Here is a 57,671-nt window from a genome sequence, read left to right on the forward strand (position 1 = left end):
AACCACGGCCAGTTTGTCACCTTTCTTAACCAGCCAGGCCCAACCGGAGCCGAAACGGGTCGCTGCCGCTTTTTCAAACTCTTCCTGGAATTTTTCTACGCTGCCGAAATCTTTTTCAATCGCAGCTTTCAGCTCGCCCTGCAGCGTGGTGCCGGTTTTCAGGCCTTTCCAGAACAGGCTGTGGTTAGCGTGACCACCCGCGTTATTGCGCAGCGGGCCTTTTTTATCTGCTGGCAGCTGATCCAGTTTGGTGATCAGTTCATCGACAGGCAGATCGGCAAATTCAGTCCCTTCCAGCGCCGCATTGGCGTTGTTGACATAAGTCTGGTGGTGTTTGGTGTGATGGATTTCCATCGTCTGCTTGTCAAAATGCGGTTCCAGTGCGTCGTAAGCGTAAGGCAGGGATGGCAGTGAATAACTCATGTTCTTCCTCTCCATTTAGTGTTTGAGCAGCACGACAATGTCGGCACGTGCCGCGTAAGCAGTCGTATCATTATAGTTAAATTCATGATCGGTAAAAGCGTAATCAATGCCCTATTAAACATAAGGTTTTGAAAAAGCATGCAAAGCAGCCAGATTTTTCGGTGGCGGAAAGCCTGGGTGCGTAAAGAGGATTACCTGCAAAGCGCCCCGAACACGCAGACGTTATCTCAGCCGCTGCGGATGACTATAGATGGTGGCACGGCCCGGTTTACTGAATCCTACCAGGGTAAGATGACAGCGTTCGGCCACCTCCACCGCTAACTGGGTTGCGGCAGACACGGCAAACAGAATTTCAACGCCGCACATTGCCGATTTCTGCACCATTTCATAGCTGGCCCGGCTGGAGACCAGTACGGCACCATTGCCCCATTCGGCCTGACTGCGATAGCCCAGCAGTTTGTCCAGTGCCACATGGCGGCCGACATCCTCACAGCCATGAATCAGTCCACCCTCAGGATGTATCCAGGCGGCCGCGTGCGTGCAGCCTGTTTTTTGCCCGACGGGCTGGACGTCCTTGAGCTGCGCCAGCGCGCTGTCCAGCTGCGCCAGGGGAAAAGTCTGCGTAAACGGCAACGGCGTCAGCGGCTTTCCGATCTGCTCCAGTTGCTCCACGCCACATACGCCGCAACCCGTCCGGCCGGCCAGCGCTCGCCGTTGGGCTTTCAGCGCCATAAAACGTCGGCTGGATAATTCAATCTGCACCTCAATGCCGTGACAACCGGTCACCACATCCATTCCGAAAATATCGGCCGGAGAATCGATGATGCCTTCTGAGAGTGAAAAACCGACAGCAAACGCCTCCAGGTCCTTGGGCGTTGTCATCATCACAACGTGAGAAATACCGTTATACACCAACGCCACGGGCACTTCTTCGGCTAACCAGTCGGCCTGAGCATGGTGCAGGTCGTCACGTTGCCAGACATGGATTTCACGCAAGCCTGCTCGCTCACTCGCACCGGTTTCCTCTTTCACTTCGTTGTTCTTCACGTTGTTCTGACCCTGAGCTGTTGCGGATGGCGTAAAGGTAACCCTGTTGCGCCATGCTGAATAGCTTCTATTCTGTACCCTGCGCCGTGCTGCAACAAGTCTGTGGGTGGCAGACAGCATAAAGCGTGAAAGGCCCACCGATTTGCCGTTATTCACAATGCGTTATGCCTGTTGTCGCCGGCGAAAAATGTATTTCATACTGAAGATAAAGGGCTGGACTGCTATGCTCAGCCTGTTGGGAGCTGTTTTGCACTGCGGTTTCCTGACGCGGTTTTCCGCCTGCTTTGCTCGCTGAGAACCGCTCACGAGGGAAAATGGCGAGAGATCCGGCCCATAACGGCTACTCGTAGCCGATACAGACAACCTCATTTTTGCTGGTGTCGTGAGTAGCGTAATCAGCCAACAAACAGGAAAATGCCTTTTATGCGCATCCGCATTATCCCGAAAGACCCGTTGGAGAAGAGCGAAAAAAACCCAGCGGAAATGATCCCGCCGTTACTCTTCCCCCGGCTGAAAAATTTATACAGCCGTCGGGCGGCGCGTTTGCGTGATCTGGCGGCAAAAAATCCTTTGGGTGACTATTTACGCTTTGCCGCCGTCATCGCCCAGGCGCAGGAAATCGTTCTGTACGATCATCCTCTGCAGATGAACCTTCACGCACATCTGCTCAGGAGCGCTCAGGAAGATAAAGCGCCGCTGGATATTCATACTCTTTCGCGCGATCCACACTGGCATCGCCTGCTGCACTCGTTAGTTGCGGAGCTAAAGCCCGAAATGAGCGGTCAGGCGCTGGCGGTGTTAGAGAACCTGGAGAAAGCGTCAGCGACCGAGCTGGAAACGCTGGCCAGTGCCCTGTTTGCGGGTGAGTACGCGCAGGTGAGCAGTGATAAAGCCCCTTTTATCTGGGCTGCGCTGTCGATCTACTGGGCACAAATGGCGGCATTGATTCCCGGTACGGCTCAGGCGGAGATGGGCGCACAACGCCAGCACTGCCCGGTATGTCACAGCCTGCCGGTCGCCAGCATCGTACATATGGGTTCGCATGAAAGTGCGCGCTACCTGCACTGCAACCTGTGCGAAAGTGAATGGCACGTCGTGCAGAACACCTGCTCTCATTGCGACCAAAACCGCGATCTGCATTACTGGTCACTGGACAGCGAGCACGCGGCCGTCAAAGCAGAAAGCTGCGGCGACTGTGGCAGCTACATGAAAATGCTTTATCAAGAAAAAAATCCGGCCATTGAACCGGTCGCCGACGATCTCGCCTCTTTAGTGCTGGATGCACGTATGGAGCAGGAAGGTTTTGTACGCAGTGGCCTGAATCCTTTTATGTTTCCCGGTGAATAGTTTTTTGCTGATGAAACCTCGCTAAACGGGAGTAACGCAATGAAACTGATTGGCAGCTATACCAGCCCCTTTGTCCGCAAGATTTCTGTCATCATGCTGGAAAAAGGCATGATGTTCGAATTTGTTAATGCGTCGCCCTACAGCGAAGACAGCCATGTTCCGCAATATAACCCGCTGGGGAAAGTGCCCGCGCTGGTCGCGGAGGATCAGCAGGTCTGGTTCGATTCCAGCATCATTGCGGAGTACCTCGAACTGCGTGGTCAGGCACCGGCTTTATTGCCCGCTGATCCGCTGGCGTCTTTAAAGGTTCGTCAGCTTGAAAAGCTGGCCGATGGCATCAGCGATGCGGCACTGGTGATCGTACGTGAGCAAATGCGGCCGGGTAACGCCCAGTCAGAAGAAGTGCTGTTACGCCATCGCGACAAGATTCAGCGCGGGCTGGACAGCCTGGAAAAAGAAGTGAGTGAAGGAAAGTGGATCGATAATGGCGAACTGAATCTGGCCGACATTGCCACAGGCTGCATGATTGGCTACCTGAATTTCCGTCGCGTTGTCCCTAACTGGTGCGTTCAGCGGCCCGCACTGGTCAGGCTGGCCGAAACACTCTTTCAACGGGAAAGTTTTGCCCGAACCACGCCGCCGGCATCCTGATCGGCGAGGCTGTCAGCGCTGATGCCGGTAGCGGTGCTGACAGCCTGTTTCCTTAGCGCATTTCAGTCTGCAACCCTTGCTTTCCCACGTAAAGGGCTGTCGACGTCTCCGTTATTCCCCTTACCCATCACCACGGAATGGCACATTCGCGCAGTAGCCTGAACCTGTCCGTCGTGACCAGTATAAACAGGGGATGAACTCCGTGAGAATAAGCGTAGCCATCTCTTGCATTGCTGCAGCGGCTCCGATATACCTTTCGGGCAGCCCTGTTCTGAGACAACCCGCGCGCTCAGGATGAAAAGGCGGCACAAATATTTATGTATGCTCACGCCCCGTTTCGGGCTGTGAGGCCTGACAGCTCACTGCCTCAGCCAGACGATAACCGGACAAAATGACGACCATCCCATTACGCTTCAGAACGGCATTGTGTTGCCTCCTGCTCGGTAATATTACGCATGCCTGGGCTGAGGGGCTGACCCTGGGTGCGCAGGGGGAAGCGAACTTTACGCCCTATCGCGCGTATAAAACTCAGTTTTCTGGCCTGCCCTATGTGGGCTATGACAATGATCATGTCTATATTGATGGCACAGAAGTGGGCGCCTATTTTATCAAAGATGACACCACACAACTGAAAGCGCGCTGGTGGTATCTGGATAACGAATTTGATCCGGACCAGACTTCTGATTCGGCACTCCGCCAGTTACGCATCCGCCACAGCACCATGATGGGCGGCATGAGCTACCAGAAGATCACGCCCCTTGGTGCGTTTCGAACCGAATTGTCTGGCGATACGCTGAACGAAAGCCGGGGATGGCTGGGTACGGTTGCCTGGGCAGGCCAGGTCTCTCTGATGCAACTGGACGTTTATCCTCAGGCCGGTGTGGACTGGCTCAGTAAACAGCAGGCAAGCTATTACTACGGGGTAAGCGAAGAGGAATCTGCCCGCAGTGGTTTACCGACCTGGAACCATCAGGGCGTAACGCCATGGCTTGCCGTGGCGTTTGACTGGCACCCTGTAAAATCCTTCCATGTCTACCTGCAACCCAAAGTCACCTTCCTTACAGGGGCCCTCCGCGACAGCCCGATGACGGATCAACAGTATTTCTGGACGCTGTCTTCAGGCGTGACCTGGACATTCTGAAGCTGCACGCCGCGCAGTGCCGCAGTCCATTTACAGGGTTCGTTGCCGTCCGGCTTCCTGCGCTGCCAGGATGCCTTCGCAACCACAGGTGTTGTCAGTTCTTTTATTGCGTCCGCAAAAAGATAAAGTGCCACCAGCAGGTCGGGTGGCGGCATAAAAAAAGGGACGATATCTCGTCCCTTTTATCTGTATCAGAACCGATTACTGCAGCAGCGAGATATCGGCCACCTGCAGGAACAGCTCACGCAGTTTCGACAGCAGCGTCAGTCGGTTAATTCGCACCGCCGGGTCTTCTGCATTCACCATCACTTTATCGAAGAAGTTGTCTACCGCTTCACGCAGCTGCGCCAGTTCAATTAACGCATCCTGATAACGTCCTTCTGCAAAGTAAGGCTGCAGTTTGCTGCTCAGGGCGGTCACAAACGTGGCCAGTTGGATCTCTTCATTTTCTTTCAACAGTGATGCCTGAACGCTGTCATTCAGCGGTTCTGTTGATTTTGCCAGAATATTCGAGACACGCTTGTTGGCCGCCGCCAGCGCGGCCGCTTCATCAAGCGTACGGAAATGCGAAACCGCCTTCATACGTGCATCAAAGTCCGCCGGACGGGTTGGACGACGTGCCAGCACCGCCTGCAAGGTATCGATGCTGTGGCCTTCTTCCTGATACCAGGTACGGAAACGGCCCAGCATAAAGTCGATGACGTCATCAACCACGTTCGCATTGCTCAGCTTGCTGCCATACAGACGTACGGCCTCTTCGGTGAGCGTTTGCAGATCAAGCGGCAGATTTTTTTCCACGATGATGCGCAAAACGCCCAGCGCGGCACGACGCAGAGCAAAGGGATCTTTATCGCCTTTAGGATGTTGACCGATGCCGAAAATACCGGCCAGCGTATCCATCTTATCAGCAATGGCCAGCGCACAGGCTACCGGGCTGGACGGCAAATCATCACCTGCGAAACGCGGCTGATATTGCTCGTTCAGCGCCACAGCGACATCTTCGGCTTCACCGTCATGACGCGCATAGTGCATGCCCATAACGCCCTGGGTGTCGGTAAACTCAAACACCATGTTAGTCATCAGATCGCATTTTGACAGCAGGCCTGCGCGCGTAGCGTGATTCACATCTGCGCCCGTTTGTGCCGCAATCCAGCCCGCCAGCGCCTGAATACGATCCGTTTTATCACGCAGCGAACCGAGTTCCTTCTGGAACAATACGGTTTCAAGACGCGGCAGATGATCTTCAAGACGTTTTTTACGATCGGTATTAAAGAAGAATTCAGCATCCGCCAGACGCGGGCGCACCACCTTCTCATTACCAGAAATAATCTGCTGCGGCTCGCTCGACTCAATATTGGTGACGAAAATAAAGTTTGGCAGCAGTTTGCCTTCCGCGTCATAAACCGGGAAATACTTCTGATCGCCTTTCATGGTGTAAACCAGCGCTTCAGCCGGCACCTTAAGGAATTTTTCCTCGAAGGTGGCGGTCAATACCACCGGCCATTCCACCAGCGATGTTACCTCTTCCAGCAGGCTGTCACTCAGGTCGGCTACGCCACCTAAACGCCGTGCTGCGGCTTCCGCATCGGCTTTGATCATGGCTTTGCGGACCTGATAGTCGGCAATCACCTGACCGCGCTTTTCCAGCACATCCGGATACTGATCGGCGTTCTCAAGCGTGATTTCACTTTCGCCCATGAAGCGGTGACCACGGATAACGCGATCGGACTTGATGCCAAGAATCGTGCCGGGGATCAGTTCATCGCCCAGCAGCATCGTAACGGTGTGCACCGGACGCACAAACTGCACGTCGCTGTCGCCCCAGCGCATCAGTTTCGGTACCGGCAGTTTGCTCAGCGCCGTGGCAATCATGCCCGGCAGCAATGCCTGCGCCGCTTCGCCTTTCACCTGAGCGCGATAGACCAGCCATTCGCCTTTATCGGTGCTCAGACGTTCAGCCTGATCGACCGTGATACCGTTACCCCGTGCCCAGCCTTCTGCCGCTTTGGTAGCATTGCCCGCTGCATCAAAGGCGGCGGCAACGGCAGGTCCACGCTTTTCTACTTCACGATCGGGCTGGGAGGCGCTCAAATGGGCGACTTTCAGCGCCAGGCGACGCGGTGCAGCAAACCAGCTCACTTCGCCATGGTTCAGATTCGCGGCATCCAGCTCGGCCGTCACCTGGGCAGCAAAGGCTTCTGCCAGGCTACGTAATGCTTTCGGTGGCAGCTCTTCGGTGCCGATCTCCACCAGGAAGGTTTTCTCAGTCATGGCTGCCTCTTACTTTTTGTTATTGCACATCGGGAAGCCCAGCGCTTCACGAGAAGCGTAATAGGCTTCAGCCACGGCTTTGGTCAGGGTGCGAATACGCAGAATATAACGCTGACGTTCGGTCACCGAGATCGCCTTGCGCGCGTCCAGCAGGTTAAAACTGTGTGCGGCTTTCAGAATGCGCTCGTAAGCGGGCAAAGGCAGCGGTTTTTCCAGCGCCAGCAACTTCTGCGCTTCCTTCTCATACTGTTCGAAACAGGTGAAAAGAAAATCGACGTCGGCATATTCGAAGTTATACGTCGACTGCTCCACTTCATTCTGATGGAACACATCACCGTAGGTGGTTTTGCCTAACGGACCGTCGCTCCAGACCAGATCGTAAACGCTGTCCACGCCCTGGATATACATGGCCAGACGTTCCAGACCATAGGTGATCTCGCCGGTAACCGGTTTACACTCCAGGCCACCGACCTGCTGGAAATAGGTAAACTGCGTCACTTCCATACCGTTAAGCCAGACTTCCCAGCCCAGTCCCCAGGCACCCAGCGTCGGGTTTTCCCAGTTATCTTCAACAAAGCGAATGTCGTGTACGGTAGGATCCATACCCAGCGCTTTCAGCGACCCGAGGTACAGCTCCTGAATATTGTCCGGCGACGGCTTGATGATCACCTGGAACTGATAGTAGTGCTGCAAGCGGTTCGGGTTTTCGCCATAGCGGCCGTCGGTAGGACGACGGGATGGCTGCACATAGGCCGCAGCAATCGGCTCCGGGCCAAGTGCGCGCAGGCAGGTCATTGGGTGTGAAGTACCAGCGCCCACTTCCATGTCCAGTGGTTGAACAATGGTGCAGCCCTGGCGCGCCCAGTAATCCTGCAATGTCAGGATCAGGCCCTGAAAGGTCTTGGTATCAAACTTTTGCATGATGAGTTCGCACGCGGTTCGGCTAGATAAAAAAAGAGTGCGACAGTATACCCTTTGACCGCGTGATATGCAGCCGGAAATCCGGCGGCGCAGCCGCGAGAGTGGATTTTTGGTGTCAGATTTAGCCTGCTGGCGGCCTGTCATCGCCTGATTAACCGATACGGTTATGCGTTTTCATGCGATCCTGTGCACAGAGGGTTCTGAATCCCCGCTATTGCGCTTGTTGACGTCGACGCGACTGGCTACGCTTTGCACCGGGACGCACTGCGCCAGAGGACACCATGTCGCAAAAGATTTACTGGATTGATAATTTGCGGGCGATTGCCTGCCTGATGGTCATCGTCATTCACACCACAACGTGGTATCTGACCGGGCCGATGGCCATAAAAGGTCACTGGTGGGATATTGCTAACCTGTTCAATTCAGCGTCACGCATCTGTGTGCCGCTGTTTTTTATGATTTCAGGCTATCTGTTCTTTGGTGAACGCAGTACGCAGCCGCGCCACCTGTGGCGACTGCTGGGATGTCTGGTTTTTTACAGTGCCGTGTCACTGGTTTATATCAGCCTGCTGACGCCAATTGGCGAAGGCCGTTCAATTTTAAAAATGCTGCAGAAGCCGGTGTTCTACCATCTGTGGTTTTTCTTCGCGCTCATGGGGATTTACCTCTTGTCGCCCCTGATTCAGGTAAAAAGCGTGCGGCCGCGCTACGTGGCGCTACTGGTGCTGATTGTGGTGGTCCTCGCGAATCCCAATACCATGGACCAGTCGTGGGGGCGCTTTCACTGGTTGCCCATTAACCTTTACCTGAGCGGCGACAGTATCTATTACCTGCTCTACGCCTTATTAGGCCGGGCGATCGGTACCATGGACACAGAAAGACGCGCTATCACACCGTTGGCTGCCGTGACCTTTGTGGCCTGCGTGACCGGCATTATGCTGGGTACGAAGCGCGCGTTAATCGTTAATGGTGCCTTTAACGATACGTGGTATCTCTATTGCGGACCGCTGGTATTCATTGCCGCAATAAGCGCGCTGGTGGTGTTCAAAAATGCCTTTAATCAACGTACGCTGCCCGGTCTGGCCATCATTTCGCGCTACTCTCTGCCCATCTACGGCTTTCACGCCCTGTTCATCCATTTTATTCGCACCCATCACTATGACGATATGGCGCGTCCCTGGCTCGACCTGCCTGCCGTTTTTACCGTCACGCTGGTGGGCAGCTTATTACTGGGAATGCTGCTCAGTCGGGTGGATAAACGACATTGGGTGACCTGAGTCAGCGCGTCAGGTTCCAGCCTCTGGCGCGCCACAGCGCGGGTAACGCGGCCATATCGGTGAACACGGTCACCAGCGGATGATGGAGTTCGGGATTATGAGCGTCGGCACAGTAATAAAACACCGGCATGCCTGCTGCGATACCGGCACGCGCCCCCGCTTCGGAGTCATCCACCAAAATACAGCGCTCGACGGGTACCTGCATTTGTTGGGCTGCGTGAAACATCAGCTCGGGTTCGGGCTTCCAGTGGCCAATATCGTAACCGCTGTAAAGACGGTCAGCGAAATGACTCAGCATGCCGGTGAGGCCCAGCGAGTGCTGCATCTTTTTCACCGTGCCGTTTGACACCACGCATATCGGTACTGCCATTTGCCCGACCAGTGCCTTCGCACCGGCTATCGGCTTCAGTTCACGGTCAAACAAACGGGCCACTTCGCGCCGGTAAGCCGGTTCAACGTCCTCCAGAGGCAGAGCGACCCGATGCGTTTCACTGACGTCGCGGATGATGTCATACAGCTTTACCCCTTTGTACTTTTCGAACATCTCCTGCAGAGAGAGCGTAATCCCGTACTGGGCAAAGGTGGTGACATACGCGCGGGTGCACAGGACTTCACTGTCAACCAGGGTACCGTCACAATCGAAAAAGACGCATTCAACAGACATCTGACTCCTCCTTTTGTTCGGGGTACCTTAACACGTCAGCGTGTCCCTGAGGGGCCGGGATATGGCAATCGGTTGCGAAAAATCATTGTATTGCCGGGGCAAAATCGCCAGGATACGCGCCGGTGAAATTTTCTTCTGGATAAATGGCATGAATAAACAAGGCCTTTTTCAGCGCGTATTCAAACTGCAGGAGCATGGTACAACGGTTCGTACCGAAGTGATCGCAGGCATTACCACGTTTTTGACCATGGTATACATTGTTTTTGTGAACCCGCAGATTTTAGGTGTCGCAGGCATGGATACCCGGGCAGTGTTCGTAACGACCTGTTTGATTGCCGCGTTCGGCAGCATCCTGATGGGGCTGTTTGCCAATCTTCCTGTCGCCCTGGCCCCGGCGATGGGCCTCAATGCCTTTTTTGCCTTTGTGGTCGTCGGCGCGATGGGTTACTCATGGCAGGTCGGCATGGGTGCCATCTTCTGGGGCGCACTGGGTCTGCTCATCCTGACTCTGTTGCGGGTACGTTACTGGATGATCGCCAATATTCCGCTTAGCCTGCGCGTAGGCATCACCGCTGGCATTGGCCTGTTCATTGCCATGATGGGCCTGAAAAACGCCGGTATCATTGTGGCCAACCCGGATACGCTGGTCAGCGTGGGTAACCTCAGCTCACACAATGTGCTGCTGGGTGCGCTGGGATTCTTTATTATCGCCATTCTGGCCTCACGCAACATTCACGCCGCCGTGCTCATTTCGATGATCGTCACCACGGCGTTGGGTTGGCTGCTGGGCGACGTGACGTTTACGGGCGTAGTTTCTGCGCCGCCATCTGTCACCGCGATTGTCGGTCAGGTTGATATTAAAGGCGCGTTCAACATCGGCATGGCAGGCGTCATATTCTCCTTTATGCTGGTCAATCTGTTTGACTCGTCCGGCACCTTGATTGGCGTGACCGACAAAGCCGGACTGGCTGATGAAAAAGGCACGTTCCCGCGCATGAAACAGGCGTTGTATGTCGACAGCATCAGTTCGGTAACGGGCGCGCTGGCAGGAACGTCATCGGTGACCGCCTATATTGAAAGTACCTCCGGCGTAGCTGTCGGCGGCCGTACCGGATTGATGGCCGTGGTCACAGGCCTTCTGTTCCTGCTCGTCACGTTTTTATCGCCCCTGGCGGCCATGGTACCGGCCTATGCTGCGGCAGGCGCGTTAATCTATGTTGGCGTGCTGATGACGGCCAGCCTGTCCCGCGTCAAATGGGATGACCTGACCGAAGCCGTCCCGGCATTTGTAACTGCCGCCATGATGCCCTTTAGTTTTTCGATTACAGAAGGCATCGCACTGGGCTTTATTGCGTACTGTGTGATGAAGCTGGGCACCGGTCGCTGGCGAGAAATCAGCCCCTGCGTCGTCATTGTCGCCTTGCTGTTTGTATTGAAAATCGCCTTTATCGACGCGCATTAAAACCGTACGCAAAGGGCGGGAAAGCAGTGAGCGTTACGGTAAGCACGTAACGCTCCAGTAACTCAGACGAACTGGCAGGCCTGCTCCAGGCTCAGCCGGGGTAATCGGGGCGGGAGCTTGTCGGGTAAGCCATAGCCCAGGTTAATGAGCAGGTTGGCCTGCCAGGTGGTACCGGCAAAAAAGGCCGCGTTCACTTTAAGCGGATCGAATCCTGACATCGGGCCTGCATCCAGCCCCAGCGCACGCGCGGCCATGATCAGATAGCCTGCCTGCAGGCTACTGTTACGAAATGCGGTTTCTTTAACCAGATCGGGTGTGTTGGTAAACCAGTTTCGCGCATCGGCATGTTGAAACAACATGGTCAGATGCTGATAAAACTCGCTGTCCCAGGCAATAATCACGGTGACAGGGGCGCGCAGGGTTTTCTCAAGGTTGCCGGAGGCCAGGGCCGGCTTCAGCTTTTCTTTTCCCTCCGCAGAGGTGACAAAAACAAAGCGACCGGGTGAGCAGTTGGCCGAGGTCGGTGCCAGGGCAACCATCTGATAGAGCTTCTCCAGCAGCGACTGCTGCACCGGTTCAGGCTGCCAGTGACTGTGCGTACGGGCCCTGTAAAACAACGTATTCAGCGCGGCATCATCGAGCGGTATCGTCATATAACTCTCCAGGAAAACATCCAGTATTTAACCTGTACGTTGCGTTCACGCTTTTGGATGCCTATTCGCCCGGTTTAGTGTGAATGACCTGGCACGCCGCAAAACGTGAGCAATCTTATCCCTCGTTATCATACCTTGCGTTACGGCAACCGATGCGCAACGTACGGCGGATTGCGTTTCTGGATGCACATTTCCACCGCCGTCTGCCCGCTGAGCTACTTACCAATACAGAAACTGGAGAAAATCCGGCCTAACAGATCGTCCGAGGTAAATTCACCCGTAATTTCACTCAGTGCCTGCTGCGCCAGACGCAACTCTTCTGCCAGTAATTCCCCTGCCCATGCGCCCAGCAGTTGATGTTTTCCCTGCTCCAGGTGGGTTGCGGCTAATTCCAGTGCCTGCAAATGACGACGGCGCGCCAGGAAGCCGCCTTCCATATTGTCGGCAAACCCCATGGTCTGTTTGAGGTGATCACGTAAGGTATCAATCCCTTCGCTGGTGCGGGCAGACAGTCTGATCAGGGCATGACCATTGACGTCCGTCAGGCCGAGCGTTTCACCGGTGATGTCCGCTTTATTCCGCACCACGGTGATCGGCAGTTGAGACGGCAGGCGAGCGACAAAATCGGGCCAGATTTCCGCCGGTTCGGTCGCCTGCGTGGTGGTGCCATCAACCATAAACAGCACGCGGTCCGCCTGTTCTATTTCATGCCAGGCGCGCTCGATGCCGATACGTTCCACCTCATCACTGGCTTCGCGTAAACCGGCGGTATCAATGATATGCAGTGGCATACCATCAATATGGATGTGTTCACGCAGCACATCGCGCGTGGTGCCGGCGATATCCGTGACGATAGCCGCTTCACGCCCGGCAAGTGCATTAAGCAGGCTCGATTTTCCGGCATTTGGCCGACCGGCAATGACGACTTTCATCCCTTCGCGCAGCAGGCTGCCCTGTCTGGCTTCCGCGCGCACCGCATCGAGATCGCGAATGACAGCATTAAGCTGCCCTTCGATTTTGCCGTCAGACAGGAAATCGATCTCTTCATCTGGAAAGTCAATGGCCGCTTCCACGTAGATACGCAGGTGAGTCAGGGCTTCCACAAGCTGGTTAACACGGACAGAGAATGCGCCTTGCAGGGAATTTACCGCCGAACGCGCGGCCTGTTCTGAGCTGGCGTCAATCAGATCGGCAATGGCTTCCGCCTGGGCCAGATCGAGTTTGTCGTTCAGAAACGCGCGTTCAGAAAACTCCCCAGGCTGCGCGATACGTAATCCGGGCAGGGCCACAATCCGTTTCAGCAGCAGATCCAGAATCACCGGGCCGCCGTGACCTTGCAGCTCCAGCACATCCTCGCCGGTAAAGGAGTTAGGGCCAGGAAACCATAGCGCGATGCCCTGATCCAGCACGCTGCCATCACTGTCGTTAAACGATAAGTAGTCGGCATAACGTGGTTTAGGGAGTTTACCCAGCACCTGGCGGGCAACCTCTGCGGCCTGCGGACCGGAAACACGCAAAATGCCAACGCCGCCGCGTCCGGGCGGCGTGGCCTGAGCAACAATGGTATCGCTATGGCTCATACATTTTCTCTCACTACAAAAAACAAAGGCGGTCGCTTTGACCGCCTGAGCATAACCTGTTTTATCGCGGGAGACCTCCCGCGACGGTTTTACGCTTTCTTCTTGTCGCGGCTGTGTAAGCCACGTTTTTCCAGCCCGCGATAGATCAGCTGCTGCTGGAGAATGGTCACCAGGTTACTGACGATGTAGTACAACACCAGACCTGACGGGAACCACAGGAAGAACACGGTGAAAATTACAGGCATATACGTCATGATCTTCTGCTGCATCGGATCGGTCACCGTCGTCGGTGACATCTTCTGAATGAAGAACATGGTGATGCCCATCAGGATCGGCAGAATATAGTACGGATCCTGCGCTGACAGGTCATGAATCCATAAAATAAACGGCGCATGACGCAGTTCAACCGAGCCAGACAGCATGTAGTACAAGGCCAGGAAGATAGGCATCTGAATCACCAGCGGCAGACAGCCACCCAGCGGATTCACTTTTTCAGCCTTATACAGCGCCATCATTTCCTGGCTCTGCTTCTGCTTATCATCCCCTAAACGCTCACGCATCGCCTGAATCTTCGGCTGCAGCATGCGCATTTTCGCCATCGAGGTGTACTGCGCTTTCGTCAGCGGGTACATGATGCCACGCACGATGAACGTGATGATGATGATGGAGAAGCCCCAGTTACCGATAAAGCTGTGAATGAACTTCAACAGTTTAAACAGCGGCTGAGAGATGAACCATAACCAGCCATAGTCCACAGTCAGGTCAAGATGCGGCGCAATCGCGGCCATTTTATCCTGAATTTCCGGACCTACCCACAGTGTGGCATCCAGTGTCTGCTGTGCACTCGGTGCAACGGTGACCGGCGCAGATTTATAGCCGATAGCCGCCACGCCATTTCCCAGATTGCTGGTGTAAAGCGTGTTGGTTCCCTGCGTGCGCGGCACCCAGGCGGTAGCGAAATACTGCTGCAACATCGCCACCCAGCCATTGGTGGTGGTGGTGTTGAGGTTTTCGTTATCGGCGATAGTATCGAACTTAATCTTTTCGTATTTCGATTCGCTGGTGGAGTAAGCCGTACCGCGGAAGGTATGCAGCGCAAAGTTATTGCTGCCGGTATCGCGGTGCTTAGGCAAATCGATGGTCTGTTTTAACTGACCAAACATTGACACTTCCAGCGGCTGCTGACTGGTGTTGTTAATGTTGTAATCAACGTTAACTGCATAGTCGCCACGCTTGAACACAAACGTTTTGGTATAGACAACGCCGTTTTCAGCCGTGAACGTCATCGGAACACGCAGCTCGCTCTGACCGTCAGCCAGTTCGAAGTGATCCTGTGCCGTGGTATACAGCGGACGCGCACCGTTGTTCGGGTTGTCCGGACCATTACGGCCAGTCAGACCGCTCTGCGCCTGGTAGACAAACGATGGTGTGGTTTCAAGCAGCTCAAACGGCTTGTCAGAACCCAGCTTATCCGGGTAAGTCAGCAGCAGCGCCTGATCAACATCGCCACCGCGAGTGTTGATGGTTAATGACAGGACATCGGTCTTAACGGTGATCGTTTTACCCTGGCCACTGGCGGGAACACCGGTAGCATCACCGGCAGCGCTGTTGGTGTTTTGCGTGGTCTGGGTCTGCAATGGCTTCGGAGCGTGGTCCGTCTGCCAGGCTTGCCAGATCATGAAAGACACGAACAGAAAAGCGATGAGAAAGAGATTGCGTTGCGAATCCATCGTTAATGTTCTCTGGTATCAAAGGTTTTTGGCGGCACAGGATCGTCACCACCCGGGTTCAAAGGGTGGCATTTTAATACGCGTTTTAAAGTCAACCAACTGCCTTTTATCACGCCAAACCTGCGTAAGGCCTCAATTCCGTATTGAGAGCAGGTCGGATGAAACCGACAGTGTGGCCCCAGCAATGGACTGATACCGCGTTGATATACGCGTATCAGGACGATCAGGAACCGCGCGCCAGGCGACAGTGACGACGCCATAATTTCTCCAACGCTTCCGCCAACATACGGTTATCGAGATCGGCAACACCCTTTTTCGCGACCACCACAAAGTCCATCGACGGCAATTCATGTTGACGCAGACGAAAGCTTTCGCGGGTCAATCGCTTGATCCGGTTACGTTCGTGAGCGCGTTTCACATGTTTTTTCGCGACGGTAAGACCGATGCGGGGATACCCCAGCGCGTTAAGGCGGCCGAGAATAGTAATTTGCGGCGTGCCAGCCCGTTGTGGCTGCTGAAAGACGAAAGTGAAATGAGTGGGAGTTAACAAACGTAACTCCCTGGGAAATGCGAGCTTACCCATCAGGGTTAGCTTTATTACTTAGAAACGGTCAGACGAGCGCGGCCTTTAGCACGACGACGTGCCAGAACCTGACGACCATTTTTAGTAGCCATACGAGCACGGAAGCCGTGTGAACGGTTGCGCTTCAGTACGGACGGTTGAAAAGTGCGTTTCATGGCGATTTCTACCTAAACTTGAAAATTTTCACTGGGTGACGCGTTTTCGGGCCAACAAACAGACCGACGCCTCAATGTGTCTTTAATAAAGAGGCGGGATTGTAATAATTGTACAGTCCCGAGTCAATTTACTTCGCTTGTCGCGGCGCCAGAAAACCCGGATACAGCCCGCTGAGTCCGGGCATTGAGCTTTACGCGACAACGCCGGGGGGAGAATTATACGGGGTCTGCGTTAAAGCGCAAGGATCGCGCAGGATCTTATTGCGATCAAATTCGCCTGCCACACGTCAAAAACGAGAAGCCGTCCGAAAATTTGGATCATTCAGCACGATCCCAGGTGGTTTTTTCTGCCGCAGGCGTAGACTTTTACCCGCGTTCATGCCCTGTGGATAAAAAGGAGAAAAACTGTGTAGAAAGGGAAGATCTCTGTCGCGCTTTGCGCTATGATCCGCCCTTCCTCTGGCGATCCTCCGATGGTTGCGGGGTGGAAAACCGCTGATAGCGGTCGCAGGCGCTTTCTTTCGTCTGTGTCAAAAATGAACGTTTCTTAGATTAGTGCCTACTTTTTCTTATCGAATTTGTACGAGTGGAGTCCGCCGTGTCACTTACGCTTTGGCAACAGTGTCTTGCCCGTTTGCAGGATGAGCTTCCTGCCACCGAATTCAGCATGTGGATCCGTCCACTACAGGCTGAATTAAACGACAATACGCTTGCCTTGTATGCTCCTAACCGCTTCGTACTCGACTGGGTTCGGGATAAATACCTAAACAGCATTAACGCATTGCTGAACGAATTCTGCGGTGCCAATGTCCCGCTGTTGCGTTTTGAGGTGGGCACGCGTCCGGTTCAACACGCCGCAGCGGTCAGCCAGCCCGCGATGGCCAGCGTCAGTGCGCCGGCGGAGCCTGTGCCAAGCCGTCCGGCACCGACACAGATTTTACGTCCGAGCTGGGACAACGTGCCTGCTCCTGCGGATGTGACCTATCGGTCCAATGTTAACAATCGCCATAACTTCGACAACTTTGTTGAAGGTAAATCTAACCAACTGGCGCGCGCGGCGGCACGCCAGGTGGCCGATAACCCTGGCGGTGCCTACAATCCGTTGTTCCTTTATGGCGGTACTGGCCTCGGCAAAACTCACCTGCTGCACGCCGTGGGTAATGGCATCATTGCGCGTAAGCCAAATGCGAAAGTGGTTTACATGCATTCCGAGCGCTTTGTGCAGGACATGGTAAAAGCGCTGCAAAATAACGCGATTGAAGAGTTTAAGCGTTACTACCGCTCGGTTGATGCGCTGTTGATCGATGACATTCAGTTTTTTGCCAATAAAGAGCGTTCGCAGGAAGAATTTTTTCACACCTTCAATGCCCTGCTGGAAGGCAATCAACAGATCATTTTGACGTCGGATCGTTACCCCAAAGAGATCAACGGGGTTGAAGATCGACTGAAGTCACGGTTTGGCTGGGGCCTGACCGTGGCGATCGAACCGCCTGAACTGGAAACCCGCGTTGCGATCCTGATGAAAAAGGCGGACGAAAACGACATTCGTTTGCCGGGCGAAGTGGCCTTCTTTATTGCCAAGCGTTTACGTTCGAACGTGCGTGAGCTGGAAGGGGCACTGAACCGGGTGATTGCGAACGCTAACTTTACCGGTCGGGCGATTACGATCGATTTCGTCCGCGAAGCATTGCGGGATCTGCTGGCCCTGCAGGAAAAACTGGTCACTATTGATAATATTCAGAAGACCGTTGCGGAGTACTACAAAATTAAAGTCGCGGATTTGCTCTCTAAGCGCCGTTCGCGCTCAGTCGCGCGTCCGCGTCAAATGGCGATGGCGATGGCGAAAGAGCTGACCAACCACAGTTTGCCGGAAATTGGCGATGCTTTTGGCGGTCGCGACCATACCACGGTGCTTCATGCCTGCCGCAAGATTGAGCAGTTGCGTGAAGAAAGCCACGACATCAAAGAAGATTTCTCTAATCTCATCAGAACATTATCTTCGTGACGCTATGAAATTTATTGTTGAACGTGAACAGTTGCTAAAGCCGCTGCAGCAAGTCAGCGGCCCCCTTGGTGGTCGTCCGACGCTGCCGATCCTTGGCAACCTGCTGATGCAGGTGAATGACGGATCGCTGTTGCTGACCGGCACCGATTTGGAAATGGAAATGGTGGCGCGCGTGGCGCTTACTCAGGCGCACGAGCCTGGCGCAACCACCGTGCCGGCACGCAAATTTCTCGATATTTGTCGCGGCCTGCCGGAAGGCGCAGAGATCAACGTCACACTGGAAGGCGAACGGATGTTGGTGCGCTCTGGCCGCAGCCGTTTCTCGCTTTCGACCTTGCCCGCCAGCGACTTCCCCAACCTGGATGACTGGCAGAGCGAGGTGGAATTCACGCTGCCGCAGGCAACGCTGAAACGGCTTATTGAAGCCACGCAGTTTTCCATGGCGCATCAGGACGTGCGTTACTACCTGAACGGCATGATGTTTGAGACCGAAGGCGAAGAACTGCGTACGGTCGCCACCGATGGTCACCGTCTGGCCGTCTGTTCCATGCCCGTTGGCCAGGCGCTGCCCAGCCATTCGGTCATCGTGCCGCGTAAAGGGGTTATCGAGCTGTTGCGTCTGCTGGATGGCGGCGATACGCCGCTTCAGGTACAGATTGGCAGCAGTAATATCCGTGCACATGTGGGCGACTATATCTTCACCTCTAAGCTGGTGGATGGTCGCTTCCCGGATTATCGTCGTGTGTTGCCCAAGAATCCGGATAAGGTGCTGGAAGCCGGTTGCGATCTGCTGAAACAGGCGTTTGCCCGTGCTGCGATTCTGTCGAATGAGAAATTCCGTGGCGTTCGTCTGCATATCACCGAAAATCAGCTAAAAATTACCGCGAATAACCCTGAACAGGAAGAAGCGGAAGAGATGCTGGATGTCAGCTATAACGGCAGCGAGCTGGAAATTGGGTTCAACGTGAGTTACGTGCTGGACGTGCTGAATGCGCTGAAGTGCGAGAACGTCCGTTTGCTGCTGACGGATTCTGTGTCGAGTGTGCAGATTGAAGATGTCGTCAGCCCGGCGGCGGCCTATGTCGTCATGCCTATGCGCCTGTAGGCCATCGTACGCTGGCCTGCTCGCCATTCGGGTTTCGGACGGTATTGTCCGTGACCCGAGCGGCTTGTTTTTCAAAGGCACAATCCCTTTCATTCTGACTTTTGCCCTTCACGCTGGATTGATTCATGGCTTTAACCCGCCTGCTAATAAAAGATTTTCGCAATATTGAACAGGCTGACCTGGCGTTAGCGCCGGGATTTAATTTTCTGGTGGGCGCGAACGGTAGCGGCAAAACCAGCGTGCTTGAGGCGATCTATACGCTGGGCCACGGACGTGCGTTTCGCAGTTTGCAGGCGGGACGGGTAATTCGGCACGATCAGGCCGCCTTTGTGCTGCATGGCCGGCTGGAAGGCCAGGAGCGCGAGTTCTCCGTCGGGCTCAGTAAAAATCGCGCCGGGGAGAGCAAAGTCCGCATTGACGGCAGCGACGGACATAAAGTGGCCGAGCTGGCGCAGTTACTGCCGATGCAGTTGATCACGCCAGAGGGTTTTACCCTACTTAATGGCGGTCCTAAATATCGCAGAGCCTATGTCGACTGGGGCTGCTTTCACAATACGCCGGGTTTTTTTAATGCCTGGAGCAACCTGCGGCGCCTGCTCAAACAGCGCAATGCGGCATTGCGTCAGGTCACGCGCTACAGTCAGGTTCGTCCCTGGGATCAAGAACTGGTGCCGCTGGCCGAACAGATTAGCCAGTGGCGCGCCGAGTACAGTGACGCGATCTCAGCCGAGATCGTAACCACCTGCGGGCAGTTTTTACCCGAATTTGATCTGCGTTTTTCGTTCCAGCGCGGCTGGGACAAAGAGAGCGATTATGCCGAACTGCTTGAACGCAACTTTGAACGCGATCGGGCCTTAACCTACACCGCCAGCGGCCCGCATAAAGCGGACTTTCGTATTCGTGCCGAAGGTACGCCGGTGGAAGATTTACTCTCACGCGGGCAGCTTAAACTGCTGATGTGTGCATTGCGTCTGGCGCAGGGCGAGTTCCTGACTAACCAGAGCGGACGCCGTTGTGTTTACCTCATTGATGACTTTGCCTCTGAACTGGACGACAGTCGCCGCCGCCTGCTGGCGGAACGACTGAAGGCGACTCAGGCTCAGGTCTTTGTCAGCGCCATCTCGTCCGAGCATGTAATCGACATGACTGACGAAAAGGGCAAGATGTTCCGCGTGGAACAGGGTAAAATAGCGGTTCAACCTAAAGATTAAATGAGCGAGAAACGTTGATGTCGAATTCTTATGACTCTTCAAGTATCAAAGTTCTGAAAGGACTTGATGCGGTACGCAAACGCCCGGGCATGTACATCGGCGATACCGATGACGGAACCGGTCTGCATCACATGGTATTCGAGGTCGTGGATAACGCAATCGACGAAGCGCTCGCCGGTCACTGTAAAGATATCGTTGTCACCATCCATGCGGACAACTCGGTTTCCGTACAGGATGACGGACGCGGTATTCCAACCGGTATCCACGAAGAAGAAGGCGTGTCCGCGGCAGAAGTGATCATGACGGTGCTGCACGCTGGCGGTAAGTTCGACGATAACTCGTATAAAGTCTCGGGCGGCCTGCACGGCGTGGGCGTGTCTGTGGTTAACGCCCTGTCACAGAAGCTGGAGCTGACCATTCGTCGCGAAGGCAAAGTGCACCAGCAGATTTATCTGCATGGCGTGCCCGAGGCGCCGCTGGCGGTGACAGGCGATACCGACGCGACCGGTACCCGTATCCGTTTCTGGCCAAGCCATGACACGTTCACCAACGTGACCGACTTCGAATACGACATTCTGGCGAAGCGCCTGCGTGAGCTCTCTTTCCTGAACTCCGGTGTTTCCATTCGTCTGGAAGACAAACGTGACGGCAAAAACGACCATTTCCACTATGAAGGTGGGATTAAAGCGTTTGTTGAGTACCTGAACAAGAACAAAACGCCTATCCATCCGACCGTATTCTATTTCTCAACCGAAAAAGACGGCATTGGCGTGGAAGTAGCCCTGCAGTGGAACGACGGCTTCCAGGAGAACATCTACTGCTTCACTAACAACATTCCTCAACGCGACGGCGGTACGCACCTTGCCGGTTTCCGCGCCGCGATGACGCGTACCCTGAATGCCTACATGGATAAAGAGGGATACAGCAAGAAGGCCAAAGTCAGCGCCACCGGTGATGACGCGCGTGAGGGCCTGATTGCCGTGGTGTCGGTGAAAGTGCCGGATCCAAAATTCTCTTCACAGACCAAAGACAAGCTGGTGTCTTCTGAAGTGAAATCGGCCGTTGAGCAGCAGATGAATGAACTGCTGGCGGAATATCTGCTGGAAAATCCGGGCGATGCAAAAATCGTTGTCGGCAAAATCATTGATGCCGCCCGCGCCCGTGAAGCCGCGCGCCGTGCCCGTGAAATGACACGCCGCAAAGGTGCGCTGGATCTGGCTGGCCTGCCGGGCAAGCTGGCGGATTGTCAGGAGCGCGATCCGGCTCTGTCTGAAATCTACCTGGTGGAGGGTGACTCCGCGGGCGGTTCTGCCAAGCAAGGCCGTAACCGTAAAAACCAGGCTATTCTGCCGCTGAAAGGGAAAATTCTGAACGTTGAGAAGGCGCGTTTCGATAAGATGCTGGCGTCTCAGGAAGTGGCTACGCTGATTACCGCGCTGGGCTGCGGCATTGGCCGCGACGAATATAACCCGGATAAACTGCGCTATCACAGCATCATCATCATGACCGATGCGGACGTCGACGGCTCGCACATTCGTACACTGCTGTTGACCTTTTTCTATCGTCAGATGCCAGAAATTATTGAGCGTGGTCACGTCTACATTGCTCAGCCGCCGCTGTATAAAGTGAAAAAAGGCAAGCAGGAACAGTATATTAAAGACGATGAGGCGATGGATCAGTATCAGATCGCTATCGCCCTCGACGGAACGACGCTGCACACCAATGCCAGCGCACCGGCATTAGGTGGTGAGCCGCTTGAATCTCTGGTCGCGGACTTTAACAGCACGCAGAAGATGATCAAACGTATGGAGCGCCGTTTTCCACTGGCGATGTTACGTGCGCTGGTCTATCACGACACGCTGAGCGATCTGAGTAATGAAGCGGCCGTTAACGCCTGGATTAACGGACTGGTGAGCTATCTGACTGAACGTGAAGCGCACGGCAGCACCTATGTGGCACACGTACGTGAAAATCGTGAGCTGAATCAGTTTGAGCCTGTTTTACGCGTACGGACCCATGGCGTGGACACGGATTATCCTCTGGACAGCGAGTTTATTATGGGGCCGGAATACCGCAAAATTTGCGCCCTGGGTGGCAAACTGCGCGGCCTGCTGGAAGAGGATGCTTACATTGAGCGCGGTGAGCGCCGTCAACCGGTATCCAGCTTCGAACAGGCGATTGAGTGGCTGGTGAAAGAATCCCGTCGTGGTCTGTCTGTACAGCGCTATAAAGGTCTGGGTGAGATGAACCCGGATCAGTTGTGGGAAACGACAATGGATCCAGACAGCCGTCGCATGCTGCGTGTCACCATTAAAGATGCGATCGCCGCCGACCAGCTGTTTACAACCCTGATGGGGGATGCCGTTGAACCACGCCGCGCCTTCATCGAAGAGAATGCGTTGAAAGCCGCAAACATCGATATCTAATCGCGCCAAAAGATGTAAAACCCTTCCTCGTGAAGGGTTTTTTTTTGCCAGATCATCGTGAACCGAAACGTGACGCGTTATGGTTCACGCGTGCTGAAAAGCGCCGATAAACTGGTCAATGTGAGCTGAATCGCGCTAGCATTGCTGTAAACCCGACACAATGAGGATGCTATGGCTATTAAACTGATCGCAATTGATATGGATGGCACGCTGCTGAATCCGCAGCACGAGATCACCGCAGGCGTAAAATCGGCACTGAACCGCGCCCGGGAAAAAGGGGTTTCCATCGTGTTGGCGACCGGCCGACCTTATGTTGGTATTGAACGTTATTTAATGGAACTTGATCTCCACACGCCAGGTCAGTACTGCATCAGTAATAATGGCGCGCTTGTTCATCGGGCTGAAGATGGTGAAGTCGTCGCCGATGTGACGCTGGGCTTTGACGATTACATGTATGTTGAGAAGCTGGCCAGAGAACTGGGCGTGCATTTTCAGGCGTTTGATAAATCACACCTGTATACGCCAAATAAAGATATCAGCGAATTTACAATTCATGAAGCCAGCCTGACCGGCATCCCGGTACGTTATCGGGCCGTTGAAGAAATGGATCCGGCAACGCGTTTTCCAAAACTCATGATGATTGATAAACCCGCTCTGCTTGATGCGGCCATCGCCAGACTGCCTGAGCATGCGCACCAGACGTATACCATTTTGAAAAGCGCGCCATACTATCTGGAAATTCTCGACCGTCGGGTAAACAAAGGTTATGGCGTAAAAATGCTGGCAGAGAAGCTGGGTTTGCAAGCGGAAGAGGTTATGGCGATAGGCGATCAGGAAAATGATCTGGCGATGATTGAATACGCAGGGACCGGCGTCGCGATGGGCAATGCGATTGATTCTGTGAAAAAAATAGCCCAGTTTGTGACCAAAACCAATATGGAAGATGGGGTTGCGCACGCCATTGAAAAATGGGTGCTTTAATCGGTTTCTTTTATGGGTAAAACCGCGCAGTCAGGTCAGTCATCTGCACGGTTTTACCCATAACATCACTGCAACTGTCAAATAACGCGCCTGCTCACGAGTGCTTTCATGCCTGAAAAACAGATTACTTTTGCTCCTCGTCATCATCAACTGACCAACATCAACGTCTGGACGCCCGACAGCCAGTGGCTGGCCTTTGATGTGCGGCCTTCCGGCGCGTCGTTCACCGGTAAGACAATTGAACGCGTTAATGTGAATACCGGCGAAGTGGAAGTGCTGTATGAGGCAACGGCGGGCGCCCATGTTGGCGTGGTGACGGTTTGTCCCACCTTACCCGAGCGCTATGTCTGTATTCATGGGCCAGAGCATCCTGACGACAACTGGCATTATGACTTTCATCATCGCCGCGGCGTGATCATTGAAGCGGGTCAGGCCGCCAGTCTGGATGCATGCGATATCACGCCGCCCTTTACGCCAGGTGCTTTGCGCGGCGGTTCTCACGTCCATGTTTTTAGTCCGGATGGCTCGCGCCTCAGCTTCACCTATAACGATCACGTGATGCACGAGCTGGATATCAGTCTTGATCTGCGCAATGTCGGCATTGCCGTCCCGTTAAAAGCAGTGAAACCAGAAAAACAGCATCCGCGCGAATATGATGGCAGCCATTTTTGTGTAGTAGTCAGTGAAACGACAGCGCACCCACAGCCGGGCAGCGATCAAATCAATCGGGCCTATGAAGAGTGCTGGATTGGTCATCAGGGCTATGAAAAGCCGGACGGCAGCCGTCAACGCTGGGCCATCGCCTTTATTGGCGACACGCTTTCCGCGGCAGGAGACAAGCATCCCGAGGTATTTGTCGTCGATTTGCCAGAGGCACTGGAAGCCTATGCCAAACCCGGCCGCTCACCGCTGGAAGGGGACAGCCACCATCTACCTGCGCCACCAGCGGGGGTTCAACAGCGACGGTTAACCTATAGCAAGGGACTGGCGCAGCAACCTCGCCACTGGTTACGTAGCTCACCCGATGGCAGCGCTATCGCCTTTTTGATGGCGGACAGCCAGCAGGTGATTCAATTATGGTGGGTATCGCCTAACGGCGGTGAACCGCGTCAGGTAACGCGGCTGAACCACAGCATTCAGTCTGCATTTAGCTGGCATCCTCGTGGTGAAGCCATTGCCTTTATTTGCGACAACAGCGTGATGCTGTGTCACTGGCAAACGGGAGAGTGCGAACGCTTAACCGCCCGCACCGGGTCGGCACCGTCCGGGGATGCGGTGGTCTGGTCACCGGATGGAAAAAAGATCGCTTTTATGCGGGAAAAAGAGGGCTGGCAGCACCTGTTTACTGTGACGGTTGCATAGCGGGCATGGGCTGAGCATGCGCCAGATTTTCCTCGGTGTGGGCCAGTTTTTCACTCTGAAGCACGCGGGCGCGCGGCGAATCCAGGGCTTTATCCTTGTCGCTGCGATAGTAATCCCAGGGCAGTAACAGCGTATCCATGACGGCAGAAAAAGGCAGATCAACCAGCGCCAGGGGCTTTAGCGCCCAGCTGGCCTGACTGTCCGTCAGAATGTCAGCACTGGCACGTGTGCCCGGATAGTAGCCCTGACTTGCACCGGTATGCGTCATGACGCTGGAACATCCACCGGAAGCGACTGCGCAACACATCACGCCAGCCAACGGTAACCTTTTCATCATTTTCATATGTCGTCCCTTCGATTCTGGCACCTGATTGCGTGAGCGCACCAGCGTACCCTCTCAGTCATGAAGTCCGTTCTGGTCCGGCAATTTACCCTTGAGTGTATGCCATTTCGCCAGTTTGGCGAAAAAAATCACGCATCGGGTCTTGAAAGCCTGGCGTCTGCACCCATTTTCTAAACAGGGTCGTTAAGGCTGCCGCCGAAAGGGGCAATGCGGTCCTGCACAACCTGTCCAATAGTGGAAGGTTGCCAAAACTTGCTGACATTCAGGAGTCTTTTTATGCGTAACTTTGATCTGTCTCCCCTTTATCGCTCTGCCATCGGATTTGATCGCCTGTTCAACCTGCTTGAGTCCAATCAAAATCAGAGCAACGGTGGTTATCCCCCTTACAATGTTGAACTGGTTGATGAGAACCATTACCGCATCACTATCGCGGTAGCCGGTTTTGCTCAGAGTGAACTGGATATTACGGCCCACGACAACGTGCTCATCGTGCGTGGTGCGCATCCGGAAGAGCAGACAGAACGTAAATATCTCTATCAGGGCATCGCCGAGCGTAATTTCGAGCGTAAATTCCAGCTGGCTGACCATATCGTCGTGCGCGACGCGCGCCTGGAAAATGGTCTGCTGAGCATCGATCTTGAGCGTTTGATTCCTGAAGAAGCGAAACCACGCCGGATTGAAATTTTAAAATAAAGCGGCCGTGACGGCTGAGTAAACATGAGAACGGTCACAGCATACAGGTTGTGGCCGTTTTTTTATGACCGCGACAAGCAGATTGATGCGGATGCGGCGAAGCGATCAGTGATGGCCTGATGGTAAGAAAACGAAAAGCATCAGGTCGCGTTGACAAACGCAGGCTTCACCTGTCCCGCGCCTTCTTTTGCAGGTTCAGATCAATGCTGAATCTGTGCCAGATCTGCTTCACTCAACCCGGTCATTTTCATCACGGTTGTTCTGTCCAGGCCATGCTGCAGCATAGTGCGCGCAACCTCGCGTTTACCTTCATTGCGGCCTTCACGTAAACCGGTCTGAATTCCCTGCTTAATTCCCTTATCAAAGCCCTTCTGCATACCTTTTTGTTCAAGCTGCTGTGCAATGGTCATAAGCGTGTCTCCGTGTTGCGGCACCCGCAGGGCCAGTTCCTGAATAAAAGCCTCGACGTCTGGGGTTTCACCCGCCTGCACAATGTAGTGCACCAACGATACAATCTGTGATGACGAAAGATAACCGGACAGCAGCGCAGGGACAAGTCTGTCCATCAGATTTGCGAGATCGCGCTGATGGATGTGCTTTTGCAGCAGAGTCAGTGCCGCCATACTGCGATGTTCCACAATCTCATCGTCAGGCATTACCGTAATATCAACCAGAGGGAAGCAAGTACTGTAGAGCCTGCGAGCCAGTGCCGGATGCGTAAAATCATCCAGCCAGCAGGTGGAATAAGGATAGGGTCTGCGTTTACCCATATAAAACAGCACCGGTATCACCAGCGGCAGCGTTTTTATAGCCGGCATCCAGGTGGCGCTGCATGGCCGCGACCGCGTAGCGAAGAAGCCTGAACGCCATATGCCTGTCAGGTGAAGACTGATGTTCGATCAGGACGTACATATAGCCCTCACCCGCTGTCGTTTTGAGACTATACAGCACATCACTGAAATACTGCCGGAGATCCGCTTCAACAAAGGAACCGGACGCCAGTTTTAACGTCCGTAAGTCGCAAATCGCGCGCAGATCGGCGGGAAGATGAATTTCCATGAAATCGCGGGCAATGTCAGGTTGGGTGAGAAACTGACGAAAGGTTGCATCGTGTGGTGTTGGCGTTGCGTTTTTCTTCTTCATCATTGCTGGCCCGGTTATAAAGCACACGGGCGAAAGTCGTGATGAGTGAAAAGAGATGTCTGGCCGCCCTGGCAATGCGGATACTTCCATGCATCCGCATTGCTGTCCAGGCGGAGGTTTTATTCTGCGAGCGGGCTGCCAAAGCCAGCCCGAAAACGCGCGCATGCACAGGCATTTACGAAAGGGTAGTTACGTCGGGCACGTCAGTTTGACGAGTGGTAAGCGCTAATGTTGCGGCTGCCTGAGCCAGCGCTGACCAATCACGCCACCAAACATATTGACCAGCAGCCCGACAATGATGATTACAGCACCCACAATCTGCTGGCGTGATAAGGTTTCCCCCAGCACCAGGGCTGCCGAAACAATCCCAACAACAGGCACCAGCAGGGAAAGCGGTGCTACACGCCAGGTTTCATAACGGCTAAGCAACGTACTCCAGATGCCGTAACCCATAATGGTCGCCACAAAGGCCAGGTAAATCAGCGCCATCACCGTCTGTAGATCAATGTGCGTCAGACTGGTAATGATTGCCGACCGGCCTTCAAACAGCAGCGAACAGGCAAAGAAAGGAACGACGGGCACCAGCGCGCTCCAGACCACCAGCGACATAACCGGTACGGGATAATGCCGGGTGATGATTTTATTGGTGATATTCCCCAGTCCCCAGGAAAACGCCGCCGCCAGCATAAGCATCATAGTGGTCAGTGTTATGCCGGCGGCGCTCTGGCCAGCCATGCCGGAGGTGGCTAATAAAAAAATGCCTGAGGTGGCAATCAGCATGCCCGCAATGTGATTCCAGCGCAGCTTTTCGGCCAGAAACAGCGCCCCAAGCAGCAGCGTAAAGAACGCCTGCGCCTGTAATATCAGCGAAGCAAGGCCTGCAGGCATACCCAGTTTGATGGCCAAAAACAGAAACGCAAACTGCCCAAAACTGATGGTCATGCCGTAAAGTAAAAGCCACTTTACTGGCACAGCAGGACGGCGCACCAGTAAAAGGGCAGGAAAGGCAACCAGTGCAAAACGCAATCCCGCCAGCAAAAAGGGAGGCATGTTATGCAGACCCAGTTTTATGACAACGAAGTTCACGCCCCACGCAATCACTACACACAGGGCTAACAGCCAGTCTTTTCCCGACACCGCACTCTCCTTTTGCCCGCGCTGGCCCGCACGGCCATATGCGCATCACGTCTGTTAATAATGCAAAATGCCTTTGCGATCGGATTAAGGCAGCGTTGCGCTTCATCAAGGCCGGCCGGATAGAGACGACGCCTTGTTGCCCGATCGGGTCTGTAGATTTAACTGTCGCGCCAGGCGATCTCCACTTCTTCAGCCAGAATCTGTATGGCGCGCTCAATGTTTTCCGCATCCGGTACATAATTCATGCGCATGCACTGGTGCATGTGCGGCCAGTCATGCTCCAGACCCGGAAAGAAAAAGTGGCCCGGCACCATCAGCACGCCCCGAGCTTTAAGCCGCTGGTACAGCAACTCCGTACTGATCGGTAAATCCCGGAACCACAGCCAGAGAAAAATTGCCCCCTCCGGTTTATGGATCAGACAGCGCTCCGCCGATAAGTAGCGGCGAATAAGGGTGATCGTTTGCATCACCTTGTGCTGATAAAAAGGTTTAATCACTTCTTCAGACAAGCGCAGCAGATCGCCACGTTGAATCATTTCGCTGGCAATGGCCGGGCCAATACTGCCCGGTGCCAGGCTGATGATGCCGTTCATGTTACCGATCGCGGTAATCGTGCTCTCATCGGCGATGATAATCCCGCAACGTGCGCCAGGCAGACCGAGTTTGGATAAACTCATGCAGAGAATGATATTGGGGTTCCACAGCGGCCGCACATCACTAAAAATAATGCCGGGAAATGGCACACCATAAGCGTTGTCGATAAGTAACGGCACCTCATGCTGCTGCGCCAGCGCATCCAGTTGCAGAAGTTCGTCATCCGTAATGACATTGCCGGTTGGATTGGTCGGGCGCGATACGCAAATCAGCCCCACATCGTCATTCATGGGGAGATGTTCAAAATCGACGTGATACTTGAACTGCCCTTCCGGTAATAACTCTATGTTGGGCCTGGCAGAAATAAAGAGGTCTTCATCCAGGCCCGCATCAGCGTACCCCAGGTACTCTGGAGCCAGAGGAAACAGCACCTGTTTTTTACTGCCGTCACTGCGCCGCCCCGCGAACAGGTTGAAGAGATAAAAAAATGCGCTCTGACTGCCGTTAGTCAGCGCGATATTTTGCGCAGTGACAGACCAACCGCACTGCTCACGTAGCATTGCCGCCAGGGCATCCAGCAGCACGGCTTTACCGCGTGGACCATCGTAATTGCATAAGGCCTCACTCAGTTTGCCCTCGTCGTGCATCTGCTGCAGCAACTGCTGAAAATAATCGTTCATTGCCGGGATCTGTGCGGGGTTGCCGCCGCCAAGCATGATCGTGCCGGGCGTACGCAGGCCTGCGCCCATGTCTTCCATCAGACGTGAGATGCCGGAATGTTGAGTAAACTTGTCGCCGAACTGAGAAAAAGCCATAGCGGTTAAAAATTTGTAATAAAGAATGGGATAAACACCATAACGCCCGCTCCCGGCGGGCGCAATGGGCAGCCGCAGGATTACTTCAGCACCTGAGGATTCACGCAGTTCTTTTCAACCTTGCCGCTCAGGGCGGCAATGAGATTTTCTACCGCGTCCTGCATCATCCCATAGCGGGTTTCGTGGGTTGCAGAGCCAATGTGCGGCAACGTAACAACATTCGGTAACGACAGCAGCGGCGAGTCAGTCGGCAGCGGCTCTTTTTCGAAAACATCCAGCCCGGCGGCGTGGATCGTGCCCTCTTGTAGCGCGGTAATCAGGGCATTTTCATCTACCACTGGCCCACGGCCCGCGTTGATCAGCACCGCACTGGGCTTCATCATCGCCAGCTGTTCTGCGCCAATTAAATGATGCGTTTCTTCGGTAAGCGGCAGGCTGATGCAAACGAAATCGCTTTCTTTGAGCAGCGTTTCCAGCTCACACCGGCGGGCTGCAAACTGCGATTCGGCCTGGTCGTGCTGACGGCGCGCATTGTAGAGAATGTTCATGCCGAATCCGAAGTGCGCACGCTGGGCCAGCGCCATACCGATGCGTCCCATACCAAGAATTCCCATCGTCTTATGGTGCACATCCATGCCAAACCGGTCCGGACCAATACTTTTTTGCCAGTTGCCAGCTTTCACCCAGGCATCCAGCTCCGGTATACGTCTTGCCGTACTGAGAACCAGCGCCATGATGGTGTCGGCCACCGTTTCCGTCAGTACCGTTGGCGTGTGCATCAGCACTACCCCTCGCTGATTCAGGGCATCCACATCAAAGTTGTCATAGCCGACAGAAACGCTGGAACAGGCGCGCAGTGCGGGCATTTTGGCCAGCAACTCGCCGTTGACTTTTCCGCCCGATCCCAGCATTCCTTCGGCCTGTTGCAGTGCCTGCGCATGTTGCTGCTGGCTTTCGGGTGATAAATCGTTGATTTCGGTGATCGTGGCATAGTCTGCGAGACGCGCACGGAGATCGTCAGGCAATTTTTTATAAAGAATGACGGCGGGTTTCATCAGATAGCTTCCTGTAAATAAATGACGGGCAACACAAAGGTCGCCCGGAGAAGATGCTAACGCTTACGCTTTCAGGCCGGTTTCGCGCCTTGTAGCGGAGGCGCCTTATTTTGTGCGGGTTTGACGATAAGCGTCAGGACCACGGACAGCAGTAGTGCGCCACCCATAAAAATATAGGAGGCCGAAGGACTGCCGGTTGCCCCGTTCAGATAACCCACAATCCAGGAGCCGATAAACGAGCCCAACGCCCCCATACTGTTGATAAACGCCATTGCGCCGCCGGAAACATTGCGGGGCAGCATTTCCGGAATAATGGCAAAGAACGGGCCATAAGGCGCGTACATCGCAGCACCGGCGACGACTAACAAGGTATAAGACAGCCAAAAATTGCCCGAACCCACCATATACGAACCGAGGAAGGCGAAGGCACCCACCAGCAACAGTGGCCAGACAAACAGTTTACGGTTTTGCGTTTTGTCCGATGCCCAGGACACCACCACCATCGCAATCGTGGCTGCCAGATAAGGCACAGCCGATAACCAGCCCGCTTCCACCATGTCCATTTGTGTACCGTTGCGCAAAATTGAAGGCAGCCACAGGACAAAACCGTAAACGCCAATACTCCAGGCAAAGTACTGCATACAGAGAATGATCACGTTACGATTGCGAAAGGCTTCGCCGTAGTTGCGCACCGCTTTGATGCTTTCTTGCTCTTTTTGCAGCGCGGCCTGTAGCGCGGCTTTTTCTGCATTGCTCATCCAGCGCGCTTGCGCAGGCTTATCCTGTACCATAAACCACCAGGCAATGGCCCAGATCACCGCAGGAATGCCTTCGAAGATAAACATTTCCCGCCAGCCAAACGCCTCTATCAGATACCCTGAAACCACGGACATCCACAGGACCGTGACGGGATTACCGAGAATTAAAAAGGTGTTTGCCCGCGAGCGCTCAGATTTTGTAAACCAGTTACTGATGTAAATCAGCATAGCAGGCATTACCGCAGCCTCGACAACCCCCAGCACAAAGCGAATCGCCGCCAGCACAGGGATGTTGCTGACAACGCCGGTGAGTGAAGCACAGCCGCCCCACAACAGCAGGCACCAGAAGATCAGTTTTTTTACACTGCGGCGCTCCGCATAGATCGCCCCAGGGATTTGAAAAAAGAAATACCCCAGAAAGAACAACGCACCCAGCAGGGAAGACATTCCTTTGGTAATGCCCAGATCGTCATTGATGCCAGCGGCGGATGCGAAGCTAAAATTTGCCCGATCCAGATAGGCAAGACTGTAGGTGATAAACACGATGGGCATAATGAACCACCAGCGTTTAGGCGCGATAATCTGCGTTTTCATCGGGAACTCCTCTGTTTCTGTTTGCGGGCCGGGCTACACATCACCTAACTGCTGACGCGTCGGCAAACCTTCGCTGTCACCACTCACCTGAATCGCCAGTGAACCAATTTTGTTCCCCCGGCGAATCGCCTCTACCAGTGGTTTCCCTTCCAGCAATGCACTTATGACTCCCACGGCAAACCCATCTCCGGCCCCGACCGTGTCCACAACCTGATCAACTTTGATTGCCGCCACCTGGCCCTGCTCCCCCCCGGCTGTCTTATACCAGGCGCCCTCGCCGCCGGTTTTAATCACCACCGCTTTTACCCCTTTATCGAGATAAAAATCGGCAATATCCTGCGGTTGGCGATAGCCGGTTAAGATGTAACCCTCTTTTTCACCGGGCAGTACCCAGTCTGCGTATTCCGCTAACAGATTGAGCTGCTTACGCATTTCATCTTCGCTGCGCCACAGCACCGGACGCAGATTAGGATCAAAGGAAATTGTTTTACCCCGCGCCCGCATCTCTTTCGCAGCATGCCTGGTCAGCTCAAGCGAACTGTCTGATATTGCTGCCGCCACGCCGCTCAGATGCAAATGGCGTGCAGAGCCAAAATAATCGTGGTCAAAATCCTCGGGTGACAGATGACTGGCAGCGGAGCCTTTGCGGAAATATTCCACGAGCGGATCGGAACCATCATCCACTTTAGATTTAAGCTGAAAGCCCGTGGGATAGTGCGGATCGACGGTCACCTGACGATGGTCGATATTTTCTTTATCCAGCACCTGACAAATAAAACGACCAAACGCGTCCTGTCCAATACGACTCACCCAGCCCACTTTCAGCCCGAGGCGTGCCAGACCGATGGCGACATTCAGTTCTGCACCTGCGGCGCGTTTGATAAATGTTTCTACTGCAGCCAAATCACCCGTTTCGCGGGCGACAAACATGGCCATGGCTTCGCCGATCGTGATGACATCAAGCGTACCGTTAGGATGAGTCGTCATTTTTACTCCTCAGACATTACGCAGCAGCGTCACATAATGGCGCGTAACCGCAATCAGATTGTCGCCTTCCAGCGGAAATTCAATACCGCGAGGGGCTCTCGCCGGTAGCCGATGCAACAGGTCTTGCCAGCCCGGTCCGGCATCGTCGAGCGCAATAGCGCGATAGCTTTTCCCCTGCGGCACCGCTGCTTTGACGTGCACGTAACCCACCTGGTCGGTCAACAGGACTGCAGCCTGCTCCGGGTTTTCGCCTGTCCAGTGCCAGTTCCCCATATCGAAAGTCATGCCAATCGGCAATGCCGCCTCACGGGCAGCGTTAAAAAAGCGCAGCATCGGTTGCAGTTTGCCGTGCACTGTCTGGTCATTTTCCACGGTCAGCGGCACGCCATATTCCGCAATCAGCATGCGCAGTGTTTCGCTGTACAGAGCCCCCGTAAAATTGCCCAGCGCCACCTTTAGTCTCTGCGCGTTTAGTTGACGAGCTTCGGTAAAATAACGCGTCAGCAAAGGGTTCAGCTTACCGTCCTCACTGAACAAGGTATCGGGTACAGAATAGCTGGCGCGCAGCCGGTGCTGATCAATGGCCAGCGCCAGCGCGGGCAGGTCATCGAAAGTCGTGTCATCGAACAATTCGCGACGGATTTCCACACCGTCCGCACCAGCCTGCTGAATGATCGGTAAGAGCGCCCTTTGTCCGCCCAGCGCAGCAATCTGTTGATGTCCATAAGCCGCCGTGACGACGATAATTTCGGGCTCCATTGCGGACTCCTGAGGGGAAAATCGGTATTAACGTTATAAAAACGTTAAATGGAACCGGTTCCAAAGCAAAGTAGCAAAATGCGGAATTATGATCGTGCTCACGAAGCGAGCACGTAAGTGAAGGGAACAATCTGAAAATTAGCGGAGACGCTGGCTTGATCCCCGGACAATCAGCTCACCCGAGAAAACCTGCTCACAGGGAGGATGATCGTGGCCTTCGATACGCGAAATCAGGCGCTCCAGCGCATGGTAGCCAATCTGCCAGGTGGGCTGTTTAAGCGTGGTAATCCCGACACCTGCCAGCGCCGCCCACTCCAGCTCATCAAACCCCAATAAACCCATGTCGCTTCCCCAGTGCAAATTTAGACGCTGAAGGGAACGGGCCACCTGTAAGGTCAGCGCACCGTTTGCCACCATAACTGCGCAACGCCTGTCTGCATGACGCTGACAGAAGTCATGCAAGACGGTATCCATCACATCGGGCTGATGCAGCGAGACTTCTGCATTTTCATGGAGGATGGCCGGATGCGCAGCCAGACGCTGGCGAAACGCCTGCAGGCGCTCACGACGGGTATTCACGCTGCCTAAGGGTTCACTCAAAAACAGCAGCGCCTCATAACCGTTATCAATTAAGTGATCGGTGGCCGTTTCTGCCGCTTCAGCATTATTCAGGCCCACCACATCACAGGGAAAATCGGGGATTTTTCGGTCAATCAGCACCATCGGCAGCAAAGATTGCTGCAGCCGGCTCAGTACCTTTTCATGCATACCTACCGCGTTAACGACAATGCCTTCAACCTGATAGCTACTCAGCAACTGCAAATAATGCTGTTCAAGATCGACTTCATTGTTGGTGTTACACATAAGCAATGTAAAGCCGCAGGCACGACAGGCCGCTTCAATGCCGCACATAACGTCCACGGAATAGGGATTGGTGATATCGGCAATGATTAACCCGATTAGCCGGGTTCGCCCCCGTTTAAGCCCGCGCGCCATCTGGCTTGGCCGATAGTTAAGATCGCTAATTGCCTGTTCAATGCGCGCTTTTAAGTCGGGAGAAAGCAGATGCTGTTCGCCGTTAAGATAACGCGAGACGCTGGTTTTCCCGGTTTTTGCCGCGCGGGCAACATCGCTAATAGTGGCGCGAGAAGGCCTGATTTTCATAGAATATTCCGCAAATTACGCATGCCGCGAGACTACCACAGGCGTCCGGCATGACAAACACGTTAGCGCTGTGCGGGCAGTTGCAGACTGGGTTGCCACAAGACCTGTAGCCGGGCCAGCGGTGCGCCGTCCAGTAACTGCATCACCATGGTCGCAAGCTGTTCGCCTCTCTCCTGCTCACTGGCCTGACGAATCGCAATAACCGGAAAATCAATGATGGCGTCAACCGGGAGTCCATCCCAGGCTATCAAAGTGACGGCATCCTCACCCTGCAGTCGTCCTGCCTGCTGAAGCGCCATTAACGCGCCTTCGGCCAGCGTACTGCTATCGGTAATAATGGCCTGAGGTTGTAGCCCTTCAGCCAGCCAGGCGGAGACTTGTTGATACCCTGCGCGGCGCGAGGGAGCAACCGCCGCAGTGGCATAAGGTGGTACGGAATCCAGGGCGTTCAGGTAGCCCTGACGGCGATCGCGAACAAACGTACAGCGTTCGTTTCCCCCGAGAAAGGCGATGCGCTGCATGCCCTGGGTCAGGCAGTGTTTTACCGCCAGCGCGGAACCTGCGGCGTTATCGACATCAAACCAGGCATGATTTTGCTGTGCATCAGTGCGCCCCAGAGAGAGAAAATTAAAGCCCTTCTGCTGTAAGCAGCGCAGGCGTTCGTCCTGCGGCAAGGTGTGCGTGATGATTAGCGCATCGACCACGCGACTGCGTAGCATACGCATCAGTGAACGCTGTCCGTCACAGGGTTTGTCCGTCAGCAACAGCAGGTCGATATCATAGTGGGAAAGACGCTGGTCCAGCGCCAGTAATATCTTATTGAAATGGATATCGCTGAGGGGCGGGGCGCTCATCGGGTAGACGACGCCGACCGCGTTAGCGCGTCCGGTTTTTAAACGCCGGGCAGCTACATTAGGACGGTAGCCACGTCGCTGGGCTTCTTCTTCCACGCGCTGACGCGTGTGTTTTGCTACATCCTCATACCCATTCAGGGCGCGACTCACGGTGGTTACGGAGAGCCCCAGGACTGACGCAATGGCTTTAAGTGACATGATGCGTTATCCATTGTTCAATTTGAACCATGCTGGCATAAAGCGTTAACTGGCACTGTGTACAGGCACCAACTGGAAACCTTACCGAGTTTATTGTCTAAAAATTGTCGAATAACTGACAGTAGCATGTCTTTCGCCCCCAGTGACAGGGGGCGAAATGATCAATTTAACGGGCTCAGCGTAATTTCAACCCGGCGGTTTTGGGCTTTGCCTGCTTCAGTACTGTTGGTCGCAATGGGGCTGTCGGGGCCGACACCCTGCGTATGCAGACGGTCAGCCGCCACGCCCTGTACGATCAAGGCGCTGGCCACGCTTTCTGCGCGCTGCTGTGACAGGCGCATATTCAATGCGCGCGACCCCGTACTATCCGTATGCCCCACCACGTTTACGGCCGTTTTCGGATACTCTTTTAGTACCATTGCGACGCCGGTCAGGGTATTGGCACCGGCTGGCTTCAGACTGCTGCTGCTGGAATCGAAGGTCACATTGTTTGGCATATTCAACACAATATTGTCGCCCTGGCGCGTCACACTGACGCCCGTACCCTTCATTTTATCGCGCAGTTTTGCTTCCTGAACATCCATGTAATACCCCACACCGCCGCCTAAGGCTGCGCCGCTGGCGGCACCGATGAGTGCCCCTTTACCCCGATCTTTCTTCGAGGATGAAAGCACGCCCACACCGGCGCCGACTAATGCACCAAGACCCGCCCCCACGCCGGATTTTCCGGCCTGCGACTCGCCGGTATAGGGATTCGTGGTACAACCGGATATCACCAGGCTACCGCTGATTAATAACGAGATGGCAATCAATTTTTTCTGCATTATGTGTCCCTTGGGTTTCTCTAATCGGGGCGCCCCGGCCCCTTACTGGCCCTGATTATGCCGCGTAAAAGTGAGGGAAATCCTGAGACAATGTCTTATTTTGTAAAGGAGCGGTGTTAAATGTTATCAGGATGGCAAAAGCAGTTGGTTTGGTGATCGTTAATCAGGCCGCAGGCTTGCATAAAGGAGTAGCAAATTGTCGGACCGATGAATTTAAAACCACGCGTCTTTAATGCCTTAGAGAGTGCTATAGCCTGCGGAGAGGTGGTCGGGCTCTGTTTGTAATCCGCATAGTGGTGAACAATTGGCTGGTTATCGACGAACTGCCAGACGAAATGGGCAAAATCTTCCCCTTCCGCCTCCATCGCCAGCATCGCTCTGGCGTTGGCTATAATCGCCGCAATTTTACCCGGGTGACGAATGATGCCGCTGTTTTGCATAAGTTGGACAACGTCCTGATCGTTCATCAATGCCACCGCCTGCGGATCAAACTGGTGAAAGGCCGCGCGGTAATTCTCGCGCTTTTTCAGCACCGTAATCCAGGATAACCCGGCCTGTTGACCTTCCAGACACAGCATTTCAAACAGCGCCAGTTTGTCTCTCTGCGCACGGCCCCACTCATTGTCATGGTAAGCCAGATAGAGGGGATCCTGCGTAACCCAGCCGCATCGTTGCATCATGGTATTCCTTTATAAAGCGCCAGTTTGTTGACCGATGGTAGAGGGAAACTGCCACCATTTGAACCCGCCACATGACAAAATGCGAGGCGGCTTCCATAGTCACCACCACATCCGTAAAGCATTGAAAGCGAAGGCAGCCCCACGCCAGGCGAATACAATGATAACGATAGTCATTTTCAGGTCATTCCATGCGTAACGAAGTCATTCTTATCGGCCGTGAAATCACGGTATTCCTTTTTGCCTCCCTGTTTATCACCTTCATGCTTGTCCCCCTCTATATGGATGTGGTGTGGATGGATAACGCGCTGCACGAAGCCTCTTTTACTGAAACCACACAGGAACTGTTGTTAGTTAGTCTCGCGGGCGCATTTTATATTGCCGCACGACATCGTCCCGATCAGTGCGGTGGATTAACCTTAATAGCCGGTTTTTACAGCTGTATGCTTATCCGCGAACTGGATTTCTTCTTCGATCTTGTTCGTCACGGCAGTTGGGTGTGGTTTGCACTGGCGGCCGCACTGGCGAGTTTCGCCGTCGCCATGCGTACTCCCAGGCAGACGCTCCGTACGCTGGCGAACCTGCTGCACCATAACCGTTGGCCCGTGATGGCGACCGGACTGATGATTGTGCTGGTTTTCTCACGTCTGTTTGGCATGAACATCCTCTGGCAACACCTGATGCCCGATCATTACAACCGCGGGGTAAAAAACATGGCCGAAGAAGGGGTAGAGCTGCTGGGATACAGCCTGTGTTGGCTGGCCGGTCTGCGCTATCTGTGGCAAACCCGGCCGTGAACGCGCAAGTCTCTGTCCCCCCACGGTTGCATAACAGGCGCTCGCCGGCAACGCTTTTTCAGCGATCCCGCGCCTTAAAAAAGGTACAATATGCCCTTCTGCACCGCGACAGGTGATCCGGTGTTGGGTGTAAGTTAACCGCAGGTCTTTTCATGTCAGTCAAAATCTTAACGTCAACGCTAATCGGTCTGGAGGCTTTCCGTCAGGACCCGCAGAGCGCCTTACAGCAGGCTGAAGACGGCATGCTGGCGGTGCTGGATAATTACACGCCGGTGATGTATGCCCTCACTCCCGCGCGTCTTGCACAGTTATTAGCCCTTGAAGCCGCCGCTCAGCAACCCAGTGATGTGGCGCTGGATGACAGTCTGTATGACGATGTTTCTGCTACGCTGCATAAACCCGTCGGCAAGTTTGCCATGTATGACGGCTGGCAGCCTGACGCCGACTTTACCCGCCAGGCAGCAATCTGGGGCGTCGCGCTCAGCGAGCCGGTGACGGCGGCAGAGCTGGCCGCCTTTGTGGCTTACTGGCAGGCCGAAGGCCGCCTTTTTCATCATGTACAGTGGCAACAGAAGCTGGCGCGTAGCCTGCAGATGAACCGCGCCGCCAATGGCGGACAGCCGCGTCGCGATATTACGCAGATCAGCAGTACTGACTACGATATTCCCGATGGTTTCCGAGGTGAGTAATGAAAACGCCCAACGATCTGTTTAACCGTCTGAAAAGAATGATGCCAGCAGGAACCCGTCCTAAATTCACCAATGGTGAAGAGTTGCTGGCCTGGAACCAGGAACAGGGTCGGTTGCGTTCAGAAGCGATTGTGCGAGAAAACCGCGCGATGAAAATGCAGCGTATCATGGGGCGTTCTGGGATTCGTGATTTGCATATTAACTGCTCATTCGACAACTACCGTGTCGAGAATGAAGGTCAGCGCAAAGCCCTGGAGCAGGCGCGCCAGTATGCTGCTAATTTTGAAGGAAACATCGCCAGTTTTGTCTTTGCAGGTCGGCCGGGCACAGGGAAAAATCATCTGGCTGCCGCCATCGGTAACGATCTGATTTTGCGTGGCAAGAGCGTGCTTATCGTGACTGTCGCGGATCTGATGTCCAGCATGAAAGGAACGTTCAGCGGCAGCAGTGATATCACCGAAGAGCGACTGATTCAGGATCTGAGCAGCGTGGATTTGCTGGTCATTGATGAGATTGGTATGCAGAGTGAATCGCGCTACGAAAAAGTGATTATTAACCAGATTGTTGACCGCCGCTCGTCATCTAAACGTCCGACGGGGATGCTCACCAATCTCGATCCCACCGGCATGAACGCCCTGTTAGGTGAACGCGTGATGGATCGTATGCGTTTAGGTAACAGCCTGTGGGTGCGCTTCGACTGGGAAAGCTATCGCAGCCGCGTCCGGGGTGACGAATACTGATGTTGCTGCCCGCTGAAGCGGGCGGTAGGGTTACTCTCCAGTTGCATTATCCTGTGGCCTGGCCCCCATTTCTGACGTAATCCCCTTATTCAGAGGACATTGCTATTTGGCAGCCCTCTCTGCCCAATGCTAAGTTTTCATTAGACATCAAACTAATAAGACTTCGTTGGCGGTGGGCGCTCCCTCGCCGCTGTGCACCTCTGGGGTAAGCCGTCATGAAAGCAACTGGCAAAGGGCCTGCATTGATGCGGCTGAATAATCAAAAGCGCGTAATGGCTCAACTGCGTCAGCTGCGCATCACATCGCGCCAGGATCTGGCGCAGGTACTGGCACTCAGCAAAAACACCGTTTCGCAAATTATTGATGATTTGCTGGAAAACGGTTGGGTTCAGGAACTAGGTAAAGCCAGCGTTTCTTCGGCTGGCCGTCCTAAAATTCACATTACCCTGCGCCCGGAAAAGCTGGTCAGTGCCGGTATCATGGTGGAAAAAAACCTGATTCACTGGCAGATCTGCGATTACTTTTCACAACCGCTTGCCGAACAGACAATACGGACGGACACCAGTAAACCTGACCCGATACTGGCTGAAATCGGCGCCCTGTGCGAAAAACTGATGGAAGCCTGGCCAGGGCTGCTGGGAATTGGGCTGGGGTTTCCCGGTGTCGTCGATTCACGGCGAGGCTGGATGCATTTATCGACCCACCTGGGCTGGCAGAATGTTGACCTGGCCAGTGATCTGCGCAAACAGATCGCCTTGCCGATTCGGATTATGAATAACGTCAGGGCCGCTGCGCTGCTGTCTGTGCAACAGCTCAATCTGCCCGCCGAAAGCGGGCATTTTTATTTGCGCATTGCGGAAGGCATTGGCGGCGCGCTGGTGCAGCATGGCGTGGTTTTTACTGGCAACAGCTGGACCGCTGGTGAAGCAGGACATCTTACCGTCCAGCCAAATGGCCCTCGCTGTAGCTGTAATCGGCAGGGTTGTCTGGAGGCGATGATCAGCAAACCTGCCATTAACCAACAGCTTGCCCAGCGTCAGCCGGGATTAACCTGGCACAGTCGTGACAGCGCACCGAATGTCGTAAATGAAGTGATGCAGCTGGCAGGCAACTATCTGGGCATCGCGCTCAGCCAAATCATGTTATTACTGAATCCTGCCACGATCATCATTGACTGTCCCTGGAGCATCAGCCCGACCTTTTGCCAGGCCGTGCTCAATCAGACGCAGGCCAACAAACTGGCGTTTATTGCGGCCCATACGCAGGTACATTTTCTGCAATCGCATCTGGCCCCGGCAACCGGGCTGGCGCTGGCCATTATCGAACAGATGGAGCAGCGCCTCGAGTAACAGGCCACTGAGCGTGGCCCGGTGGCTTAGCGCTGGCGAAAATCGGGAATAACCAGATCGCCACGCATTACTGAGGAATGTAACACGCTCTGCGTCTGTTGATTCAGTGCCTTCACAATACGCGCGGCCATGGCATCCATTGAATATGAGATAGCCGGAATCGTCGGGATACCGGGCAGATCCAGCGTGCCGGCCAGACTAAAGACCATAATGTCTTTTGGCACCTGCTTATTGAACGCCTGCAACTGAGGAATCACTTTTTGTGCCTGCTGTTCATCGGCCACCAGCAATGCATTGAAATTGAGCGTGGAGGCATTGTTCAGAAGTTCCTGCAACGCCACTGAAGAAGATGACGTGTCCATAAAGACCAGATTGCGGTTAAAAGGCAGGAAATTTTTTTCCAGGGCATGTTTATAGCCCAGCAGAACCTGATCGGCAAAGCCCATGCCCTCGGGATGAATCAGAGCAATTTGACGACGATTTTGACTGATAAGATAGTTACAGGCCGTTTCCGCTGCAAAAGCATGATCACGCTGGATGCTGTTCACTTCTTCGCCGGATTCCAGACAATCCACCAGCATCACGTTTGGCTGACGCAGGTTTAACGGAAAGCGCGCGCCGATAATTAAGACATCATCACATAACCCACAGGTCAACTCACTGAGGCAGGTCATCACGTCCGCTTTCGTGTTGGCGAAACGAAGTAACAGGTGTTTTTGATGCTGACTGAAATGTTTCTCCAGCGCATAAAGGTAACCCGTCGTCTGATTGATATTTTCCTGCGCACAAATAACACCGATACAGCCCGTAGACTGACTCAGTAGTGACTGGGCGATGACGTTTGGACGATAATTCAGTTCATCCACCGCTTTTAACACCGCAACCCGACTGGCCTCTTTCACCCCACGTGACCCACTCAACACGCGCGATACGGTGGCTTTAGACACGCCAGCCAGTCGCGATACATCGTTGATAGTAGACATCATTTTCCCCTAACAGAACCAAACGGCTCCCTGAAAACTGACCGAAACGGCGGCTTAATTTTTCGCCACAGGCAGTATAGCGTTTTCGTTTTTTCATGGAAACCGATTTTCCATTTCTACTCAATAATGATTTTTACCGCTTAATTTAGTGATCTGAATCGTAATTAAACACCCGTTATCAGCCAGAGCATGATGCCTGTCACACTTTCTTTTGCGACAAATGGAAACCGGTTTCCATATCGTATCAAATCATCGCCGTAACAAGTTTTACACGTAAAGGAGCGTTCTCATGATCAGGATTATGTTGTGCTGTTCGGCAGGTATGTCCACCAGCATGCTGGTGCGCAAAATGGTAGAGGTGGCGGATCAGCGTGGCCTCGCTGTGCAGATTGATGCCTGGGGCATTGCCGAGTTTGATACGCAGTTTCCAACGTATCAGGTTGTGCTGCTCGGCCCGCAAGTGAAGTACATGTTAAACACGCTTTCAGAAAAAGCTGCCACCCACGGTATTCCTGTCCGGGCTATTGATATGACGGACTACGGTATGCAACGCGGTGACAACGTGCTGGATTACGCTCTGTCGCTTATTGAAGCGACACACTAAAAGGTGTCATTTATGGGTTCGTTATATCAGTCAATGGTGACGGTGATTGAACAGGCTATTACGCCCCTCGCCGGAAAATTGGGTCAGCAAAAGTACGTTATCGCTATTCGTGATGGTTTTACGGCGGCCCTGCCGTTTATGATTATTGGCTCGTTCATGCTGGTATTTATTTTCCCGCCCTTTTCAGCGGATACCACCAACAGCTTTGCCCGGGCCTGGCTCGACTTTTCGGTCACTTATCGCCAGCAACTGATGCTGCCGTTTAATCTCAGCATGGGCGTCATGACCTTCTTTATCTCAGTCGGCATCGGTGCCAGTCTGGGCCGACAGTTCAACCTTGATCCCATCATGTCAGGTTTACTGGCTTTTATGGCCTTTTTACTGGTGGCAGCGCCCTATGCTGATGAAAAGATCTCTACGCAGTACCTGTCCGGTCAGGGAATTTTTACGGCCCTGATTACCGCGATTTATGCCACCCGTGTTTATGCCTGGCTCAAACAGCATAACGTCACGATTCGCCTGCCCAAAGAAGTCCCCACTGGCGTCGCCCGTTCTTTTGAGATTTTAATTCCGGTATTGGTGATCATTGGCACCCTGCATCCGCTTAATCTGTTTATTGAAGCCAAAACGGGCATGATTATTCCTCAGGCGATTATGCATCTGCTGGAACCGCTGGTATCCGCCTCGGATTCCCTGCCAGCCATCTTGCTTTCGGTGCTGCTGTGCCAGATTTTTTGGTTCGCCGGTATTCATGGCGCACTCATCGTCACCGGCATCATGAATCCCTTCTGGATGGCTAATCTCTCCGCCAATCAGGCCGCTCTGGCAGCCGGTGCGGCGCTGCCCCATGTCTATCTGCAGGGCTTTTGGGATCACTATCTGCTTATCGGCGGCGTCGGTTCCACTTTGCCGCTGGCCTTTTTACTGCTGCGCAGCCGGGTGCTGCATCTGCGTACCATCGGCAAAATGGGCGTGGTTCCCAGCTTCTTTAATATCAATGAGCCGATCTTATTTGGTGCGCCCATCATCATGAATCCCCTGCTGTTTATTCCCTTCGTCTGCGTCCCGATGATTAATGCCGTTCTGGCTTATACCGCCACAAAGCTGGGCTGGGTTGCGCAGGTCGTTTCGCTGACGCCCTGGACGACGCCCGCGCCGATTGGTGCTTCCTGGGCGGCCAACTGGGCGCTCAGTCCACTGGTCATGTGCCTGATCTGCATGGTGATGTCGGCACTGATGTACTTACCTTTTCTGCGCGCTTACGAACGCAGCCTGATCAAAGCAGAAGAGAAAAAAATTCAGGATACCGTGCCCGCAGGCAATACCGTGCACGGTCATCCCCAGGCTTAAGGAGTCAGTCACATGCACTACCGTTTTCCCGACAATTTCTGGTGGGGCAGCGCCAGCTCGGCGTTGCAAACCGAAGGCTGTAGCCTTCAGGGCGGTAAAAGCGCCACCACCTGGGATCACTGGTTCGCACACCAGCCGCATCGTTTCCATCACGGTATTGGCCCGGCCGATACCTCCGGCTTTTATCAACACTGGCGGCAGGATATCGCGCTGCTAAAAGCGTTAAAGCACAACAGCTTTCGCACCTCGCTGAGCTGGGCGCGGCTCATGCCGGACGGAGCGGATGAGATCAATCCCGAGGCCGTCGATTTCTATCACCGGGTCATTGATGAATTACTGGCGCAGGGGATTACGCCGTTTATCACACTGTTTCATTTCGATATGCCGCTGGCCCTGCAGGAGAAAGGGGGCTGGGAAAACCGCGAAGTGGTGCAGGCGTTTGGCCGCTACGCGCAGCGCTGTTTCACGCTGTTCGGTCACAAAGTGAAGCACTGGTTTACTTTTAATGAGCCCATTGTGCCGGTTGAAGGCGGCTATCTGTATGATTTTCATTATCCCAACGTGGTGGATTTTAAACGCGCCGCTACCGTGGCCTTTCATACCGTACTGGCACATTCCCTGGCGGTACGAGCCTGGCGTAACGGCGGCTATGATGGCGAAATAGGCGTGGTACTGAATCTCACACCGTCCTATCCGCGCTCAACGAATCCGGCAGATGTCAACGCAGCACAGCATGCCGATCTGCTGTTTAACCGCAGCTTTCTCGATCCGGTTCTCAAGGGCGAATATCCGTCTGCGCTGCTGGACTTATTAAAACAGCATGACCAGTTGCCACACTGCCTGCCTGGCGACAGCGCCTTGCTTGCCGACGGCATCATCGACCTGCTGGGTGTCAATTATTATCAACCGCGCCGGGTGAAGTGCCGGGACAGCGCCGTCAACCCTGACGCACCGTTTATGCCGGAGGCATTATTCGATCATTACGACATGCCTGGCCGACAAATGAACCCATACCGCGGATGGGAAATCTATGCGCCGGGTATTTACGATATTCTGATCAACCTGCGCGATAATTACGGCAACCCTCGCTGCTTTATTTCTGAAAATGGAATGGGCGTCGAAAATGAACAGCGTTTTATTCAAGACGGTAAAGTTCAGGATGATTACCGTATCGAATTTGTTTCCGAACATCTTAAATGGCTGCATAAAGGCATTCGCGAGGGCTGTCATTGTCTGGGTTACCATATGTGGACCTTTATCGACAACTGGTCCTGGCTGAATGGCTATAAAAATCGCTATGGCTTAGTGCAGCTCGATCTGGAAACACAACAACGTACGATAAAAAAGAGCGGAAACTGGTTTGCTAACGTTGCCGAAAATAACGGTTTTGACTGAGAGCGATAATAATGATTGAACTTGAAGACGCTGTAATGACGATTATCGTCAATTCAGGACACGCCCGCAGCCTGTGCTTTGAAGCCCTGCAGGCGGCGCGGCAAGGCGAGTTTGAGGAGGCCCATGCGCGCCTCAAAGAGGCCGACGACTATTCCCGCAAGGCCCATCAGATGCAAACCCGGTTAATTGAACAGGATGCTGGCGAGGCCCGACAGCCGATGACGTTAATTATGGTCCATGCTCAGGATCATTTAATGACGTCGCTATTAGCCCGTGAATTATCAGAAGAAATAATTCATCTCTATCAACGGTAATTTGATCGCTTAATACAGGAGAACGCCTGACAAAAAACATCCCTCTGGAAAGAAAACATACTCTACAAATCAACTTGTTTTGGTGACAGTCAATAAGCCGAAACGGGCGGGTTATTATCTGAAAACAACAGCACGCGTCTTTCGGGTTAATTCGTGTTAACCCGAAGGATGAGGTGTAAACGAGATAACCATGAACATGATAAAAACATTTTCACTTCCTCTGGCGGTGAGCGCCGCGCTGTGCCCGATTGCCGGCCTCGCACAGGAATTCACGCAGGAACAAATCGACGCTATCGTCGCCAAAGCAGTCGATAAAGCTTTAGCAGAGCGTCAGGCTAAGATGGATGCCGCCGTCGCGAAAAAAACGGATGTGATAACAGAACCGCAGAGTCCTGCACAGTCACCGGATATGGCCATTCCTTTTGGCGTGAAGTTTAGCGGCTACGCCCGTTATGGCGCGCATTACCAAAGTGGTGACCAAAAGTATGTCAATGTTGATGGCTCTTACAACGGCGCCTCCGGTATTGGTCGCCTGGGGAACGAAGGTAACGGCGGCGAATTCCAGCTCTCTAAAGCGTTTAAAAGCACGAACGGTGCCATCTGGGACGTGAACGTGATGATCGATCACTGGGGCGATGAAGTGAACCTGAAAAAAGCTTACGCTGGCGTGACCAACGTGCTGGCCTCGAATCCCAATGCCTATCTTTGGGCCGGACGGGACTTTCATCAGCGCCCGCAACAGAACATCAATGACTATTTCTGGATGAACCACGATGGTCAGGGCGCGGGCGTAAAAGACTTTGACGTAGGCGGGATAAAATTTGACCTTGCTGCCGTCGCGGCGGTGGAATCCTGTAATCCTGAAGTGCTTAGCGATGAATCCAATCCGTCACGCATTACCTGTACGGGCGGATCGGGCACCGGCGATAAAGGAAACTATGCCGCCACATCTAAAATCCACGGCATGAAACTGGGGCCGCTGGATCTGGAGATGTATGCCAATTACGGTTTCGACTCTAAGGCCGTGGAAAGCGAGGATCGCCTCAACGCCTGGCAGGGTGCGTTTGTCGTAAGCCACACCACCGATCATGGCGTCAATAAAGTGATTGCACGCTACTCAGACAATGCGGATAACAGCGTTTACAGCAAAACCCATGGCCTCAGCACGCTTTACACCAGCTTTGAAGGTAAGCACCTGTTTACTCAGCAGGCGCAGGTGGAGTATCTGCTGGCCTATCACGATTATGACAACAGTCGACTGAAAAGCGACAACCGGAAAAACTACGCTGCCATTGTGCGCCCGATGTATTTCTGGAATGACGTGCACTCCACCTGGCTCGAAGCCGGTTATCAACGGGTCAACTATGATGAAGGCGGTAGCAACAACGGCTGGAAGCTGACGCTGTCGCAGAATATCGCTATCGCGATGGGCCCGGAGTTCCGTCCCATGCTGCGCTTCTATGTGACGGGCGGCAAGGTCGATGATGCGCGCACCGCACGCGTGAATGGCCGGGAAAACGATATTCTGGACGACTTCAATCTGGGTGCGATGTGGGAAGCCTGGTTTTAAGACGATACACGGGTCATCTACGGCCAGTGTGAGGCGGTGTACGGATTTACCTGCAACGATAAGCAACCCTCGCCCCTCGGGCATTTCTGCCGTATGCCCGATTGGGTGGTAAGCTGTACGAAGGGCGCGCTACACCGCCTTGCCGTGTTAACGCGACATTCACCTCAGCGACCTGATAAGGAAAAGCACCATGTCGGCAATCGGTAATACATTTCATCACATCGGTATTGTGGTTCAGGATATTGAAGCCAGTGAAGCCTGGTATAGCCAGATGCTGGGATTTACGCGTCTGTATGATTATGGCTGGCCGGGCGTACAGGTTGTTTTTATTGCGCGGGGCAATGTGAAAGTGGAACTGTTTCAACATGCGCAGGCCACCCCGATGGATCCACAGCGGCAACGCGCAGAAACCAATCTGAAAATCGGCGGTATCAACCATTTCGCGCTTCAGGTCGACGATCTCGATGAGGCGGTTGCGGAACTGCAGGCAAAAGGTGTCGAGATCGTTTCCCCGCCCCGTGCCGTACCCAACGGCGATGGTGATCGTTTCGCTTTCATTCATGATAACGAGAAGATGCTCGTCGAGCTTTTTCAGCCCGGCCGCTAACCCGCCTCCTGTCTGGAATGATTTCACTCGCGACGGGGCGAACGCGCGCGTCGCCTGATAGAACCTGACAAAGGCTTTACGCTACCCCTTTTCCTTTAAATACCCATATGAACCCTGTCACAAAACGCGCATTCGGTTTTTCGGGCTGGTTAAACGTCCACCCGCCCGGCAAACTTGTTAAAGCCTTGTTGCACATAGCCCAATGTAATTGTTAACGGCCATTAATGCGCATAGCGCATCAGTCGATGAGTTTATTGCGCTTATTTACTTTATTTTCCTGATCCAGTCTTCAGCAACAGGCGCAGCAAAAAGCGTCAATGATAAACTGGAGATACCGATGCATTCCTCGACTTCACCTATGACCACTCGCGCCAGAATCGGCGCCATCTTGCGCGTTACCTCGGGCAACTTTCTGGAACAGTTTGACTTCTTTCTGTTTGGTTTTTATGCCACCTACATCGCGCATACTTTCTTTCCGGCGAGCAGTGAGTTTGCCTCACTGATGATGACCTTTGCCGTCTTCGGCGCAGGTTTCCTGATGCGCCCGATCGGCGCCGTGGTGCTGGGCGCTTATATTGATAAAGTCGGCAGACGCAAAGGATTGATCGTAACCCTGTCCATTATGGCTACGGGCACCTTTCTGATCGTATTAATTCCGTCTTATCAGAGCATTGGCCTTTGGGCTCCGATGCTGGTACTTATCGGTCGCCTGTTGCAGGGCTTCTCTGCCGGTGCCGAACTGGGCGGCGTGTCGGTTTACCTGGCCGAAATCGCTACGCCAGGCCGTAAAGGCTTCTATACCAGTTGGCAGTCGGGCAGCCAGCAGGTCGCCATTATGGTTGCCGCTGCCATGGGCTTTGCCCTGAATGCCGCCCTGGAAGAGAGCGCGATTCGTGAATGGGGCTGGCGTATTCCGTTCCTGTTTGGCTGCCTGATTGTGCCTTTCATTTTCTTTCTGCGTCGTAAGCTGGAAGAAACGCAGGAATTTAATGCTCGCCGTAAGCATCTGGCGATGCGCGAGGTCTTTAAAACCCTGTTAGCTAACTGGCAGGTGGTGGTTGCGGGCATGTTGATGGTGGCGATGACCACAACAGCGTTCTATCTGATTACCGTTTATGCCCCCACCTTCGGCAAGAAGGTGCTGATGCTCAGTGCGTCTGACAGCCTGCTGGTTACGCTGCTGGTGGCCATTTCCAATTTCCTCTGGCTGCCGGTCGGGGGTGCCCTGTCGGACCGCTTTGGACGTAAGCCGGTTCTGATTGCCATGACGTTGCTGGCCCTGGCAACGGCTTATCCGGCCCTGACGCTGCTGGCCGAAGCACCGAGTTTTACGATGATGCTGACCGTACTGCTGTGGCTGTCATTTATCTACGGCCTGTATAACGGTGCGATGATTCCTGCCCTGACCGAGATTATGCCAACCGAAGTTCGGGTGGCGGGCTTTTCACTCGCTTACAGCCTCGCAACGGCTGTCTTTGGCGGATTTACCCCGGTGATTTCAACCGCATTGATAGAGTACACCGGCGATAAAGCGTCACCCGGTTACTGGATGAGCTTTGCTGCCGTCTGTGCCCTACTGGCGACGCTGTATCTTTACCGCCGCAGCGCTGTCAATTTACAACCCGCCGTTAAACATTAAGTCAGGGACTCCATTATGAAACGACTATACCGATCACTCCTTGCCACCCTCGTGCTTTCAACCGTCAGCACGACGGTACTGGCAAAGGACGTGACCGTGATGATCTCTGGTGGCTTTAAAGCCGCCCTGGAGAAACTCACGCCTCAGTTTGAAGCCCAAAGCGGTGACAAAATTATCCTGGTATCCGGCCCTTCAATGGGTAAAACCCCGCAGGCAATCCCTAACCGCCTGGCACGTGGTGAAAAGGCCGATGCGGTCATTATGGTAGGCAATGCGCTGACTCAGCTGGAAAAAGACAAGTGGATAAAACCCGGCTCACGCGTGGAGCTGGCTGACTCGCCGATTGGTATTGTCGTGAAGCAAGGCGACGCTAAGCCCGCAATTAAGACGGATGACGAATTACGTCAAACCTTACTGAGCGCGAAGTCTATTGCGTATTCCGATAGCGCCAGCGGTCAGTATGTCAGCAGCGAGTTGTTTAAGAAGTTAGGCATTGAAGACAAAGTCAAAGACAAAGCACATCAGGTCGAACGTATTCCTGTCGCCTCGGAAGTGGCAAAAGGCCACTATGCACTGGGACTGCAGCAGGTCAGCGAACTGCTGCCCGTCAAGGGCGTGACTTTTGTTGGCGAGTTGCCTGACGATGTCCAGTACATTACCCGCTTCGCGGGCGCTGTCCCGGCGAAAGCCGCGCATCCGGAAGCAGGTAAAGCGCTACTTGATTTCCTGGCCTCAGCTCAGGCGCAGGCTGTCGTTCACGCAACCGGTTTGCACTCGGTGAAAACGCAGCAGCCTGTTACGCAGCGTGATACTGTTCAGTAATGAGCTTTTCCAGTTCTGCTGCAATATACGACTGAATACGTCCGCTGCGTCTGAGCAGCCCTACAGTACGTTTCACCACCGGATCGGTGAGGGGTAACTGCACCAGCACCGAATGGCCGGATGACGGCATCGACATGGCGGGCACGGCAGCAATGCCGATTCCCGCTTCAACCATACCGAGCATCGTGGTCACATGTCGGGTTTCACAGATACTGGGACGCGCCGGAACAACATGACCCAGGGCAGAATCCAGCAGGTTGCGATTACCCGACGTCTTATCCAGCCCCACATAATCCTGCTGATAAAATTCCTGCCATGTCAGCCCTTTACGGCTGGCAAGCGGATGGTCGTGTCGGCAGGCGACAACATAAACATCCTCAACCAGGGGTAAAAATTCGGTGCCAGGCGGTGGATTGCCGGAGAAGCAAATGCCAAAATCTGCCTGACCACTGGTTACCGCCTCGATCACGTTGCCTGCGCTGCTATCAATGATTTTGACGCGTACGCGAGGATAGCGGGCCTGAAAGCGGCGAATGACATCCGGCATAAAATAGTAGGCCGCAGAGGGCACCGTCGCCACCGTCACCAGTCCGGTCCGATCCTGGCTGACTTTACTGATATCGGCCATAACCTCTTCAAAATTAGCGAGCAGCTGCTCCGAACGTGCGGCAAATGTCTGACCATAAAGCGTAAGCGTAACCCGGCGCGTGGTTCTGTCGAACAGCTTAATCCCCAGTGCCGTTTCCAGCTTTTCAATCCTGCGGCTCAGGGCCGACTGGGACAGGCAAATGGACTCCGCTGCAATGCGGAAATTGCCATATTCGACCAGGGCGCGAAACGCGTACAGATCGTTAAGATCGAAATTAACCGGCATGGCGACAGACATTCCCGTGATGTTGAAAAGGCTGGAACCATAGTGCCTTATCGCTTAACAGCAAACAAAGTGAAATATGCGCGAAACGGCGGGTGTTAAGCGGGGAAACCGGTCACCCGTAAAGGCAGGCGACCGGAAAAAATACTCAGACAGGATGTGGCGTGGATGAACGGGAAACGTTTCTGACCGCTTCCTCGACGCGCTCAGAATTGCTCTGAATACTGGCGATTACCTCACCCGCCTGACGCATAAGATTGACTCCACGCGCCGTGTTTTTCAGGTTATTTTCGATGTCTTCCAGCACCTTTTTCGCCAGCTGATTATTACTGGACACCACGCGTCCTATTTCTTCTGTCGCTTCGTTAATACGTGCCGCCAGCGTGCGTACCTCGGCGGCTACGATGGCAAAACTGCGCCCAGACGTGCCGGCGCGGGCAGCCTCAATGGCTGCATTCAGCGCAATAAAGCGCGTCTGCTCGGCGATATTGCGAATGGAATGCACCATATCGGCAATCCGGTCAGACTGGCCGTTCAGGCCAAAGACATCCGCCGAAACGCTGTTCATCTCATTGGCGATTTCCGCCATCGTTCTGACGCTGTCTTCGATGACATCGGCACCCGTTACCGAGCTTTCACGTGTCTGTTGCGCCATCTTCCATGCGTGCTGAGCGGCTTCGTTTTCCTGCTGGTTTTGCAACACCTGCTCCGTCACATCCGTCGCGAATTTCACGATCTTATATAACCGGCCTTCGGTATCAAAAACCGGGTTATAGGTTGCACGCAGCCAGATGGTTTTACCCTGGCGGTTAAGGCGCGGATACTGGCCGGAAAAAAATTCGCCCTGGTTCAGGCGTTGCCAGAACTGCTGATATTCCTGGCTGTTACGCAGTTCCTCAGAGCAAAACATACGGTGATGCCGCCCGAGGATCTCATCGGCTTTGTAGCCGGTCGCTTTCAGGAAGTTTTCATTCACCTCCAGTACTTCCCCGGCCTTATTAAATGCAATGACGGCCATTGAGCGGCTGATCGCCTGTACCATGGCATCCTGCTGCTGCGCTTCGCTGATACGCTCGGAAATATCAGCCGCCAGCTTGATGACCTTAATGACCCGACCCTGCCGATCTTTTACTGGCACATAGCTGGCTTCCAGCCAGACGGGATGATTATCTTTGCCTAAACGCAGGTATTTACCGCTGAAGCTCTTGCCGCTGGCCAGCCGTAGCCAGAACTGGCGATACTCGGCTGAGTTGACCAGCGAGGGCGAGCAAAACATGCTGTGATGACGCCCCACGATTTCTTTTATCTCATAGCCCATCTTGTTGAGAAAAAGATCATTTGCCCGAAGGATCGTGCCTTCTGGCGTAAACTCGATGATCGGAATGGCATCATTCAGTGCTTTGAGCGAATCGGCGGCGTGTTTATGCTGGTGTTTTGAGAAAAGGGAAAATAATTTTTTTAGAATTGTCATTTTTATACTGCCATGTTGAGTGGTCTGGAGAGTTTATCGGCAGAAGAAAGAGCAGGCTTGAGACAATGGAGAATAAACAGGCAACAGATTGTGACCGGGCTAATAACGTTAATTAAAGGATGAATACAGCGCCCTTTATTTTTGGCCGCGTTAAAACGTAATGCCTGACATTAAGTGGAAAATTATTTGCACACCAGGTTTACGTCACTGTCGACATAAACCGTCCTTTTCACGCTCTGCAGCGACCAAAAAAAAGCTGCCATCAGGCAGCTCTTTGCGCATCTTTCAATACGACGCGGTTATTTATACAGCTCGGCGGTCATGTGGACACGGTCGTTCGTGTTGGCTTCGATGATTCTGTACTGCGCACCCTGCTGTTCAGCCTGGGCTGCAATTTTCGCTTCGGTACCATCAAGGGTTGAACCCGTTGCGGTGACAGTTTGCGCAAAAGCAGAGGCTGACATCAGTGAAAGCGCAGCAACGGCAGCAAGGGAAAGTGTTTTCATGGTTTTCATAATCCGGTTCCTTATCATGTAAGCGGGAAAGCAGTGTGCTTTCGATGGGAGTAATGATAACCATAGTTATTAATACAAAGTTAACAATAAGTGCCGCAATTGTGATCATGCTATCTATCACGCTGATAGCTAAAACCTCATGCCGACGTTGCGGAATTGACATATAACGTTTTTGGTAAGGGTGACTGAGGCAGGAAAAGCAGAGGATCAGCGCGATCTGCAGCTATATTTCACGTTTTGCTATGCCAGGGATTAAGGATATCTCACCTGTCTGGCAGATCTTATCTGCGCACTAAGAGTGGTTAACTGCGAAGCTTGTGCGCTTTTAAGCACACACATCTGGATGACTGCTGCCAGACGACAAACAGGATAATGCTTTATTGCTGCTTGCGCACGTTAGTACGTAGCGCGCCCTTTTCCCCTGTTGGTTTCTTACGTGTTGACCCATGGCTTAGATTCCAGAGAGCGGATGGGTTTGTTTGTCACGGCTTTCGGCTTTCGGCTTTCGGCTTTCGGCTTTCGGCTTTCGGCTTTCCAGGTAAACAAAGCGCACTAAAATTTGCCAGTAATCCTAAAAAATCATGCCTTTTCGCCCTCCTCCGCTCTTTTCTTTAACTACCTGTTTTTTCCTGTGGCAAAAGCGACTGGAATATTACGCGTTAATGTGCGTCTTTTCATCGGGGTGATATAGTCTGCTGAGAGGCTTTATCAGCGCCATCTGCGCGCTGATATTTTGTGGAGGAGAGCTTTAATGGCGCTGTACGCTCTGGACTGGTTTAGTCGCAATGGTATGGAGTGCTCGCGCGTTAAAGCGCATAACGCAACCTTTCCAAAACACACGCACGATGAATATGTGCTTAGCGCCAACCTGTCGGGCATTGAGGAAATCACACTTAATGGCCAGACACTGCAGGTCAATGCGGGCCAGATCACTCTGTATAATCCGGCCAGCATCCAGTCTTCACGTTTCGATCAGCACGGCGCTGAATTCCTCAGCATCCATATTCCGCAGACGCTATTAAAAACATTCAATCTCAGCCAAAATCTCAGCAGTCACCGTGAGGCACCCGTTTTAGCTGAAGGCGTTTTCACGCATCAGGGGTTATTTAACGCTATATGTCGCTATGCCCAACTGACACAACACCATGACAGCGAAGAGGAAGAGCAGGCACTTTTGCTGTTGTGCGCAGAACTGTTCTCTGAGAAAGTCACGCGAGATGCCGTGGTCGATAAAGACCTGGACCGCATCATTGCTTTTATGCGCCAGCATGTGAACATGAAGCTTACGCTGAATGCATTGGTGCAGGTAGCGGGAATAAGCAAATACGCGCTGGTGAGGCGTTTTACTGCTTATACCGGGCTTCCACCTTTGCAGTATCACATGCAGCTTCGCCTGTGTGCAGCGCGGGCGCTTCTGCGACAGAATCAGCATCCTCTGGACGCCGCGCATCGCCTGGGATTTTACGATCAAAGCCATTTTATCAATGCGTTTCGCAAAGTAATGGGCACCACGCCCAAACACTATGCTTCACAAGTAGGTTCAGGAAAGCAAAAATTCTTTATAACCTGAAACGATGACGTAAAAAGCAAAACAGGCAAAGATAAGGGCAGAAAGCATGTAGGAATATCTCAACAACTTTTGTCCTAATAGCCTGCCGCCCACGCTGCCAACCAGACAGAGCACACCCGTCCATATCACCCCGGCCAGAAAAAAACCGCTCAGAAATAGCGTGGTTCCGGTAAGGTTTTGCTCCCCGAAACGGGAAATGAGCGCGCCACCCACCGTCGCAAACCACAGAATGGCGGTGGGTGAGGACAGGGCCAGTACAATTCCGCGACGGAACTCACGGAACAGCGACAGCCTGACAGTCACCTGTGATGTGTCGATATCGTTAACTGTACTGAAGGCAGCCATCAGCATTTTAACGGTGAACCCTGTCAGCAGAAGCCCTCCACCCGCCCAGATTATCCATCGCACTATCTCGAATTGCAGCAACACCGCCATGCCCGCCAGCGCCAGCACGGCATAAAAAAGATCGCCTATACAGGTGCCGATGCCCAGCGAAAATCCCTGAAAATACCCCCGCTGCATTGCCAGCGTAATCATAGCGATGTTGGCAATGCCGATATCCAGACACAGTGACAGACTTAAGAAAAACCCCGTTGAAAAGGACATCATCGCATTGCACTCCTGCACGAAAGAACCTCGCGCTGCGCCACCTGATATGTGCCTGTAAATTCTGTAAAAAGAGCCCATTCCGGAGAGCGAAGCGTAAACTGAAGCGGCATCATTGAGTTCCCTGCCTGAACGTGAGTGATACCTTATTTCATTCTTTTACTCAGCTCAGGTATTGGAAAAAATTGCAGCGAAGGGATGAAGGGAAAGTCAGCCGACGGGGAAAGGGAATAAAGCGGGCGGTACGACATGATCCGCCCGGGGAACCTGGAGCAGAATAATCAGGCGGTGGTATTAATATTCCGCCCTACAGCCGGGTTCGCGGGAAGGGCAGTAACGCCTTCCACCAGTGTAGTGATGGTATCTGCCTGTTGGTTCAGGGTTTTCTTTAACAGCGTCGCATTGGCTTCACCACGTGCCTGCCATTGATCTAACCCTGCAGACAGCGTTGTGAGTTGCTGAATATCCATGCAGTTGCTCCTTATGTTGACTGAGCCCCAAACGGGGGTCACATAATACTGGCGACGGATTTCGCCAGTGGCGCATAAAGTATCGGCTCTGAGTATTAAAACTTTAGTGCCAGTTAAATATTGGAAAAATTTATTAATCCAGAAGAATCACACGATACACGACTTATTCGTAACAACATACTCCAGCCTCCAGGGTAATACTTACAATTTTTTTAGGATTTTTAAATTTCATAATTGTTTAACTTGTTTAACAACGCCACTCTATTTTATTCTGGCCCTGCTCTTAGGAGTTCCTTAACAAAAAACAGGATGATAAAAATGAAAAAAAGCATTTTTGTAATGATGATGATGGCAGGGGCTTCAGCAAGTGTTCATGCTGAGAAAACATCTTATACACCCGATTTATCAGCTGATAGTTTCAGTGTATCTGCTTCAACAGGTATGCTGGGCGGTAAATCAGGAGAACTTGTTTACGACCCTGATACTGGACGGAAAATCAGTCAGCTTGACTGGAAGATAAAAAACGTTGCCATTCTGAAAGGTGACATTTCATGGGATGCCTACCCATTTCTGACGCTTAACGCGCGTGGGTGGACTTCTCTGGCCAGTGGTTCCGGCCATCTGGATGATTATGACTGGCAGGATAGCAATCAAGGTAACTGGACCGATCATTCCTCGCATCCTTATACGCGTATGAACTACGCAAATGAATACGATCTCAATCTGAAAGGCTGGTTCCTGCAGGGAGATAACTACCGAGTAGGCGCTGTAGCAGGCTATCAGGAAACCCGATTCAGCTGGACTGCAATTGGCGGTTCTTTCAATTACGACAATGGTACGCTGGTAGGAGATTTCCCCAGAGATCAAACAGGTATCGGTTACAGTCAGCGTTTTTCAATGCCATATGTAGGATTGACAGGACGCTATCGCATCAATGATTTCGAATTTGGTGCTTTACTTAAATTCAGCGACTGGGTGAATGCTCACGATAATGACGAGCACTATGTGCGCCAGTTAACCTTTCGCGAAAAAACATCCAGTTCACGCTACTACGGTGCATCTGTTGATGCCGGTTATTACGTTACACCTAACGCAAAAGTCTTCGCTGAATTTACTTACAGTAAATACGAAGAAGGTAAAGGTGGCACACAAATTTTTGATAACGTAAGTGGCCAGTCCGGGAATATTGATGGTGACGCAGCAGGCATAGCAAACCACAATTATACGGTTACAGCAGGATTGCAATATCGCTTCTAATTAGACGTTAATAATTAAGGCGAAACATAGTTTCGCCTTTAAATTTAAATATTCCCAGAAAGTTATTCTGATTTGGTAATAACAACTGCTATATATGATTGCAGTTTCAAACAAACCGCGGCACAAAACTCACCGGAAAATTCAGCGAATTGGCGATAAAACACGCATCGTGAGCATCGTGGTGCAGCGCTTCTGCGCGCGCAGCGTCCGCCGGATCGCGCAATGTGACCAACGGCTTCAGCGTGATTTGCGTGAAATGCCCCCGCTCACCCTCGACCATTGTGCCCTCCGCCGCATCCTCATAAGCCTCGACGATGATACCGGCATCAGCGCACAGATGCAGATACCATAATTTATGGCAGGCGGACGCCGAGGCCAGCAACAGTTCTTCGGGATTCCAGCGCGTGGCATCGCCCCGAAAGGCCGGATCGGCACTCAGTGCGATGGTCGCTTTCCCCTCAG

Annotated in this window: 55 protein-coding genes and 1 pseudogene (2 of these 56 only partly in view); 26 read left to right on the top strand and 30 right to left on the bottom strand. The window is 53.4% G+C overall.

What is annotated here, in order from left to right; translation table 11 throughout:
• A protein-coding gene (gene sodA / locus C7434_RS19045; protein WP_006121393.1) for a superoxide dismutase [Mn] crosses the window boundary here: on the bottom strand, positions 1-423 show its 5' portion. The gene continues 195 nt to the left of window position 1, outside the view; 423 of the gene's 618 nt are visible here — the first part of the coding sequence; it begins with the start codon at positions 421-423; the stop codon falls past the left edge of the window.
• A 222-nt stretch (positions 424-645) separates the two neighbouring features.
• Positions 646-1,470: a formate dehydrogenase accessory sulfurtransferase FdhD gene (gene fdhD, locus C7434_RS19050; protein ID WP_072209167.1), complete on the bottom strand. Its 825-nt coding sequence runs from the start codon at positions 1,468-1,470 to the stop codon at positions 646-648.
• Positions 1,471-1,893: 423 nt separating this feature from the next.
• Here fdhD and fdhE point away from each other — a divergent pair, with 423 nt between their 5' ends.
• The 3 genes from fdhE (at position 1,894) to C7434_RS19065 (ending at position 4,609) form a co-directional block, all read left to right on the top strand.
• Positions 1,894-2,817, top strand: coding sequence for a formate dehydrogenase accessory protein FdhE (gene fdhE / locus C7434_RS19055; RefSeq protein ID WP_039339184.1), 924 nt, complete (start codon positions 1,894-1,896; stop codon positions 2,815-2,817).
• Positions 2,818-2,856: 39 nt separating this feature from the next.
• Positions 2,857-3,468, top strand: coding sequence for a glutathione S-transferase (locus C7434_RS19060; RefSeq protein WP_033737305.1), 612 nt, complete (start codon positions 2,857-2,859; stop codon positions 3,466-3,468).
• A 391-nt stretch (positions 3,469-3,859) separates the two neighbouring features.
• Entirely contained in the window at positions 3,860-4,609 is a 750-nt protein-coding gene (locus C7434_RS19065) for a MipA/OmpV family protein (protein WP_033737302.1), read from the top strand.
• A gap of 201 nt (positions 4,610-4,810) precedes the next feature.
• Here the strand turns inward: C7434_RS19065 and glyS are convergent, their stop codons facing one another.
• Entirely contained in the window at positions 4,811-6,880 is a 2,070-nt protein-coding gene (gene glyS, locus C7434_RS19070) for a glycine--tRNA ligase subunit beta (RefSeq protein ID WP_039339182.1), read from the bottom strand.
• A gap of 9 nt (positions 6,881-6,889) precedes the next feature.
• Positions 6,890-7,801, bottom strand: coding sequence for a glycine--tRNA ligase subunit alpha (gene glyQ, locus C7434_RS19075; RefSeq protein ID WP_006121387.1), 912 nt, complete (start codon positions 7,799-7,801; stop codon positions 6,890-6,892).
• Positions 7,802-8,082: 281 nt separating this feature from the next.
• On the opposite strand from glyQ, the gene C7434_RS19080 reads away from it, so the two are divergent.
• Positions 8,083-9,078, top strand: a complete 996-nt coding sequence (locus C7434_RS19080; RefSeq protein ID WP_006121386.1) for an acyltransferase — start codon at positions 8,083-8,085, stop codon at positions 9,076-9,078.
• Between the two features lies 1 nt (position 9,079).
• On the opposite strand, the gene yieH is transcribed toward C7434_RS19080, so the two are convergent.
• The gene (yieH, locus tag C7434_RS19085) at positions 9,080-9,742 is read right to left on the bottom strand and encodes a 6-phosphogluconate phosphatase (RefSeq protein ID WP_033737297.1); all 663 of its coding nucleotides are present in this window, start codon (positions 9,740-9,742) and stop codon (positions 9,080-9,082) included.
• A 148-nt stretch (positions 9,743-9,890) separates the two neighbouring features.
• On the opposite strand from yieH, the gene C7434_RS19090 reads away from it, so the two are divergent.
• Positions 9,891-11,204 carry an NCS2 family permease gene (locus tag C7434_RS19090; protein WP_033737296.1) on the top strand — a complete coding sequence of 438 codons (1,314 nt, stop codon included), beginning with the start codon at positions 9,891-9,893 and terminating at the stop codon, positions 11,202-11,204.
• A gap of 62 nt (positions 11,205-11,266) precedes the next feature.
• Here the strand turns inward: C7434_RS19090 and C7434_RS19095 are convergent, their stop codons facing one another.
• From C7434_RS19095 to rpmH, 6 genes are all read right to left on the bottom strand, one after another.
• The gene (locus C7434_RS19095; protein ID WP_033737294.1) at positions 11,267-11,857 is read right to left on the bottom strand and encodes a malonic semialdehyde reductase; all 591 of its coding nucleotides are present in this window, start codon (positions 11,855-11,857) and stop codon (positions 11,267-11,269) included.
• A 215-nt stretch (positions 11,858-12,072) separates the two neighbouring features.
• Positions 12,073-13,437: a tRNA uridine-5-carboxymethylaminomethyl(34) synthesis GTPase MnmE gene (gene mnmE / locus C7434_RS19100; protein ID WP_006121382.1), complete on the bottom strand. Its 1,365-nt coding sequence runs from the start codon at positions 13,435-13,437 to the stop codon at positions 12,073-12,075.
• 89 nt (positions 13,438-13,526) lie between these two features.
• The gene (yidC, locus tag C7434_RS19105) at positions 13,527-15,167 is read right to left on the bottom strand and encodes a membrane protein insertase YidC (RefSeq protein WP_133745820.1); all 1,641 of its coding nucleotides are present in this window, start codon (positions 15,165-15,167) and stop codon (positions 13,527-13,529) included.
• A 2-nt stretch (positions 15,168-15,169) separates the two neighbouring features.
• The gene (yidD, locus tag C7434_RS19110; protein ID WP_006121380.1) at positions 15,170-15,427 is read right to left on the bottom strand and encodes a membrane protein insertion efficiency factor YidD; all 258 of its coding nucleotides are present in this window, start codon (positions 15,425-15,427) and stop codon (positions 15,170-15,172) included.
• Positions 15,391-15,750: a ribonuclease P protein component gene (gene rnpA, locus C7434_RS19115; protein ID WP_013023999.1), complete on the bottom strand. Its 360-nt coding sequence runs from the start codon at positions 15,748-15,750 to the stop codon at positions 15,391-15,393. Before rnpA ends, yidD begins: the two co-directional genes overlap by 37 nt.
• Positions 15,751-15,764: 14 nt before the next feature.
• Positions 15,765-15,905 carry a 50S ribosomal protein L34 gene (rpmH, locus tag C7434_RS19120; RefSeq protein WP_000831330.1) on the bottom strand — a complete coding sequence of 47 codons (141 nt, stop codon included), beginning with the start codon at positions 15,903-15,905 and terminating at the stop codon, positions 15,765-15,767.
• A 598-nt stretch (positions 15,906-16,503) separates the two neighbouring features.
• Here rpmH and dnaA point away from each other — a divergent pair.
• The 6 genes from dnaA (at position 16,504) to C7434_RS19155 (ending at position 24,995) form a co-directional block, all read left to right on the top strand.
• Entirely contained in the window at positions 16,504-17,910 is a 1,407-nt protein-coding gene (gene dnaA / locus C7434_RS19130; RefSeq protein WP_006121378.1) for a chromosomal replication initiator protein DnaA, read from the top strand.
• Between the two features lie 4 nt (positions 17,911-17,914).
• The gene (gene dnaN, locus C7434_RS19135) at positions 17,915-19,015 is read left to right on the top strand and encodes a DNA polymerase III subunit beta (protein WP_006121377.1); all 1,101 of its coding nucleotides are present in this window, start codon (positions 17,915-17,917) and stop codon (positions 19,013-19,015) included.
• Between the two features lie 125 nt (positions 19,016-19,140).
• The gene (gene recF, locus C7434_RS19140; protein ID WP_006121376.1) at positions 19,141-20,226 is read left to right on the top strand and encodes a DNA replication/repair protein RecF; all 1,086 of its coding nucleotides are present in this window, start codon (positions 19,141-19,143) and stop codon (positions 20,224-20,226) included.
• A gap of 17 nt (positions 20,227-20,243) precedes the next feature.
• Positions 20,244-22,652 carry a DNA topoisomerase (ATP-hydrolyzing) subunit B gene (gene gyrB / locus C7434_RS19145; RefSeq protein WP_006121375.1) on the top strand — a complete coding sequence of 803 codons (2,409 nt, stop codon included), beginning with the start codon at positions 20,244-20,246 and terminating at the stop codon, positions 22,650-22,652.
• A gap of 171 nt (positions 22,653-22,823) precedes the next feature.
• Positions 22,824-23,633 (top strand): sugar-phosphatase, encoded by an 810-nt coding sequence (yidA, locus tag C7434_RS19150; protein WP_006121374.1) that lies wholly within the window; start codon positions 22,824-22,826, stop codon positions 23,631-23,633.
• A 108-nt stretch (positions 23,634-23,741) separates the two neighbouring features.
• A complete protein-coding gene (locus C7434_RS19155) occupies positions 23,742-24,995 on the top strand; it encodes a DUF3748 domain-containing protein (protein WP_033737290.1) in 1,254 nt (417 codons plus the stop codon).
• Here the strand turns inward: C7434_RS19155 and C7434_RS19160 are convergent.
• Positions 24,976-25,338, bottom strand: a complete 363-nt coding sequence (locus C7434_RS19160; RefSeq protein ID WP_006121372.1) for a YceK/YidQ family lipoprotein — start codon at positions 25,336-25,338, stop codon at positions 24,976-24,978. The genes C7434_RS19155 and C7434_RS19160 overlap by 20 nt on opposite strands.
• Before the next feature lie 276 nt (positions 25,339-25,614).
• Here C7434_RS19160 and ibpA point away from each other — a divergent pair, with 276 nt between their 5' ends.
• Complete coding sequence (ibpA, locus tag C7434_RS19165; RefSeq protein WP_006121371.1) at positions 25,615-26,031, top strand: small heat shock chaperone IbpA; 417 nt, start codon at positions 25,615-25,617, stop codon at positions 26,029-26,031.
• Between the two features lie 200 nt (positions 26,032-26,231).
• On the opposite strand, the pseudogene C7434_RS19170 reads toward ibpA, so the two are convergent.
• The 11 genes and pseudogenes from C7434_RS19170 to C7434_RS19220 form a co-directional block, all read right to left on the bottom strand.
• Positions 26,232-27,174 (bottom strand): annotated as a pseudogene (locus C7434_RS19170) (Rpn family recombination-promoting nuclease/putative transposase).
• Between the two features lie 225 nt (positions 27,175-27,399).
• Positions 27,400-28,311, bottom strand: coding sequence for an EamA family transporter (locus C7434_RS19175; RefSeq protein ID WP_058701535.1), 912 nt, complete (start codon positions 28,309-28,311; stop codon positions 27,400-27,402).
• 158 nt (positions 28,312-28,469) lie between these two features.
• The gene (locus tag C7434_RS19180; protein ID WP_033737286.1) at positions 28,470-29,720 is read right to left on the bottom strand and encodes a valine--pyruvate transaminase; all 1,251 of its coding nucleotides are present in this window, start codon (positions 29,718-29,720) and stop codon (positions 28,470-28,472) included.
• 80 nt (positions 29,721-29,800) lie between these two features.
• A complete protein-coding gene (gene ghrB / locus C7434_RS19185) occupies positions 29,801-30,775 on the bottom strand; it encodes a glyoxylate/hydroxypyruvate reductase GhrB (protein ID WP_033737284.1) in 975 nt (324 codons plus the stop codon).
• 71 nt (positions 30,776-30,846) lie between these two features.
• Entirely contained in the window at positions 30,847-32,127 is a 1,281-nt protein-coding gene (locus tag C7434_RS19190; RefSeq protein WP_033737283.1) for an MFS transporter, read from the bottom strand.
• Between the two features lie 33 nt (positions 32,128-32,160).
• A complete protein-coding gene (locus C7434_RS19195) occupies positions 32,161-33,114 on the bottom strand; it encodes a sugar kinase (RefSeq protein WP_033737282.1) in 954 nt (317 codons plus the stop codon).
• A 9-nt stretch (positions 33,115-33,123) separates the two neighbouring features.
• Positions 33,124-33,873, bottom strand: a complete 750-nt coding sequence (locus C7434_RS19200) for a hypothetical protein (RefSeq protein ID WP_006121352.1) — start codon at positions 33,871-33,873, stop codon at positions 33,124-33,126.
• Positions 33,874-34,011: 138 nt separating this feature from the next.
• Positions 34,012-35,037, bottom strand: a complete 1,026-nt coding sequence (locus tag C7434_RS19205; protein WP_039339170.1) for a LacI family DNA-binding transcriptional regulator — start codon at positions 35,035-35,037, stop codon at positions 34,012-34,014.
• A gap of 62 nt (positions 35,038-35,099) precedes the next feature.
• Positions 35,100-36,089, bottom strand: coding sequence for a LacI family DNA-binding transcriptional regulator (locus tag C7434_RS19210; RefSeq protein WP_033737280.1), 990 nt, complete (start codon positions 36,087-36,089; stop codon positions 35,100-35,102).
• 161 nt (positions 36,090-36,250) lie between these two features.
• Positions 36,251-36,913, bottom strand: coding sequence for an OmpA family lipoprotein (locus tag C7434_RS19215; protein ID WP_006121355.1), 663 nt, complete (start codon positions 36,911-36,913; stop codon positions 36,251-36,253).
• A gap of 116 nt (positions 36,914-37,029) precedes the next feature.
• Entirely contained in the window at positions 37,030-37,590 is a 561-nt protein-coding gene (locus tag C7434_RS19220; protein WP_033737277.1) for a DNA-3-methyladenine glycosylase I, read from the bottom strand.
• Positions 37,591-37,781: 191 nt separating this feature from the next.
• Between C7434_RS19220 and C7434_RS19225 the strand changes: the two genes are divergently transcribed.
• The 4 genes from C7434_RS19225 to C7434_RS19240 all read left to right on the top strand — a co-directional run bounded on the left by C7434_RS19225 (position 37,782) and on the right by C7434_RS19240 (position 41,165).
• The gene (locus tag C7434_RS19225) at positions 37,782-38,387 is read left to right on the top strand and encodes a hypothetical protein (protein WP_033737275.1); all 606 of its coding nucleotides are present in this window, start codon (positions 37,782-37,784) and stop codon (positions 38,385-38,387) included.
• A gap of 152 nt (positions 38,388-38,539) precedes the next feature.
• The gene (dnaT, locus tag C7434_RS19230; protein WP_006121358.1) at positions 38,540-39,076 is read left to right on the top strand and encodes a primosomal protein DnaT; all 537 of its coding nucleotides are present in this window, start codon (positions 38,540-38,542) and stop codon (positions 39,074-39,076) included.
• Positions 39,076-39,816 carry a DNA replication protein DnaC gene (gene dnaC / locus C7434_RS19235; RefSeq protein WP_006121359.1) on the top strand — a complete coding sequence of 247 codons (741 nt, stop codon included), beginning with the start codon at positions 39,076-39,078 and terminating at the stop codon, positions 39,814-39,816. The genes dnaT and dnaC overlap by 1 nt, the downstream gene beginning before the upstream one ends.
• Before the next feature lie 215 nt (positions 39,817-40,031).
• The gene (locus C7434_RS19240; protein ID WP_133745821.1) at positions 40,032-41,165 is read left to right on the top strand and encodes an ROK family transcriptional regulator; all 1,134 of its coding nucleotides are present in this window, start codon (positions 40,032-40,034) and stop codon (positions 41,163-41,165) included.
• Positions 41,166-41,191: 26 nt separating this feature from the next.
• Here C7434_RS19240 and C7434_RS19245 read toward each other — a convergent pair whose 3' ends face one another.
• Positions 41,192-42,148, bottom strand: a complete 957-nt coding sequence (locus C7434_RS19245; RefSeq protein WP_033737401.1) for a LacI family DNA-binding transcriptional regulator — start codon at positions 42,146-42,148, stop codon at positions 41,192-41,194.
• A gap of 289 nt (positions 42,149-42,437) precedes the next feature.
• Between C7434_RS19245 and C7434_RS19250 the strand changes: the two genes are divergently transcribed.
• The 8 genes from C7434_RS19250 to C7434_RS19285 all read left to right on the top strand — a co-directional run bounded on the left by C7434_RS19250 (position 42,438) and on the right by C7434_RS19285 (position 50,449).
• Positions 42,438-42,752 (top strand): PTS sugar transporter subunit IIB, encoded by a 315-nt coding sequence (locus tag C7434_RS19250; protein ID WP_033737272.1) that lies wholly within the window; start codon positions 42,438-42,440, stop codon positions 42,750-42,752.
• Between the two features lie 12 nt (positions 42,753-42,764).
• Positions 42,765-44,102: a PTS sugar transporter subunit IIC gene (locus tag C7434_RS19255; protein WP_033737270.1), complete on the top strand. Its 1,338-nt coding sequence runs from the start codon at positions 42,765-42,767 to the stop codon at positions 44,100-44,102.
• A 12-nt stretch (positions 44,103-44,114) separates the two neighbouring features.
• Positions 44,115-45,497, top strand: a complete 1,383-nt coding sequence (locus C7434_RS19260; RefSeq protein WP_033737268.1) for a glycoside hydrolase family 1 protein — start codon at positions 44,115-44,117, stop codon at positions 45,495-45,497.
• A gap of 11 nt (positions 45,498-45,508) precedes the next feature.
• Positions 45,509-45,811, top strand: a complete 303-nt coding sequence (locus C7434_RS19265; protein ID WP_033737266.1) for a PTS lactose/cellobiose transporter subunit IIA — start codon at positions 45,509-45,511, stop codon at positions 45,809-45,811.
• A gap of 190 nt (positions 45,812-46,001) precedes the next feature.
• Complete coding sequence (locus C7434_RS19270) at positions 46,002-47,381, top strand: carbohydrate porin (RefSeq protein WP_033737263.1); 1,380 nt, start codon at positions 46,002-46,004, stop codon at positions 47,379-47,381.
• A 190-nt stretch (positions 47,382-47,571) separates the two neighbouring features.
• Positions 47,572-47,988: a VOC family protein gene (locus tag C7434_RS19275; RefSeq protein ID WP_033737262.1), complete on the top strand. Its 417-nt coding sequence runs from the start codon at positions 47,572-47,574 to the stop codon at positions 47,986-47,988.
• A 337-nt stretch (positions 47,989-48,325) separates the two neighbouring features.
• On the top strand, positions 48,326-49,627 hold the full coding sequence (locus C7434_RS19280; RefSeq protein ID WP_033737399.1) for an MFS transporter: 1,302 nt from the start codon (positions 48,326-48,328) through the stop codon (positions 49,625-49,627).
• Between the two features lie 15 nt (positions 49,628-49,642).
• A complete protein-coding gene (locus C7434_RS19285; RefSeq protein ID WP_033737261.1) occupies positions 49,643-50,449 on the top strand; it encodes a substrate-binding domain-containing protein in 807 nt (268 codons plus the stop codon).
• Here C7434_RS19285 and C7434_RS19290 read toward each other — a convergent pair.
• The 3 genes from C7434_RS19290 to C7434_RS19300 all read right to left on the bottom strand — a co-directional run bounded on the left by C7434_RS19290 (position 50,424) and on the right by C7434_RS19300 (position 53,306).
• Positions 50,424-51,323 carry a LysR family transcriptional regulator gene (locus C7434_RS19290; RefSeq protein ID WP_033737398.1) on the bottom strand — a complete coding sequence of 300 codons (900 nt, stop codon included), beginning with the start codon at positions 51,321-51,323 and terminating at the stop codon, positions 50,424-50,426. The genes C7434_RS19285 and C7434_RS19290 overlap by 26 nt on opposite strands.
• Before the next feature lie 145 nt (positions 51,324-51,468).
• A complete protein-coding gene (locus tag C7434_RS19295; RefSeq protein ID WP_033737258.1) occupies positions 51,469-52,791 on the bottom strand; it encodes a PAS domain-containing methyl-accepting chemotaxis protein in 1,323 nt (440 codons plus the stop codon).
• 299 nt (positions 52,792-53,090) lie between these two features.
• Positions 53,091-53,306 (bottom strand): YdgH/BhsA/McbA-like domain containing protein, encoded by a 216-nt coding sequence (locus C7434_RS19300; RefSeq protein ID WP_033737256.1) that lies wholly within the window; start codon positions 53,304-53,306, stop codon positions 53,091-53,093.
• A gap of 751 nt (positions 53,307-54,057) precedes the next feature.
• Here C7434_RS19300 and C7434_RS19305 point away from each other — a divergent pair.
• Complete coding sequence (locus C7434_RS19305) at positions 54,058-54,876, top strand: AraC family transcriptional regulator (protein WP_033737254.1); 819 nt, start codon at positions 54,058-54,060, stop codon at positions 54,874-54,876.
• Here C7434_RS19305 and C7434_RS19310 read toward each other — a convergent pair.
• Together C7434_RS19310 and C7434_RS19315 are read right to left on the bottom strand one after the other, a co-directional pair.
• Complete coding sequence (locus C7434_RS19310; protein ID WP_033737253.1) at positions 54,847-55,485, bottom strand: LysE family transporter; 639 nt, start codon at positions 55,483-55,485, stop codon at positions 54,847-54,849. The genes C7434_RS19305 and C7434_RS19310 overlap by 30 nt on opposite strands.
• Positions 55,486-55,763: 278 nt before the next feature.
• Positions 55,764-55,952, bottom strand: coding sequence for a YjfB family protein (locus C7434_RS19315; protein WP_006121221.1), 189 nt, complete (start codon positions 55,950-55,952; stop codon positions 55,764-55,766).
• Positions 55,953-56,270: 318 nt separating this feature from the next.
• On the opposite strand from C7434_RS19315, the gene C7434_RS19320 reads away from it, so the two are divergent.
• A complete protein-coding gene (locus C7434_RS19320) occupies positions 56,271-57,209 on the top strand; it encodes an omptin family outer membrane protease (RefSeq protein WP_033737252.1) in 939 nt (312 codons plus the stop codon).
• Between the two features lie 106 nt (positions 57,210-57,315).
• Here the strand turns inward: C7434_RS19320 and C7434_RS19325 are convergent, their stop codons facing one another.
• Positions 57,316-57,671, bottom strand: the 3' portion of a protein-coding gene (locus C7434_RS19325) for an OsmC family protein (RefSeq protein WP_033737250.1). Its footprint extends 106 nt past the window's final position; 356 of the gene's 462 nt are visible here — the last part of the coding sequence; the start codon falls outside the window, past its right edge; it ends in the stop codon at positions 57,316-57,318.

Source organism: Pantoea sp. PNA 14-12, from assembly GCF_004364735.1.
Lineage (GTDB): Bacteria > Pseudomonadota > Gammaproteobacteria > Enterobacterales > Enterobacteriaceae > Pantoea > Pantoea stewartii.

Bases quoted from the DNA above. Each gene is read 5' to 3' on its own strand.
- fdhE (WP_039339184.1), top strand. From the start codon at position 1,894: ATGCGCATCCGCATTATCCCGAAAGACCCGTTGGAGAAGAGCGAAAAA.
- C7434_RS19060 (WP_033737305.1), top strand. From the start codon at position 2,857: ATGAAACTGATTGGCAGCTATACCAGCCCCTTTGTCCGCAAGATTTCT.
- C7434_RS19065 (WP_033737302.1), top strand. From the start codon at position 3,860: ATGACGACCATCCCATTACGCTTCAGAACGGCATTGTGTTGCCTCCTG.
- glyS (WP_039339182.1), bottom strand. From the start codon at position 6,880: ATGACTGAGAAAACCTTCCTGGTGGAGATCGGCACCGAAGAGCTGCCA.
- glyQ (WP_006121387.1), bottom strand. From the start codon at position 7,801: ATGCAAAAGTTTGATACCAAGACCTTTCAGGGCCTGATCCTGACATTG.
- C7434_RS19080 (WP_006121386.1), top strand. From the start codon at position 8,083: ATGTCGCAAAAGATTTACTGGATTGATAATTTGCGGGCGATTGCCTGC.
- yieH (WP_033737297.1), bottom strand. From the start codon at position 9,742: ATGTCTGTTGAATGCGTCTTTTTCGATTGTGACGGTACCCTGGTTGAC.
- C7434_RS19090 (WP_033737296.1), top strand. From the start codon at position 9,891: ATGAATAAACAAGGCCTTTTTCAGCGCGTATTCAAACTGCAGGAGCAT.
- C7434_RS19095 (WP_033737294.1), bottom strand. From the start codon at position 11,857: ATGACGATACCGCTCGATGATGCCGCGCTGAATACGTTGTTTTACAGG.
- mnmE (WP_006121382.1), bottom strand. From the start codon at position 13,437: ATGAGCCATAGCGATACCATTGTTGCTCAGGCCACGCCGCCCGGACGC.
- yidC (WP_133745820.1), bottom strand. From the start codon at position 15,167: ATGGATTCGCAACGCAATCTCTTTCTCATCGCTTTTCTGTTCGTGTCT.
- yidD (WP_006121380.1), bottom strand. From the start codon at position 15,427: ATGGCGTCGTCACTGTCGCCTGGCGCGCGGTTCCTGATCGTCCTGATA.
- rnpA (WP_013023999.1), bottom strand. From the start codon at position 15,750: ATGGGTAAGCTCGCATTTCCCAGGGAGTTACGTTTGTTAACTCCCACT.
- rpmH (WP_000831330.1), bottom strand. From the start codon at position 15,905: ATGAAACGCACTTTTCAACCGTCCGTACTGAAGCGCAACCGTTCACAC.
- dnaN (WP_006121377.1), top strand. From the start codon at position 17,915: ATGAAATTTATTGTTGAACGTGAACAGTTGCTAAAGCCGCTGCAGCAA.
- recF (WP_006121376.1), top strand. From the start codon at position 19,141: ATGGCTTTAACCCGCCTGCTAATAAAAGATTTTCGCAATATTGAACAG.
- gyrB (WP_006121375.1), top strand. From the start codon at position 20,244: ATGTCGAATTCTTATGACTCTTCAAGTATCAAAGTTCTGAAAGGACTT.
- yidA (WP_006121374.1), top strand. From the start codon at position 22,824: ATGGCTATTAAACTGATCGCAATTGATATGGATGGCACGCTGCTGAAT.
- C7434_RS19155 (WP_033737290.1), top strand. From the start codon at position 23,742: ATGCCTGAAAAACAGATTACTTTTGCTCCTCGTCATCATCAACTGACC.
- C7434_RS19160 (WP_006121372.1), bottom strand. From the start codon at position 25,338: ATGAAAATGATGAAAAGGTTACCGTTGGCTGGCGTGATGTGTTGCGCA.
- ibpA (WP_006121371.1), top strand. From the start codon at position 25,615: ATGCGTAACTTTGATCTGTCTCCCCTTTATCGCTCTGCCATCGGATTT.
- C7434_RS19180 (WP_033737286.1), bottom strand. From the start codon at position 29,720: ATGGCTTTTTCTCAGTTCGGCGACAAGTTTACTCAACATTCCGGCATC.
- ghrB (WP_033737284.1), bottom strand. From the start codon at position 30,775: ATGAAACCCGCCGTCATTCTTTATAAAAAATTGCCTGACGATCTCCGT.
- C7434_RS19190 (WP_033737283.1), bottom strand. From the start codon at position 32,127: ATGAAAACGCAGATTATCGCGCCTAAACGCTGGTGGTTCATTATGCCC.
- C7434_RS19195 (WP_033737282.1), bottom strand. From the start codon at position 33,114: ATGACGACTCATCCTAACGGTACGCTTGATGTCATCACGATCGGCGAA.
- C7434_RS19200 (WP_006121352.1), bottom strand. From the start codon at position 33,873: ATGGAGCCCGAAATTATCGTCGTCACGGCGGCTTATGGACATCAACAG.
- C7434_RS19205 (WP_039339170.1), bottom strand. From the start codon at position 35,037: ATGAAAATCAGGCCTTCTCGCGCCACTATTAGCGATGTTGCCCGCGCG.
- C7434_RS19210 (WP_033737280.1), bottom strand. From the start codon at position 36,089: ATGTCACTTAAAGCCATTGCGTCAGTCCTGGGGCTCTCCGTAACCACC.
- C7434_RS19215 (WP_006121355.1), bottom strand. From the start codon at position 36,913: ATGCAGAAAAAATTGATTGCCATCTCGTTATTAATCAGCGGTAGCCTG.
- C7434_RS19220 (WP_033737277.1), bottom strand. From the start codon at position 37,590: ATGCAACGATGCGGCTGGGTTACGCAGGATCCCCTCTATCTGGCTTAC.
- C7434_RS19225 (WP_033737275.1), top strand. From the start codon at position 37,782: ATGCGTAACGAAGTCATTCTTATCGGCCGTGAAATCACGGTATTCCTT.
- dnaT (WP_006121358.1), top strand. From the start codon at position 38,540: ATGTCAGTCAAAATCTTAACGTCAACGCTAATCGGTCTGGAGGCTTTC.
- dnaC (WP_006121359.1), top strand. From the start codon at position 39,076: ATGAAAACGCCCAACGATCTGTTTAACCGTCTGAAAAGAATGATGCCA.
- C7434_RS19240 (WP_133745821.1), top strand. From the start codon at position 40,032: ATGAAAGCAACTGGCAAAGGGCCTGCATTGATGCGGCTGAATAATCAA.
- C7434_RS19245 (WP_033737401.1), bottom strand. From the start codon at position 42,148: ATGTCTACTATCAACGATGTATCGCGACTGGCTGGCGTGTCTAAAGCC.
- C7434_RS19250 (WP_033737272.1), top strand. From the start codon at position 42,438: ATGATCAGGATTATGTTGTGCTGTTCGGCAGGTATGTCCACCAGCATG.
- C7434_RS19255 (WP_033737270.1), top strand. From the start codon at position 42,765: ATGGGTTCGTTATATCAGTCAATGGTGACGGTGATTGAACAGGCTATT.
- C7434_RS19260 (WP_033737268.1), top strand. From the start codon at position 44,115: ATGCACTACCGTTTTCCCGACAATTTCTGGTGGGGCAGCGCCAGCTCG.
- C7434_RS19265 (WP_033737266.1), top strand. From the start codon at position 45,509: ATGATTGAACTTGAAGACGCTGTAATGACGATTATCGTCAATTCAGGA.
- C7434_RS19270 (WP_033737263.1), top strand. From the start codon at position 46,002: ATGAACATGATAAAAACATTTTCACTTCCTCTGGCGGTGAGCGCCGCG.
- C7434_RS19275 (WP_033737262.1), top strand. From the start codon at position 47,572: ATGTCGGCAATCGGTAATACATTTCATCACATCGGTATTGTGGTTCAG.
- C7434_RS19280 (WP_033737399.1), top strand. From the start codon at position 48,326: ATGCATTCCTCGACTTCACCTATGACCACTCGCGCCAGAATCGGCGCC.
- C7434_RS19285 (WP_033737261.1), top strand. From the start codon at position 49,643: ATGAAACGACTATACCGATCACTCCTTGCCACCCTCGTGCTTTCAACC.
- C7434_RS19290 (WP_033737398.1), bottom strand. From the start codon at position 51,323: ATGCCGGTTAATTTCGATCTTAACGATCTGTACGCGTTTCGCGCCCTG.
- C7434_RS19295 (WP_033737258.1), bottom strand. From the start codon at position 52,791: ATGACAATTCTAAAAAAATTATTTTCCCTTTTCTCAAAACACCAGCAT.
- C7434_RS19300 (WP_033737256.1), bottom strand. From the start codon at position 53,306: ATGAAAACCATGAAAACACTTTCCCTTGCTGCCGTTGCTGCGCTTTCA.
- C7434_RS19305 (WP_033737254.1), top strand. From the start codon at position 54,058: ATGGCGCTGTACGCTCTGGACTGGTTTAGTCGCAATGGTATGGAGTGC.
- C7434_RS19310 (WP_033737253.1), bottom strand. From the start codon at position 55,485: ATGATGTCCTTTTCAACGGGGTTTTTCTTAAGTCTGTCACTGTGTCTG.
- C7434_RS19315 (WP_006121221.1), bottom strand. From the start codon at position 55,952: ATGGATATTCAGCAACTCACAACGCTGTCTGCAGGGTTAGATCAATGG.
- C7434_RS19320 (WP_033737252.1), top strand. From the start codon at position 56,271: ATGAAAAAAAGCATTTTTGTAATGATGATGATGGCAGGGGCTTCAGCA.